Annotated in this window: 55 protein-coding genes and 1 pseudogene (1 of these 56 running past the window's edge); 35 read left to right on the top strand and 21 right to left on the bottom strand. The window is 61.3% G+C overall.

The genetic code is table 11. The features are described 5' to 3' along the window. From AWB79_RS33830 to AWB79_RS33810, 5 genes and pseudogenes are all read left to right on the top strand, one after another. Window positions 1-156 carry the 3' end of a YncE family protein gene (locus tag AWB79_RS33830; RefSeq protein ID WP_061171811.1) on the top strand. 1,035 nt of this gene lie to the left of the window's left edge, so the window shows 156 of its 1,191 coding nt (coding positions 1,036-1,191); the start codon falls outside the window, past its left edge; it ends in the stop codon at window positions 154-156. 39 nt (window positions 157-195) lie between these two features. Continuing rightward, on the top strand, window positions 196-1,188 hold the full coding sequence (locus tag AWB79_RS33825; RefSeq protein WP_061171810.1) for a 2-hydroxyacid dehydrogenase: 993 nt from the start codon (window positions 196-198) through the stop codon (window positions 1,186-1,188). 15 nt (window positions 1,189-1,203) lie between these two features. Beyond that, complete coding sequence (aroE, locus tag AWB79_RS33820; RefSeq protein WP_061171809.1) at window positions 1,204-2,019, top strand: shikimate dehydrogenase; 816 nt, start codon at window positions 1,204-1,206, stop codon at window positions 2,017-2,019. Window positions 2,020-2,114: 95 nt separating this feature from the next. Further along, window positions 2,115-3,524: an MFS transporter gene (locus AWB79_RS33815; RefSeq protein WP_061171808.1), complete on the top strand. Its 1,410-nt coding sequence runs from the start codon at window positions 2,115-2,117 to the stop codon at window positions 3,522-3,524. Window positions 3,525-3,559: 35 nt separating this feature from the next. Beyond that, window positions 3,560-4,238: pseudogene (locus tag AWB79_RS33810) on the top strand (ABC transporter substrate-binding protein); the annotation flags it as partial. On the opposite strand, the gene AWB79_RS33805 reads toward AWB79_RS33810, so the two are convergent. Together AWB79_RS33805 and AWB79_RS38635 are read right to left on the bottom strand one after the other, a co-directional pair. After that, the gene (locus AWB79_RS33805) at window positions 4,225-4,452 is read right to left on the bottom strand and encodes a hypothetical protein (RefSeq protein ID WP_061171807.1); all 228 of its coding nucleotides are present in this window, start codon (window positions 4,450-4,452) and stop codon (window positions 4,225-4,227) included. The pseudogene AWB79_RS33810 and the gene AWB79_RS33805 sit on opposite strands and share 14 nt — an antisense overlap. Window positions 4,453-4,481: 29 nt before the next feature. Beyond that, window positions 4,482-4,694 (bottom strand): DUF1059 domain-containing protein, encoded by a 213-nt coding sequence (locus AWB79_RS38635; protein ID WP_074169469.1) that lies wholly within the window; start codon window positions 4,692-4,694, stop codon window positions 4,482-4,484. A 463-nt stretch (window positions 4,695-5,157) separates the two neighbouring features. Here AWB79_RS38635 and AWB79_RS39865 point away from each other — a divergent pair, with 463 nt between their 5' ends. Next, window positions 5,158-5,931: a hypothetical protein gene (locus AWB79_RS39865; RefSeq protein ID WP_157695907.1), complete on the top strand. Its 774-nt coding sequence runs from the start codon at window positions 5,158-5,160 to the stop codon at window positions 5,929-5,931. A 462-nt stretch (window positions 5,932-6,393) separates the two neighbouring features. Beyond that, a complete protein-coding gene (locus AWB79_RS33795; protein ID WP_061171819.1) occupies window positions 6,394-7,368 on the top strand; it encodes a ferritin-like domain-containing protein in 975 nt (324 codons plus the stop codon). A 688-nt stretch (window positions 7,369-8,056) separates the two neighbouring features. On the opposite strand, the gene AWB79_RS33785 is transcribed toward AWB79_RS33795, so the two are convergent. Further along, the gene (locus tag AWB79_RS33785) at window positions 8,057-8,971 is read right to left on the bottom strand and encodes a LysR family transcriptional regulator (protein WP_061171804.1); all 915 of its coding nucleotides are present in this window, start codon (window positions 8,969-8,971) and stop codon (window positions 8,057-8,059) included. 119 nt (window positions 8,972-9,090) lie between these two features. Here AWB79_RS33785 and AWB79_RS33780 point away from each other — a divergent pair, with 119 nt between their 5' ends. Genes AWB79_RS33780 through AWB79_RS33770 form a run of 3 tightly spaced genes read left to right on the top strand, consistent with a single transcriptional unit; the run spans window position 9,091 to window position 12,041 of the window. Then, complete coding sequence (locus tag AWB79_RS33780) at window positions 9,091-9,834, top strand: SDR family oxidoreductase (protein ID WP_061171803.1); 744 nt, start codon at window positions 9,091-9,093, stop codon at window positions 9,832-9,834. Between the two features lie 4 nt (window positions 9,835-9,838). Beyond that, window positions 9,839-10,651 (top strand): sugar phosphate isomerase/epimerase family protein, encoded by an 813-nt coding sequence (locus AWB79_RS33775; RefSeq protein WP_061171802.1) that lies wholly within the window; start codon window positions 9,839-9,841, stop codon window positions 10,649-10,651. Continuing rightward, on the top strand, window positions 10,608-12,041 hold the full coding sequence (locus AWB79_RS33770; RefSeq protein WP_232471105.1) for an MFS transporter: 1,434 nt from the start codon (window positions 10,608-10,610) through the stop codon (window positions 12,039-12,041). Before AWB79_RS33775 ends, AWB79_RS33770 begins: the two co-directional genes overlap by 44 nt. Before the next feature lie 274 nt (window positions 12,042-12,315). Here AWB79_RS33770 and AWB79_RS33765 read toward each other — a convergent pair whose 3' ends face one another. Continuing rightward, window positions 12,316-12,801 carry an NUDIX hydrolase gene (locus AWB79_RS33765; protein WP_061171800.1) on the bottom strand — a complete coding sequence of 162 codons (486 nt, stop codon included), beginning with the start codon at window positions 12,799-12,801 and terminating at the stop codon, window positions 12,316-12,318. Window positions 12,802-13,031: 230 nt separating this feature from the next. On the opposite strand from AWB79_RS33765, the gene AWB79_RS33760 reads away from it, so the two are divergent. Then, on the top strand, window positions 13,032-13,931 hold the full coding sequence (locus AWB79_RS33760; protein ID WP_061171799.1) for an IclR family transcriptional regulator: 900 nt from the start codon (window positions 13,032-13,034) through the stop codon (window positions 13,929-13,931). On the opposite strand, the gene AWB79_RS33755 is transcribed toward AWB79_RS33760, so the two are convergent. Beyond that, window positions 13,928-15,001 carry a porin gene (locus AWB79_RS33755; protein WP_061171798.1) on the bottom strand — a complete coding sequence of 358 codons (1,074 nt, stop codon included), beginning with the start codon at window positions 14,999-15,001 and terminating at the stop codon, window positions 13,928-13,930. The two genes, AWB79_RS33760 and AWB79_RS33755, sit on opposite strands and share 4 nt — an antisense overlap. A gap of 470 nt (window positions 15,002-15,471) precedes the next feature. On the opposite strand from AWB79_RS33755, the gene AWB79_RS33750 reads away from it, so the two are divergent. From AWB79_RS33750 to AWB79_RS33685, 14 genes are read left to right on the top strand one after another with little or no spacing between them, the layout of a single operon-like run. Beyond that, window positions 15,472-15,789, top strand: a complete 318-nt coding sequence (locus AWB79_RS33750; protein WP_008345991.1) for a non-heme iron oxygenase ferredoxin subunit — start codon at window positions 15,472-15,474, stop codon at window positions 15,787-15,789. Window position 15,790: 1 nt separating this feature from the next. After that, window positions 15,791-16,099, top strand: a complete 309-nt coding sequence (locus AWB79_RS33745; protein WP_061171797.1) for a recombinase-like helix-turn-helix domain-containing protein — start codon at window positions 15,791-15,793, stop codon at window positions 16,097-16,099. Between the two features lie 17 nt (window positions 16,100-16,116). Beyond that, a complete protein-coding gene (locus AWB79_RS33740) occupies window positions 16,117-17,178 on the top strand; it encodes an aromatic ring-hydroxylating dioxygenase subunit alpha (RefSeq protein WP_061171796.1) in 1,062 nt (353 codons plus the stop codon). After that, entirely contained in the window at window positions 17,171-17,935 is a 765-nt protein-coding gene (locus AWB79_RS33735; protein WP_061171795.1) for an SDR family oxidoreductase, read from the top strand. The genes AWB79_RS33740 and AWB79_RS33735 overlap by 8 nt, the downstream gene beginning before the upstream one ends. A 29-nt stretch (window positions 17,936-17,964) precedes the next feature. Further along, entirely contained in the window at window positions 17,965-18,492 is a 528-nt protein-coding gene (locus AWB79_RS33730; protein WP_061171794.1) for a cupin domain-containing protein, read from the top strand. A 7-nt stretch (window positions 18,493-18,499) separates the two neighbouring features. Next, the gene (locus tag AWB79_RS33725; RefSeq protein ID WP_061171793.1) at window positions 18,500-19,357 is read left to right on the top strand and encodes an alpha/beta fold hydrolase; all 858 of its coding nucleotides are present in this window, start codon (window positions 18,500-18,502) and stop codon (window positions 19,355-19,357) included. Next, window positions 19,354-20,214, top strand: a complete 861-nt coding sequence (locus AWB79_RS33720; RefSeq protein WP_061171792.1) for an IclR family transcriptional regulator — start codon at window positions 19,354-19,356, stop codon at window positions 20,212-20,214. Before AWB79_RS33725 ends, AWB79_RS33720 begins: the two co-directional genes overlap by 4 nt. Further along, window positions 20,211-21,026 (top strand): SDR family oxidoreductase, encoded by an 816-nt coding sequence (locus AWB79_RS33715; protein ID WP_061171791.1) that lies wholly within the window; start codon window positions 20,211-20,213, stop codon window positions 21,024-21,026. The genes AWB79_RS33720 and AWB79_RS33715 overlap by 4 nt, the downstream gene beginning before the upstream one ends. Next, a complete protein-coding gene (locus tag AWB79_RS33710; protein WP_061171790.1) occupies window positions 21,019-22,686 on the top strand; it encodes a thiamine pyrophosphate-binding protein in 1,668 nt (555 codons plus the stop codon). Before AWB79_RS33715 ends, AWB79_RS33710 begins: the two co-directional genes overlap by 8 nt. Next, window positions 22,679-23,503, top strand: a complete 825-nt coding sequence (locus AWB79_RS33705) for an aspartate dehydrogenase (protein ID WP_061171789.1) — start codon at window positions 22,679-22,681, stop codon at window positions 23,501-23,503. Before AWB79_RS33710 ends, AWB79_RS33705 begins: the two co-directional genes overlap by 8 nt. 15 nt (window positions 23,504-23,518) lie before the next feature. Further along, entirely contained in the window at window positions 23,519-25,009 is a 1,491-nt protein-coding gene (locus tag AWB79_RS33700) for an aldehyde dehydrogenase (RefSeq protein ID WP_061171788.1), read from the top strand. Between the two features lie 18 nt (window positions 25,010-25,027). Then, a complete protein-coding gene (locus tag AWB79_RS33695) occupies window positions 25,028-25,993 on the top strand; it encodes a VOC family protein (RefSeq protein WP_061171787.1) in 966 nt (321 codons plus the stop codon). Then, window positions 25,986-27,203, top strand: coding sequence for an NAD(P)/FAD-dependent oxidoreductase (locus AWB79_RS33690; protein ID WP_061171786.1), 1,218 nt, complete (start codon window positions 25,986-25,988; stop codon window positions 27,201-27,203). Before AWB79_RS33695 ends, AWB79_RS33690 begins: the two co-directional genes overlap by 8 nt. A gap of 19 nt (window positions 27,204-27,222) precedes the next feature. Next, window positions 27,223-28,650 (top strand): MFS transporter, encoded by a 1,428-nt coding sequence (locus AWB79_RS33685; protein WP_061171785.1) that lies wholly within the window; start codon window positions 27,223-27,225, stop codon window positions 28,648-28,650. Between the two features lie 57 nt (window positions 28,651-28,707). Here AWB79_RS33685 and AWB79_RS39860 read toward each other — a convergent pair whose 3' ends face one another. Continuing rightward, window positions 28,708-28,941 carry a hypothetical protein gene (locus tag AWB79_RS39860; RefSeq protein ID WP_157695906.1) on the bottom strand — a complete coding sequence of 78 codons (234 nt, stop codon included), beginning with the start codon at window positions 28,939-28,941 and terminating at the stop codon, window positions 28,708-28,710. A gap of 45 nt (window positions 28,942-28,986) precedes the next feature. Here AWB79_RS39860 and AWB79_RS33680 point away from each other — a divergent pair, with 45 nt between their 5' ends. Further along, window positions 28,987-29,199, top strand: coding sequence for a hypothetical protein (locus AWB79_RS33680; protein WP_061171784.1), 213 nt, complete (start codon window positions 28,987-28,989; stop codon window positions 29,197-29,199). A gap of 207 nt (window positions 29,200-29,406) precedes the next feature. On the opposite strand, the gene AWB79_RS33675 is transcribed toward AWB79_RS33680, so the two are convergent. Beyond that, on the bottom strand, window positions 29,407-30,705 hold the full coding sequence (locus AWB79_RS33675) for a TAXI family TRAP transporter solute-binding subunit (RefSeq protein ID WP_061171783.1): 1,299 nt from the start codon (window positions 30,703-30,705) through the stop codon (window positions 29,407-29,409). Between the two features lie 537 nt (window positions 30,706-31,242). On the opposite strand from AWB79_RS33675, the gene AWB79_RS39850 reads away from it, so the two are divergent. Next, entirely contained in the window at window positions 31,243-31,395 is a 153-nt protein-coding gene (locus tag AWB79_RS39850) for a hypothetical protein (protein ID WP_157695905.1), read from the top strand. A 13-nt stretch (window positions 31,396-31,408) separates the two neighbouring features. Here AWB79_RS39850 and AWB79_RS33665 read toward each other — a convergent pair whose 3' ends face one another. Genes AWB79_RS33665 through AWB79_RS33650 form a run of 4 tightly spaced genes read right to left on the bottom strand, consistent with a single transcriptional unit; the run spans window position 31,409 to window position 33,983 of the window. Next, on the bottom strand, window positions 31,409-32,068 hold the full coding sequence (locus AWB79_RS33665; protein ID WP_061171781.1) for a 3-oxoacid CoA-transferase subunit B: 660 nt from the start codon (window positions 32,066-32,068) through the stop codon (window positions 31,409-31,411). Continuing rightward, window positions 32,061-32,723, bottom strand: a complete 663-nt coding sequence (locus AWB79_RS33660) for a CoA transferase subunit A (RefSeq protein WP_061171818.1) — start codon at window positions 32,721-32,723, stop codon at window positions 32,061-32,063. Before AWB79_RS33660 ends, AWB79_RS33665 begins: the two co-directional genes overlap by 8 nt. A 36-nt stretch (window positions 32,724-32,759) precedes the next feature. Continuing rightward, window positions 32,760-33,227 carry a fumarylacetoacetate hydrolase family protein gene (locus AWB79_RS41115; RefSeq protein WP_061171780.1) on the bottom strand — a complete coding sequence of 156 codons (468 nt, stop codon included), beginning with the start codon at window positions 33,225-33,227 and terminating at the stop codon, window positions 32,760-32,762. Between the two features lie 48 nt (window positions 33,228-33,275). After that, a complete protein-coding gene (locus tag AWB79_RS33650) occupies window positions 33,276-33,983 on the bottom strand; it encodes an amino acid permease (protein ID WP_061171779.1) in 708 nt (235 codons plus the stop codon). Window positions 33,984-34,412: 429 nt separating this feature from the next. Here AWB79_RS33650 and benC point away from each other — a divergent pair, with 429 nt between their 5' ends. Beyond that, complete coding sequence (gene benC / locus AWB79_RS33640; RefSeq protein ID WP_061171777.1) at window positions 34,413-37,202, top strand: benzoate 1,2-dioxygenase electron transfer component BenC; 2,790 nt, start codon at window positions 34,413-34,415, stop codon at window positions 37,200-37,202. On the opposite strand, the gene AWB79_RS33635 is transcribed toward benC, so the two are convergent. Next, window positions 37,191-38,159 (bottom strand): helix-turn-helix domain-containing protein, encoded by a 969-nt coding sequence (locus AWB79_RS33635; RefSeq protein ID WP_061171817.1) that lies wholly within the window; start codon window positions 38,157-38,159, stop codon window positions 37,191-37,193. The genes benC and AWB79_RS33635 overlap by 12 nt on opposite strands. A gap of 1,232 nt (window positions 38,160-39,391) precedes the next feature. Between AWB79_RS33635 and AWB79_RS33630 the strand changes: the two genes are divergently transcribed. From AWB79_RS33630 to AWB79_RS33610, 5 genes are all read left to right on the top strand, one after another. Continuing rightward, window positions 39,392-39,673, top strand: coding sequence for a hypothetical protein (locus AWB79_RS33630; RefSeq protein WP_061171776.1), 282 nt, complete (start codon window positions 39,392-39,394; stop codon window positions 39,671-39,673). A 57-nt stretch (window positions 39,674-39,730) separates the two neighbouring features. Beyond that, on the top strand, window positions 39,731-40,072 hold the full coding sequence (locus AWB79_RS33625) for a carboxymuconolactone decarboxylase family protein (protein WP_061171775.1): 342 nt from the start codon (window positions 39,731-39,733) through the stop codon (window positions 40,070-40,072). A gap of 72 nt (window positions 40,073-40,144) precedes the next feature. After that, the gene (locus AWB79_RS33620; RefSeq protein WP_061171774.1) at window positions 40,145-40,813 is read left to right on the top strand and encodes a cupin domain-containing protein; all 669 of its coding nucleotides are present in this window, start codon (window positions 40,145-40,147) and stop codon (window positions 40,811-40,813) included. A 1-nt stretch (window position 40,814) separates the two neighbouring features. After that, window positions 40,815-41,942: a flavin monoamine oxidase family protein gene (locus AWB79_RS33615; protein WP_061171773.1), complete on the top strand. Its 1,128-nt coding sequence runs from the start codon at window positions 40,815-40,817 to the stop codon at window positions 41,940-41,942. Window positions 41,943-41,976: 34 nt separating this feature from the next. Continuing rightward, window positions 41,977-43,008, top strand: coding sequence for an alcohol dehydrogenase catalytic domain-containing protein (locus AWB79_RS33610; protein ID WP_061171772.1), 1,032 nt, complete (start codon window positions 41,977-41,979; stop codon window positions 43,006-43,008). A gap of 6 nt (window positions 43,009-43,014) precedes the next feature. Here the strand turns inward: AWB79_RS33610 and AWB79_RS33605 are convergent, their stop codons facing one another. From AWB79_RS33605 to AWB79_RS33575, 7 genes are all read right to left on the bottom strand, one after another. Next, entirely contained in the window at window positions 43,015-44,235 is a 1,221-nt protein-coding gene (locus AWB79_RS33605) for an MFS transporter (protein WP_061171771.1), read from the bottom strand. A 64-nt stretch (window positions 44,236-44,299) separates the two neighbouring features. After that, window positions 44,300-45,211: a LysR family transcriptional regulator gene (locus AWB79_RS33600; RefSeq protein WP_061171770.1), complete on the bottom strand. Its 912-nt coding sequence runs from the start codon at window positions 45,209-45,211 to the stop codon at window positions 44,300-44,302. A gap of 54 nt (window positions 45,212-45,265) precedes the next feature. Beyond that, window positions 45,266-46,537: an MFS transporter gene (locus AWB79_RS33595; protein ID WP_061171816.1), complete on the bottom strand. Its 1,272-nt coding sequence runs from the start codon at window positions 46,535-46,537 to the stop codon at window positions 45,266-45,268. 177 nt (window positions 46,538-46,714) lie between these two features. Continuing rightward, window positions 46,715-48,052 (bottom strand): tetratricopeptide repeat protein, encoded by a 1,338-nt coding sequence (locus AWB79_RS33590; RefSeq protein WP_061171769.1) that lies wholly within the window; start codon window positions 48,050-48,052, stop codon window positions 46,715-46,717. A 164-nt stretch (window positions 48,053-48,216) separates the two neighbouring features. Beyond that, window positions 48,217-49,650, bottom strand: a complete 1,434-nt coding sequence (locus AWB79_RS33585) for an amino acid permease (protein WP_061171768.1) — start codon at window positions 49,648-49,650, stop codon at window positions 48,217-48,219. 414 nt (window positions 49,651-50,064) lie between these two features. Further along, a complete protein-coding gene (locus AWB79_RS33580; RefSeq protein WP_082862549.1) occupies window positions 50,065-51,315 on the bottom strand; it encodes a MalY/PatB family protein in 1,251 nt (416 codons plus the stop codon). Window positions 51,316-51,465: 150 nt separating this feature from the next. Then, complete coding sequence (locus tag AWB79_RS33575) at window positions 51,466-51,990, bottom strand: carboxymuconolactone decarboxylase family protein (protein WP_061171767.1); 525 nt, start codon at window positions 51,988-51,990, stop codon at window positions 51,466-51,468. A 135-nt stretch (window positions 51,991-52,125) separates the two neighbouring features. On the opposite strand from AWB79_RS33575, the gene gcvA reads away from it, so the two are divergent. After that, window positions 52,126-53,043, top strand: a complete 918-nt coding sequence (gene gcvA / locus AWB79_RS33570; protein ID WP_061171766.1) for a transcriptional regulator GcvA — start codon at window positions 52,126-52,128, stop codon at window positions 53,041-53,043. A gap of 34 nt (window positions 53,044-53,077) precedes the next feature. Here gcvA and AWB79_RS33565 read toward each other — a convergent pair whose 3' ends face one another. Both AWB79_RS33565 and AWB79_RS33560 read right to left on the bottom strand, forming a co-directional pair. Next, window positions 53,078-54,391, bottom strand: a complete 1,314-nt coding sequence (locus tag AWB79_RS33565; protein ID WP_061171814.1) for an MFS transporter — start codon at window positions 54,389-54,391, stop codon at window positions 53,078-53,080. Window positions 54,392-54,547: 156 nt separating this feature from the next. Beyond that, window positions 54,548-55,747, bottom strand: coding sequence for a M20 aminoacylase family protein (locus AWB79_RS33560; RefSeq protein WP_061171765.1), 1,200 nt, complete (start codon window positions 55,745-55,747; stop codon window positions 54,548-54,550). A 195-nt stretch (window positions 55,748-55,942) separates the two neighbouring features. Between AWB79_RS33560 and AWB79_RS33555 the strand changes: the two genes are divergently transcribed. Beyond that, window positions 55,943-56,627, top strand: a 685-nt coding sequence (locus AWB79_RS33555; protein WP_061171764.1) for a LysR family transcriptional regulator, incomplete at its 3' end; no start/stop codon positions are given.

The raw sequence follows: 56,627 nt of genomic DNA, 5'->3' as shown, positions 1-56,627 counted from the left end.
ATCGTCTTCACTGCGGACAGCAAGCATCTGATCGTTCAGTTCAACGTCGAGAAACAGCTCGCGCTCTACGCCGTCGATGGCGGCCATCTGCACGACACCGGACAGCGCATCGCGCTGACGGGCGGACCTTCGTCATTGCGCACGACGCCGCGCTGACACACCCGACATCCAGTCAACGAGTAACAGGAGAACATCATGCGTACGTCTGAGACCGCGCGCCGAAACGTTGTCGTCTTCAGAAAGCTGCCGGACGATCTGCTCGAGCGCATCGTGGCGCGGCACGACGTCACCGTCGCCGATCCGCGCCGCGCCGATGAATTGCCGCGCTTTCGCGAAGCGCTCGGCAACGCCGACGGCCTGATCGGATCGAGCTTCAGGCTCGGCGCGGACGAACTCATGCGCGCCCCGCGACTGAAGGTGATTTCGAGCATTTCGGTCGGTGTCGACAACTACGATCTCGCGCGCCTCAAGGAACGCGACATCACGCTCTGCCACACGCCCGGCGTGCTGACCGAGACGACCGCCGACACCGTGTTCGCGCTGATCATGGCAAGCTCGCGCCGCCTCGTCGAGTTGTCGAACCACGTGCGCGAAGGCCGCTGGACGCGCAACATCGGCGAAGACCTGTTCGGCTGGGATGTGCACGGCAAGACGCTCGGCGTGCTCGGCTTCGGGCGCATCGGGCAGGCGGTGGCCCGGCGCGCGGCGCTCGGCTTCGGCATGCCGGTGCTCTTTCACGATCCGTTCGACGTGCCGGTTCCCGCGATGCTCGCCGGGCACGCGCAGCGCGCATTGTTCGGCGACGTGCTCGCGCGCGCGGACATCGTCGCGCTGACGCTGCCGCTCTCGAACGACACGCGCGGCCTGATGGACGCGCAGGCGTTCGCGGCGATGAAGCCCGGCGCGATCTTCGTAAACGGCTCGCGCGGCGCGATCGTGCGCGAGGATGCGCTGCTCGCCGCGCTCGACAGCGGCCACCTGCGCGCTGCCGGACTCGACGTGTTCGCCGTCGAGCCGCTCGCGCAGGATTCGCCGCTACGCACGCATCCAAAAGTGACGCCGCTGCCGCATATCGGCTCGGCGACGCACGAAACGCGGCGTGCGATGGCCGAACTCGCGACCGACAACCTGCTGCGCGTGCTCGATGGCGAAGCGCCCATCGCCGCGTTCGATCTCTCGAAGCACTGACCGACGATCCCGACCATGCCTCATTCGATTCCATCCCTGTGCGGCTCGCTCGCCGGTCAGCCGTTCACCTTCAACGTCAAAGTGCATAACGCGGCCTATCGTGCGCTCGGAGTGGACTACACGTTCGTCTCCTTCGGCGTGGAAGACGCCGCCGGCGCGGTCGGCGCGATGCGCACGCTCGGCATCCGCGGACTGAACGTGACGATGCCGCACAAGCAGGCCGTTATTCCCCATCTCGACGTGCTCGACGAAACCGCCCGCGAGATCGGCGCGGTCAATACCATCGACAACCGCGACGGGCATCTCACCGGCTACAACACGGACTGCGTCGGCGCCGTGCGCGCGCTCGAAGAAGCGACACCGCTCGATGGCCGGCGCATCGCCCTGCTCGGCGCGGGCGGCGCGGCACGCGCGATCGCGTGGGGCGTGCGGCGCGCCGGCGCCCAGGTCACCGTGTTCAACCGGACCGCGGCGCGCGGACAGGCGCTCGCCGACGACTTCGGACTCGCCTTCGGCGGCGCGCTCGGGGACTTCGATCCGCATGCGTTCGACATCGTCGTGAATGCGACCGCCGCCGGATTCCGCGCGCCAGACGTCAATCCGTTGCGCGCCGGGCAGCTCGCGCCGCATCTCGTCGTGATGGATGCAGCCTTCATTCCGGTGCGCACGAAGCTGATCCGCGACGCCGCCGAACTCGGCTGCCGCGTGATCGACGGCACGCGCATGCTGTTGCATCAGTTCTGCGGCCAGGTCGAGCTGTACACGGGCAAGGCAGCGCCGCTCGAGGAGATGAGCGCCGCCCTGCTCGATGAAGTCGCCCGGATGGGCTAGGCCCATTCGCCTATCAGGAAAAACCGGCGGGCTCGCATCTCGCGAAGACGAGGACGTGACCGTCGCCGGAAGTCGTTGGAACGGAGAGAGACATCATGAAACACCAGCCAACCATAGCGACCGCCGACAGCGGACTCGCACGCACCGCTAGCCCCAACGCCGGCACGAGCCGGGACGAGGTCACCACGGGCGACCTGTATCGCGCCGCCTGGGCCGCATCGCTCGGCAGCGCGCTCGAATACTACGATTTCGCGCTCTACAACCTCGCATCGGCGCTGATCTTCGGGCCGCTGTTCTTCCCGTCGAGCGACCCGGCCATCGGTCTGATCGCGAGCTTCGGCGCGTATTTCCTCGGCTTCGCGATCCGGCCGGTCGGCGGCATCGTCTTCGGCACCCTCGGTGACCGTTACGGCCGCAAATTCGTGCTGATGGCGACCATCCTGCTGATGGGCATCGCGAGCACGCTAATCGGCCTCTTGCCGACCTATGCGAGCGCCGGCATCTGGGCGCCGATCCTGCTCGTCGGCTGCCGCCTGCTGCAAGGTCTCGGCGCGGGAGCGGAACAAGCCGGCGCGGCCGTGCTGATGGCCGAATACGCGCCCGCGAAGCGACGCGGCTACTTCGCCGCGCTCCCCTTCATGGGCGTGCTGCTCGGCACGGTGATGGCGGCTGCGATCTACTTCGCGCTGGTGCGCGTCGAGGATGTCTCGCAGAGCTGGCTGTGGCGCGTGCCGTTCCTGCTGAGCGTGTTGATCATCGCGGTGGCGATCTGGATCCGGTTGAAGCTCAAGGAATCTCCGTCGTTCGCGAAGCTCGAAGCGAGACATCAGATCGACGACAGCCCCCTCAAGCATCTCGTCAAACATTCGAAGCCGACGCTGCTCAAGGTCATCGGCATGCGCATGGCGGAGAACGGCGGCTCGTCGATATATCAGTCGCTAGCCATCAGCTACATGGCCACCGCGACGGGTCTCAAGGGACCGATCGGGCCGATTGCGCTTCTGCTCGCGGGCGTGTCGGGCGCGGTGATCATTCCGCTCACCGGGAGGCTCAGCGATCGCTTCGGGCGCGTGCCGGTCTACCGTGCCTTCGCGCTGTATCAACTGCTGCTCGCCTACCCGACGTGGTGGGTGCTGAGCCAGGGCAACGCGACGGCCAGCATCGCGATGCTGTGCGTCGCGCTCGCGGGCGTCTGGGGCATGTTCGCCACGCAGGGGGCGCTGCTGCCCGAGCTCTTCGGCGCGCAGCATCGCTATGCGGGCGTCGCGGTGGGGCGCGAGGTGTCCGCGGTGATCGCGGGCGGGGTCGCGCCGCTGATTGGCGCATCGATCATCGCGTGGGCGACCGCGCACTGGGGCGGCGCCGAGGGCCGCATTCTCGCGTGGATTCCGCTTGCCACCTACGTCGCCCTTCTCAGCGTGATCGGCGTGGTGACGACGTATTACATCCCCGAGACGCGCGGCCGTGATCTCGACGATTTGCGCGATGCCGCCGATGCCTGCTAGTCGGATGAAGCGCCCGGAGATGAGCGCGCATAGCGATGCCCAAATTCGGTGCGTCGCCGACGCGTTCGAATGCGCACCATCCCCCCGTCGAAGGGCGCAGGAGCTACGCGGTCTGGATGCCCTGGGGCCAGGCCAAGACCCAGGGCATCGTCTCGAAGTGGGCGAAGAAATACGGCATCAATGTCGATGTCGTGCAGTTGAACGACTACGTCGAATCCATCAAGCAGTACACGGCGGGCACGTTCGACGGCTGCGCGATGACCAACATGGACGCACTCACCATTCCCGCACCGCGGCGTGGATTCTTCGGCGCTCATCGTGAGCGATTATTCGAACGGCAACGACGGCGTGCTCATGAAGGGCAAGGGCAAGCAGATCGCCGATCTGAAGGGCCAGCAGGTCAATCTCGTGCAGTTCTCCGTGTCGCACTACCTGCTCGCGCGTGCTCTGGATAGCGCGCATATGAGCGAGCGCGACCTCAAGGTCGTGAACACCTCGGATGCCGACATCAGCAAGATTCCCGGCGAGATCATGGACATGATGGTCGTCAACACGAAAGCCTTGCAGGAGAACCCGGCGCTGGGTAAGGCGCTGACAGGCGCATGGTTCGAGATGGTCGCCCTGATGCACGGCAACTCGCCTGATACCACGACGGCGCTGACAACAATGGACAAGGCTTCCGGCACCGATCTCGCGAACTTCAAAGGCCAGTTGTAATCACTCCCTGCCCTCTCGTCGCAGCCTTCAGCTCTTCGATCGCATCGTCGGACAACTTATTCAATGCACTCGCCCTGACGCACTGATGCTCGGACGAGGAGCCCTTGCAGCCCTCGTCCTGATCGCTGAACCCGAGTCGATCGATGATCTCGAATAGTGAGTCCTTGAAAGCGGTTTTGCCGGTTTGATTGCTTTCAATCGATGTCGCCACGTATTGCTTTTTGATCGTTCACGCCATGGTCACGCGCGACGCGGTGACTCGACTGGTGGTGTGCCGTCGTGAAACAGGGACTTCAACTGCGAACGCAATTCTGCCGAGTCCGTATGATTGTGAACCGTGACCGCGTGCTGTACAGCCGCCTCTAGCAACTCGCTTTCGGAGTCCGCGGATAGCGCGACCGAACAGTTCATCTCGCTCGGAAATTCCCGGCAATCGATGTATTTTCGTCCCATGTTGTTCTCCGCATACGAAGATTATGAGGGTCTTGCCTGAACGACTGCGCGCGATGCCGCGCGGACACACCAGCACGCCCTCCTCGTCGCAACATAGTTGACCTTTCAAGTATAGGTCGCCTGGAGTGACTCTGAAGTAACGCGGCGGTATTTGCGGAGCGGTGGCGTTGATGAAAGGAGATGGAAAGTGCCTCAAGACAGGCGACCATTGGCACGCGGAACGACTAAATCGGTCGACTTTGCGTGTTGATTCCATCTGCATGTGAAGAGACCACGCGAGTTTGGTCCAAAGTGAAAAAATCCGTTTCACCGTGAATCCTGTCCGCTTCTGCATTCGTATGCTCGAACGCGCAGGATTTCGAGTCAGCCGAATGTGCGCAGCAGGCGATCGCATTGTTTGTATTCAGAGTTTTGTCTGGCAACGTCAAGCTGGCGTCGTTCATTGACGCGAGGGAATAAACCGATGAATCGAATTTTTAATCGCTCTCTTGTCATCGGCCTTTGCGCCGTTGCGCTTTCGACCGTCGTTTCGCCCCTTTTCTTGAAGCACAGTGAACATCGACGAGCGGACCAGGCATGGTTTTCGCGCGAGCACGATTCGATCACGCGTGGTACGGTTCCCGCGGAGCCGCCGCAAACGCCCTCTGCAAGGCCCGACGACGAAAAACTGGCGCGCCAACAGGCTCTTATCGACGAACTGACAAGAGCAGGAAGGGCAGCAGCGTCCCAACAATCAGAATCCGAGATCGATGTTGATTCCCCTTCGGATACTCGTCGATCGCATATATACAAAGCTAACACCGCTCGGTCAGCGCATTTAGCGCCCCCGATAAAGAAGAAATCGGCGGAGCGCACGCGGAAACAAATTGCAGAGCCATCGACCAGTGGCGAGATGAAGCAATCCGAGCCTCGGGTTGCGCCGGAAACGTCGCCGACTGCACTTCAGTCGCAGAGCGGGCAGACGGACTCATCCGCTAAGCCAACTCCCTTGCGCGAGGAATCCACGACCGACTTGCCGGATCAGACAACTTACCAAACCTCGAACGCAATAGAACCGCCGACAGAAAATGCGCAAGGCACAGGAGGTGCCGAGGCAGAGATCCCAGTTCCGCCATCGCCAAAATCCCGAAAAGATGTGCAAGACGAATTACGCAAGGCCAGGTCGAATGGCTCCCTTCCGCGCTTTGGCAATCCTGACCCCTATGGACCTGGCGGCTCTCCAAGTACCTCGAATTGAGTAGATGGCTCATATAGTCGACTTGGACACGATCGACTGCGTTGTCGAGAAAGCTTCGTTGATCGCCGCGGCGTTTTGTGCATGTGGCAATGCGATAGCGGATCGGCTGTTCCCAAGAAGCCTGAAGTCGACGAAGTATGCAAGGGAAACCTATGGTCGCTTCCAACAATCGTGGCTGTTGGCGAGCCTCGATTGGTTGACTTGAACGCCGCTGAATGCCTCGGTCGAGATTGCGAGCCTCTACTCGGCCGCCGGTAAAGACACACATCGCCTCCTTCGCATATGAAAGAATCTGTTACGTGATGCATCTCTTGGCACACGCTTCATCGTATGCGCGGTTGAGAGTGGCCTGCGCTGCTAACACTGTTCTGCCCGGCAAACCGTCCCGCTCTCCCGGCGCCAAATCCAACCACCCGAAGGTCGACTCGGCGCTGTCCACACAACGACTCTCAGGAGATGGACATGGCTGACACAACTTCAGTGACCGACGTATTCGATCGACGCGCCGAGCGCCGGTCAAAGCGCCGTCAGTTTTTTCGCAGCGCAGGCGGACTGGGTCTAGGTTTGGTGGGTGGCACCATCCTCGGTGCATGTGGTGGCGGGTCGGGAGACAATGCCAATGCGGCAACGGGGCCAACTGATCAAGAAATACTCAACTTCGCCCTTAACCTTGAGTATCTGGAGGCAACGTTCTACGCGTATGCGACAACTGGCGCTGGACTTCCAGCGAATCTGATGACAGGTGTTGGCACACCGGGCAAGGTGATTCCGGGTCAACAGGTGACGTTCTCCGATCCCGTCGTCGCGGCCTACGCACGAGAGATTTCCAAGGACGAACTCGAGCATGTCGCGTTTCTTCGAACTGCACTCGGCGGATCGGCGGTGGCCATGCCCGCGTTGGATGTAGGTGGCACGGATCCGAACGGCGCTTTTTCGCTTGCCGCTCAAGCAGCAGGTTTGGCGCCGGCAGGCACCGCCTTCAACCCCTATCTCAACGACAACAACTTCCTGCTCGGCGCGTTTATCTTCGAGGATGTCGGTGTCACCGCCTATAAAGGGGCGTCGCCTCTCATCACGAACAAGACCTATCTCGAAGCGGCGGCTGGAATACTCGCTGCCGAAGCCTATCACGCAGGGCTCGTCAGAACTGTGCTCTACTCGAAAGGAGTCCAGACACCGAGCCTTGTCACAGCTACGCAGGCCATTTCGGATGCACGAGACTCACTCGACGCGTCGAGCGACGTCGATCAAGGGATTGCAGGCGCGAATAATCAGATCTCCAACATTGTGCCGCTCGATAACAACGGCATTGCGTTCAGCCGAAGTTACGACGACGTACTGAACATCGTTTATCTGAACAGGGGGGCAGTTTCGCAGGGTGGGTTCTTCCCAGCTGGCGTCAACGGTACCCTTCACATGAGTAGCGCATTCGCGTAGCCACGACGTGTGAGGGTCGGGATCGTCACGCGGCCAGGCCGAGGCCGCCGCGTGAAGTACGAGGAGGCGACCGGGGAGCGCGTATGAATCGATCTGTGGGTGCGTTACGTATTCGAGTAAAACTGATCATGGCAGCAACCTTCGTTGCTGTAGGGACGGTGTTGCAATTGCTTGTCGAGATGGACCTTCTGCGCGTTGGATAGTTTCCCGTAGAAGGCTCTGCATAAGTCTTTCACTTGGTGAGGGTCGTTGGCCGTGCAACGAACCTCGCTGACGATGTCCTTCAAACCGCCGGCCGCGAATGTCCAGCACAGGTCGTTGAAGTTATAGATCGCCGTCAGCGCGTTGTTGGCGATAAACGAAGCGCCTCGTATCCACCGGCGCGCTTCCTTCGCTCAGCGCCCGGCTTGGCTCGCCCATTCCTGGGTCCAATGACTCGTGCGGCGCGTGACGTCATATCCGCGCAGTGATCGGGACTGCTGCCTCCGGTTCGTCAACCTGCAGCTATGCAAGTCAGGTACATTCACAGCGAAAGCCCACGTCGAGTGCCTCAGCGCTCACACTTACGACGCTGAGCCGCCGATCGTTGCGCCGCCGTTGCAGCGTCCGCTTCCAAATGCATAGCGGCCATGCACGGCTGATCGGGTCACCGGTCCAACTGCCGTTGCCGACGCTCATTAACACGACGTCATTCAGGGACGAAGGCGTCCGGTATCGCGCGCTGCAGGAAAGTCGCTCGCCTGTAGACGGCCTGCATGAACACGCTCGCATTGCGCGATGGCGGCGCAAAGCGCGAAAAGACGAAGTGCGCCGTCAAGTCGATGGCTTCGCGCAGCGGGCGAATGACCAGCGCGCTGCCCGTCGTAGCAAAGTTATCGACGATCGTCACGCCAAGCCCGCCTTCCACGAGGGCAAGCGCCTGATCCGCACGCATCACGTCGATCGTCGACTTGAGTTCGACGCCCGCCTGTTGACACGCTTGCGCGATCACCGTTCCGAACGGAATGTCACGCTTGAAGAGCACGACGGGTTCGTTCTCGAGATCCGCGAGCGAGACACTAGGCTGTGCTTCCAGCCGATGTCCTTTCGGCATGGCGCAGACCATGTTGCCGTACATGAACGGAACGTTCTCCAAATGCTCATGCAGAACCGGCATGGCAGCGATGGCGACCTCCGCCTCCTTGCTCAGCAGCTCCATTGGCATATCGGCCATCAGCGTGGTCTGCCAACTGACGGTCAGCGCCGGAAGTTTCTTCTTGAGCTCGACGAGTGCCGGCGCGACCACACTCATCGCCAGCGATGCGCTGCACGACACACGCAGAAGACTCGACGGCCCGAGCGCGAGCGCATGCGCGAACTCATCCACGCGCACCGCCGCCTGATAGACCTGCTCCACTTCCCTGAAAAGCGCGTGTGCTTCCGCCGTCGGCACCAGTCGGCCTTTTGACCGCTCGAAAAGGCGCAGGCCGAGTGTCGTCTCGACATGGGAGACCAGCTTGCTCACCGCAGGCTGCGACACGAACAGCAGCTTCGATGCGGCATTGATCGAGCCGGTCAGCATGACCGCGCGAAAAACCTCCATATGGCGAAGCTTGAACCGCATCAGAACCGCCCGGAAGATTAACCAAACGTTATAGGTTATCGGAGTTTCAGCATACGACAAACCGGGCGTTAGTCCCTAGTATCGGTTCAAACGATTCCTACCTTTTGGAGACAAGGAAGATGAACCAGTTGGACCTGCAGAATCGCGTATGCGTCGTCACCGGAGGCTCCGGCGCGATCGGATATGCGATCGCCGAGCGATTCGTCGCTTCAGGCGCAAACGTCGTACTTTGGGATATCGACGGCGCGGCCGCTCATGCGGCAGCCGAAAACGTTCGTGCTGTTTCGTCGACTCAGGTGAACGTGACCGACGCCGCCAGCGTTGCCGCCGCGGCAAAATCTGCCGCCGAACGCTTCGGCTCCATCGACGTCTTGATCAACGCAGCGGGCATCAACGGCCCGATCGCTCCCGTCGAAACCTATGCGATCGACGCATGGCGGCAGGTCATCGACATCAACCTCACGGGCGTGTTCATCTGCTGCCGCGAAGCGCTGCCGTATCTGCGCCGTGCGCGGCACGGGCGCATCGTTAATTTGTCGTCGGTCGGCGGCAAGGAAGGCAATCCCAATCAGGGCGCCTACGGCGCGTCGAAGGCCGGCGTGATTGCCCTGACCAAATCGTTGAGCAAGGAACTCGCGGACACGGAGATTCGCGTCAACTGCGTCACGCCCGCTGCCATCGAATCGGACATGCTCCGCAACATGACGACCGGCGCGCGCAATTTCGTGCTCGCGAAGATTCCGCTGGGACGCGCAGGCCGTCCCGACGAAGTGGCGTCGATGGTCGCCTGGCTTGCGACGGAAGAGTGCTCGTTCACGACGGGCGCCGCGTTCGATCTGACGGGCGGACGTGCCACGTACTGAGTGGATGGGACGTGATGCAATGAAAAGACTTTCCCTGTCTCATCTCACCGTGCTCGATGTCGGGCCGCCGGACCTGATTCCGCTCGCCGCGCAAGCCGGATTTCGAGCCGTCGGCATCCGGTTGTGTTCGCCGATGCCGGGCGGCGTCGCGTATCCGCTGCGTGCGGGATCGCCTGAGTTGCGCGACACCCTGCATCTCATGGAAGCGCACGATGTCGTGGTGTCCGACATCGAAGTGGTTCGCATCGCAGCCGATACACGGATCGACGACTATGCCCCTGCGTTTGAGGCGGGTGCGGAACTCGGTGCGCAGCGTGTATGTATCAATATCGACGATCCGGAGCGCGCGCGCGTCATCGACCGCCTGGGCGCGCTATGCGATCTTGCTGAACCGTTCGGCCTCGCGCTCGACGTTGAGTTCATGATCTGGAGACCGGTCGCCCGACTCGAAGACGCAGTGGATGTCGTTACGGCCATTCGCAAGAAAAACGCTTTCGTGCTGATCGATGCGCTGCATCTAATCCGCTCGGGCGGCACGGTCGACGCGGTCGCAGCGATCGACCCGGCGTTCATCGGCAGCGTCCAGCTTTGCGATGCGCCGATTCAAGCGCCGCCACCGTCGGGGATCATCGACGAGGCACGTAGCAATCGATTGTTGCCGGGCGAAGGTGACTTGCCCTTGATGGAGTTGCTCGCTGCCTTGCCCAAGGACGTACCGTTATCGGCGGAAGTGCCACTCGCCCGCGAAACGGACTCGACGAAACGAGCGGCTCTTGTTCGACAGGCTACTGAGCGGCTGCTTCAAGGCAATGCCTAGCCGCCTAATCGAATCTTCAAACATATATACGGAGACAGACATGACGACAAACACGATACAAGACGGCGCCGCGCCAGCGCACGTGCCCGCTGACAGCAGGCGGCAAGCGAGGAAGGCGGCCATCGCCGGATGGATCGGCAGCGCGCTCGAATACTACGACTTCTTCATTTACGGTACGGTGGCCGCGCTGGTCTTCCCGCGGATCTTTTTCCCGCCTGGCGATATGGCCGCGGCCACCCTCGCATCGATGGCAACGTTCGGTGTCGCGTATGCCGCACGTCCCCTCGGGTCCTTCCTGATGGGGCACTATGGCGACCGCCTCGGTCGAAAAGTCGTGATGGTAGGCACCTTGCTGTTGATGGGCGTTTCGACGTTTCTCGTCGGTTGCCTCCCCAGCTATCAGAGCGCAGGGCTTCTCGCACCCGCGCTGCTCGTTGTGTTGCGCATTCTGCAAGGCATCTCGGCGGCTGGCGAACAGGCCGGCGCGAATTCGATGTCGTTCGAGCATGCACCCGCAAATCGTCGCGGCTATTACACGAGCTGGACGTTGAGCGGCACGCAGGGGGGACAGGTGCTGGCGCCAGCCGTCGTGCTGCCACTCGCCGCCTTCCTGTCCGAAGATCAACTGTTGTCGTGGGGCTGGCGGCTGCCATTCTGGTTGAGCGCGGTTGTCGTCATCGTCGGCTTCATCGTACGTTCGCGACTCGAAGAAACGCCCGCGTTCCAGAGCGAGGCCTCGCATGGTGAAGTTCCGCAGGCACCGCTCAAGACGCTTCTTACGACGTATCGCAAGGAACTCCTGCAAGTATTCTTCGCCGCGCTGATCGCATCCGTCGGCACGACCTTCGCTGTGTTCGCACTGTCGTTCTCGCGCACGATGGAGCACCACATCAGCACGTCCACGATGCTGTGGACAGCCATTATCGGCAATCTGATCGCTGTTTTCACTATCCCGGTCTACGCGACGCTTTCCGACCGGATCGGGCGACGTCCCCTGTTCATCGCGGGCAACGTTTTGTGTGCGATCGGCGCTGCAATCTTTCTGTGGTCGATAACGACCGGAAGCGATGCGTTGGTGCTCGCAACGGGCGTCTTTCTGGGTGGCGTCGTCTACAGCATCACGAATGCGGTCTGGCCTGCAACGTACGCCGAGCGCTTCCCTACGCAGGTTCGACTCTCTGGAATGGCGATCGGAACTCAGTTCGGCTTCGCGATCGCTGGATTCGCGCCGCTGATCGAGACAGCGCTGATCGGCAAGTTCGGCACAGCGCCGTGGGTAATGCCCGCAGTCTTCGCGGCACTTGTGTGTCTGCTGTCTGCGGTGTCGATCTATTCGATGAGAGAAACCTATAACGTCCCGCTTGACCGCCTGGGAAAGCACATGGACTGAAAACCTTATCCTGCACCTTGAGGCCGATGAGACGCGTGGGAGGAAGGAGAAATGGAGCCGCGCGTCCCTTCCTCTTGGTTTCGTGAGAAGCCGAGTCCGAATCTTCCCGCTGTATCACGGCCTCGAATGTCGAGGCCGCTTGATTCTTCGAGGAGTGCGCGGAAATCGAAGTGACGAGAGGTGAGTTGCCGAGCCTCCTACTGTTCAGGGCAGGGACCTGCCGGAAACAACTGCGTGGATGGTCGGCCTCTGTCGCGCAGCGAACCAGCCCCGCCTAACCGCCGTGCTTTCGATCAAGATACGCAACAACCGGCCCCGTCAGTGCGATGCTGTCCAGTGTTTCCGGCGACGCGAGTTGCGCATCGATAATCTCGCGATTATCAAGCTTCAACTCGGGCAGACGATCGATGTGCAGTTCGAAGATGTAGACACGGTCCTGCCGGCCGTCCCACATGCCGCAGATGCTACCCGCAGCGTTCAGCGGGTGCGGCGGCAGTCCAATTTCCTCCTTCATTTCCCGCTGCGCCGCTGCGTCGGGCGTCTCGCCGGGATTGAGACTGCCGCCGGGAAAACTCCATTCGGACCGGTACGATGTCTTTAAGAGCAAGAGACTTTGCCCGACATAGATAGCGACTAGCGCGCCCTCAAGATGAGGCCGTCGGAGGCGCCACCAGGCGCGAGCGAGCGGGAATCCGAGACGAAATGCCAAGCGCCAGACAGCATCGATCACTGGAGTGGGTCGGACGGTGAGGTTCGGCATGAGGGGTGGCCTTGATTTTCGTGGAATTTCCGGGTTAGGGCGTTCTATATCCGGCGGGACTTCAAGCGGCACGGAGAGCGCGAGCCGACAGCCCCGCACCTTCCCATCGCCGACTTCGACTCGCCTCATCTATCACGGCCGGAACGTCCGCCTCATCACTACCGAACGAGCATGAACCCGAGCGTGTCGCGCTATGATTGTCCATTGTCCGATAATAGCGATAGCCAAACATGGCCCGACGAAGCAAACAGGAAGACGCTCCCGCAGAGGATCTCGACCGCGCGGACGAGGCTGCATCGATCGGTGGCGGTCCCACCTATCTGGTGCCGGGGCTCGAGCGCGGTTTGCGCATCCTCGCCGAATTCTCGGCGCGAGAGCCGGTGCTGGGTGCGCCCGAGCTGTCGCGGCGCATCGGCATTCCGCGCACGACCACGTTTCGTCTGCTGCAAACGCTCGAATCGCTCGGCTTTCTGGAGCGCGTGAACGGCGATCGCAATTTCAGGCTGGGCGTCGCCGTGCTGCGGCTCGGCTTCGAGTACGTGAACTCGCTCGAACTGACCGATTTCGGCACGCCGATTCTCGAGCGTTTTCGCGATGCCACCGGTCTTTCCACGCATCTGCTGATTCGCGATCAGCGCGATGTCGTGTTCGTCGCGAAGGCGCAAAGTCATGAGCCGCTGTTCAGCTCGGTGAAGGTGCATGTCGGCACGCGCCTGCCCGCTCACGCGACCGTGCACGGTCATGTGCTGATGGGCGATCTGTCGCTGGCCGCGCTGGAGGCGCTCTATCCCGAGCGGCAACTGGATAAGTACACGGAGCGCACGCCCGCGACCGTCGATGAACTCTTCGAGCGCGTGCAGGAATGTGCCGCGCTCGGCTATGGATTGAGCGAGGCATCGTTCGAGCGCGGCATTTCCGTCGTCACCGCGCCCGTGCGCGATCATGCCGGCGCGATCGTCGCGGCGGTGGCCGCAACCGTGCCGCGCTCGGACATCGGCGCGAACGATGAAAAGGCGCAGCTCGTCGAAACCATCTGCGCCGCCGCGATGGAACTCGCCACCCGCCTCAACTATCGTCCGTCGCCGGACGATCCCACCGCCGAGCTCGCCGCGCGCAGGGCGCTCGCCTAGAACGAGTGGTGAATGCCTGCGAGCACAATGACCTGATTCGCCGTGCTCGACACGCCCGCCGTGAAGAACGCCGCTTTCGCGCCGCCGGTCGCATGTTCGTACAGCGCATTCACATAGAGTTGCGTCGATTTCGACAGCATGTAGATGTCGCCGATCTCGAACTGCGTCCAGCGGCCGCCCGCGAACGTCGTGGTGGCCGCGCCGCCGGCAATCCAGTTCCATGCCACCGGCTTGAAGGTCACACCCGCGTCGTATGACTGGAACGTGTCGGACTGTCCATTGGACTGCAACTTCACGCGCGTGTAGAGCCCGTGCACGACAAACTTGCCGATTTCATACGACGCGCCGGCGCCCATCTCCTCCTGCTTGTCCGCCATGTAGGTCGCGGCCGGCTGACCCTGGAAGGTCGTCAGGCCGGTCGTCGCGATCGCCGGCGTGCGATTGTGCTCGTTCGAATACGTCGCCGCCGCCCGGAACGGGCCGTTCGCATACGTGATGCCGAAGCCGAGATTGCGGCCCGTCGAGAAGTTCGTCGTGTTGCCAAGGCCCATCATCGCGCCGGCGGAGAAGCCGTAGAACGTCGCCGAGCGGAATTTGACCGAGTTGTCGTACGGCACAACGCCCGTGTCCGCGAGCTGGTCGATGTTGCCCGGATGGAACGCGTACCAGCTCGCCGCGAGATACGCGGTGGACAGCGGCCCGAGCATGTCGAAGCTGAACGGAGTCTGATGACCGAGCGTCAGCGTGCCGACGTTTTCCTGATCCAGCCCGAGATACGCCTGCCGGTTCCATAGCGTGCCGGCCTTCGCGAAGTTGCCGGTGTTCGTATAGAAGCCGTTCTCCAGTTGCGCAACAGTCTTCAGCCCGCCGCCCAGATCCTCGACGACGCGAAATCCCCAGCGGTCCGGCTGCATGTTGCCCTGCTCTTCCATCCACTTCGGATGGCCGCCGACATTGTTGATATATGCGATGCCAGCGTCGAGGCTGCCGTATAGCGTGACCGTGCTTTGCGCGGCCGCGCCGCTCGCGACCCCGGCTCCGATAAGTCCCGCTGCGATGATGTGCTTCACCCTTCGTTCTCCTGACCGTGTGGTTTAAGGGCGGGCCGTGCCCGCTTTCCCTCTCCCGCCTGTAGCAGTTATTTCGCTTTATCCCGGTTCCGGAAGGCGGTGATTCGCATCCTCCGGAAGGCGTATCGTCGATCGCTTTGCATGTTCCATATATGGATCAATGTACTACCTATGGAAAGTATAGTGAGATTTTTCAAGCCAAAACAATAAATTTGAGATGGCTGCGGGTAGACCCTGAGCCTCAATGAGCACGTTCGATGCATGGCAAAAAATCCTGCGAATCAATGTCGAACGGACGTTCTTACTGGTGCAGGGACGCATGGGTGAACTTTTAAACGCAGTGGCTTCAGTGTTTTCACCTAGAGATCCACATTTTTATTTTTCCGCGGCTTGGACCACTCCTATAATGCCCATACACGAACTGTTGTTCCTTTAGTGGAACACGGACGAACCAAAGAAAAGGGTGAAAGATGTCTGAACAATGGCGCTGCGCCGGACATGCCGGCGATCTGTCGGAAGACGCACCGATCGAATTCAAGCTCGATGACGGCGCGGAAATCGGTATCTACAAAGTGGGCGACGCACTGTACGCGCTGGAAAACGTCTGCCCGCACGCATACGCGCTGCTGACGCAGGGCTTCGTCGACGGCGACACCGTCGAATGCCCGCTGCATGAAGCGGTGTTTCACATCCCCACGGGCAAATGCCTGAAAGAGCCCGGCGGCCGCGACCTGAAGACGTATTCGGTGCGCCTCGCCGGCGAGGAAATCCAGATCAAGGTGGCGTGACATGGAAAAAGTCGTGAACTTCAACCCACATCTCAAGCCGTGGCTCGCGCCGCAGCCGAATAACGTCGCCGGCAAGGGCGTGATCGAGAAGCCGGGTGAAACCGAAAACTTCATCTGGCAGACGCGCCGTGCCGAGCCGACGCAGTACGAGAACGATTTCGGCGACGCGCTCGAACGCGTTTTCGAAGCGGGCGCGCTGGAGCTGGACCAAGTCGTCGCGGGCCTGAACAAGGAAGGCTTCCGCACGCCGGAAGGCGCGACCTGGACCGCCGATCGCCTCGCCGCCGAACTGCGAACGCTCGCTGAATAAAGAAGGAGCCTTTTCTCATGACGTCCCCTCAGCAAACATCCGTCGCCGCCGATCCCGTTCAGGCTTATCTCGATCGCGGCTTGCGCAACTACTGGTATCCCGTCGCGCCGAGCTGGCAGGTCGCGAATGCGCCCATCGGCCTCACGCGGCTCGGCGATCAGATCGTGCTCTGGCGCGACAACGAAGGCAAAGTGCACGCGCTTGAAGACCGCTGCCCGCATCGCGGCGCGCGTCTGTCGCTCGGCTGGAATCTCGGCGGCAGCGTCGCGTGCTGGTATCACGGCATCGAAGTGGATGGCAGCGGCACCGTGCAGAAAGTGCCCGCCGTGTCGGCGTGTCCGCTCGAAGGCCAGAAGTGCGTGAAGTCGTATCCCGTCGAGGAACACGCGGGCGCGATCTTCCTCTGGTTCGGCGACGACGCCAACAAGGAACCCGCGCCGCTCGTGCTGCCGGAAGAGCTCGTCGGCGACGAATACGCGAGCTTCCTGTGCATGTCGCACTGGAAGTGCAATTACCAGTACGCGATCGACAACGTGATGGACCCGATGCACGGCGCGTATCTGCACGCGACGTCGCACTCGATGGCCGAAGGCGACAAGCAGGCCGACATGCGCGTGCGAAAGACCGAAACCGGCCTGATGTTCGAGAAGGTCAATCAGCGCGATGTGAACTTCGACTGGGTCGAACTCGGCGAGACCGGCTGCCTGTGGATGCGCCTCGCGATTCCATACAAGAAGAAGTTCGGCCCGGGCGGCAACTTCGGGATCGTCGGCTTCGCCACGCCGGTCGACGACGACAACTGTCAGGTCTATTTCTGGCGCACGCGCAAGGTGTCCGGATGGCAGCGCGATGCGTGGCGCTTCCTGTATCGCAATCGCCTCGAAGGGCTGCACTGGGCCGTGCTGGAGCAAGACCGCTACGTGCTCGAAAGCCTTGCGCCGAACGCGCGCAATCATGAATTTCTCTATCAGCACGATGTCGGCATGACGCGCGTGCGCCGCATGCTGAAGCAGCGCGCGCAGCAGCATCTCGCCGCGCTCGACACCTTGCCGAAGGGCACGGAGCGCGCTCATGCGTGATGCGCTCAATGCGGCGTCCCATGCGCTCGACGGCCGCCGCGTGCTCGTGACGGGCGGCGCTCGCGGACTCGGCGCGGCATTCGTCAAGGCGCTCGTCGAGCACGGCGCGCGGGTCGCGTTCGGCGATGTGCTTCGCGAAGAAGGCGAAGCGCTCGCGCATGAACTGCGCGATGCGCACTTCTTCCCGCTCGATCTGAACGATCCGTGCAGCATCTCCGAATTCGTCGCGCAGAGCGCTCAGGCGCTGGGTGGTCTCGACGGCCTCGTCAACAACGCGGCGATCACCAACTCGGGCGGCAAGTTCGCCGGCGAACTCACGCCGCAAACGTGGGACGCCGTGATGAACGTCAACGTGCGCGGCACGTGGCTGACGAGCGTCGCGTGCCTGCCGCACCTGAAGGCATCGGGGCGTGGCTCGATCGTGAACATCGCGTCGGACACGGCCTTGTGGGGCGCCCCCAGGCTGCTCGCCTATGTCGCGAGCAAGGGCGCCGTGATCGCGATGACGCGTTCGCTCGCCCGCGAGTTCGGCGCGGACAACGTGACCGTCAACGCGATCGCGCCCGGCCTCACCGAAGTGGAAGCGACCGCCTATGTCCCCGCCGAGCGACACCAGTTTTACCTCGACGGCCGCGCACTGACGCGCGCGCAAGTGCCCGACGACGTGAACGGCCCCGTGCTGTTCCTGCTCTCGGATGCGGCGCGCTTCGTGACGGGCCAGTTGCTGCCGGTGAACGGCGGCTTCGTGATGAATTGATTCGCTCTATCTAGAACCTGGAGAAAACAATGGCCGATGCAGACATCGAACGCAAATCGTGGGACCAGCCCGCCGACGCGAGCTTCGAGCAATGGATGGACACGCGCGTCGCGCGCCTCGACACGCGCCGCTACGACTGGGACGCGCTCAAATTCCAGGCCGACTACGACCCGAAGTATCGCCGCGCGCAAATGCGCTATGTCGGCACCGGCGGCACCGGCGTCGCGAAGGACATGAACACGATCCCCGCGGGCGGCTTCACCTTTTCGACGATGGTCATTCCCGCCGGCAACATCGGGCCGAGCCATATCCATATCGATGTCGAAGAGATTTTCTTCGTGCTGCGCGGAAAGATGAAAGTCGTCTGCGAGAAGGATGGTCAGACGTGGGAAGCCGTGCTCGGCGAACGCGATCTCATTTCCGTGCCGCCGGGCGTGTATCGGACGGAAATCAATATCGGCGAGGAAGACGCGCTCATGTGCGTGATGCTCGGCGCTTCGAAGCCCATCACGCCGACGTATCCGCCGGATTCGCCTTTGGCCAAGCTCAAGCGCTGAGGCTGCGATGAACATCGAGACGCTCGCTCGCTTTCCAGATATGAAAATCGATACCGCGCACGGCATCACGGGTTATCGCGAGGCTGGTGTGTCGCAGCGCACCCTGCCCGTGGTGTTGCTGCACGGAATCGGCTCGGGTGCGGCGTCGTGGGTTCGTCAGCTCGAAGCGCTCGACGCGAAGCGTCGCGTGCTCGCGTGGGATGCGCCGGGATACGGCGCTTCCACGCGCGTTTCGAGCGGGTCGCCGGATGCGTCCGATTATGCACGGGCGTTGAGCGCATGGCTCGATGTGGTCGATGTCGATCGATGCGTGCTCGTCGGTCATTCGCTCGGCGCGATCATCGGGGGTTCGTTCGCGGCAAACGCGCCGGAACGCGTGGCGGGGTTGCTGCTGATCTCGCCCGCCGCCGGATATGGCGCTGCATCGAAGGAACTGCGCGAATCGAAACGCGACGCGCGTCTGAAGATGCTCGACGAACTCGGCCCGCAAGGACTCGCCAGCGAGCGCAGCGCCAACATGGTCTCGCAATACGCCGACGAAGCCGCGCGCGAATGGGTGCGCTGGAACATGGCCCGCATCGTGCCCGAAGGCTACGCGCAAGCGACGCACTTGCTCGCGAACGCGGATCTCGAGGCGGACCTCGCGCGCTTTCACGGACGCATCGCGGTCGCGGTGGGCGCGGACGACGCGATTACGCCGCCCGCCGCATGCGAGCGCATCGCGCAGGCCGCGCACGTCAGCCTGCAAGTGATGCCGCGCGCCGGACACGCGGGTTATGTCGAATCGCCCGCCGCGTACACGGCGCTGATTGACTCGTTTTGCCAGGGCATCGACTGCCATATGAAAGACGGAGTTCCGCAATGACATCCCTCGTCACAGAAGAAACCGACAAGGGCGAACCGACTTATATCGTGCCGGGACTCGAACGCGGTCTGAAGATCCTCACCGAGTTCTCGCCGCGCGAGCCCGTGCTCGGCGCGCCCGAATTGTCGCGGCGCCTCGGCATTCCGCGCACCACGGTTTTCCGCCTGTTGCAGACGCTCGAATCGCTCGGCTTTCTGGAGCGCGCGGACAAGGACCGCAACTATCGCCTCGGCGTGGCCGTGCTGCGCCTCGGTTTCGAATATCTGAGCTCGCTCGAACTGACCGATCTCGGCTTGCCGATCATCGAGGCATTGCGCGATGCAACCGGCCTGACGAGCCACATTCTCATCCGCGATGGCCGCGATGTCGTGTTCGTCGCGAAGGCGCAGAGTCACGCGCCGATCTTCAGTTCGGTGAAGGTGAATGTCGGCACGCGCCTGCCCGCGCATGCGACGACGCACGGTCACGTGCTGATGGGCGATCTGTCGCTCGACGAACTTCGCGCGCTTTATCCGGAAGCGCATCTGGAGCGCTTCACGAACTCGACGCCTGAAACGGTCGAAGCACTCTACGAGCGCGTGAAGGAAGACGCCGAACGCGGCTTCGCTACGAGTCAATCGTCGTTCGAGCGCGGCATTTCGGTCGTGACCGCGCCGGTTCGCAACGACACGGGGCGCATCGTCGCCGTCATCACGACGACGATCCCGCGTCCCGAGATCGATGCCGCGTTGCTGGGCAGCGGCCTCATCGACAAGGTCCGCGAAGCCGCCGACGCGCTCTCGATGCGTCTCAACTATCGTCCGGCCGCGCGCCCTGGCGCGTCGAGCCGTTACATGAAGTCTCTGGGGTTGCAATGATTCAAATCGATCTCACCGGACAGGTTGCCGTCATCACCGGCGGCTCGTCGGGCATCGGCCTCGCCGCCGCGCGTTTGTTTCTGCGCGCGGGCGCATCGGTCGCCATGTGCGGACGCGATGGCGAACGCCTCGAAGACGCGCAAACCGCGCTCGCACAGGAATTCCCACAGGCGCAACTGCTCGCCGCGCGCTGCGACGTGCTCGACGCGGAGCAGGTCGGCGCATTCGCCGCGCGCGTGATGGAGCGCTTCGGCCGCGTCGACATGCTGGTGAACAACGCCGGTCAAGGCCGCGTGTCCACGTTCGCCGATACGACCGACGACGCCTGGCGCGACGAGCTGGATCTGAAGTACTTCAGCATCATCCGCCCGACGCGCGCGTTCCTGCCGATGCTCAAGGACGCCGCATCGCCCGCCATCGTCTGCGTGAACTCGCTGCTCGCGCTCCAGCCCGAGCCGCACATGGTCGCGACGTCGTCGGCGCGAGCCGGCGTGCTGAGTCTCGTGAAATCGCTCGCGACCGAACTCGCGCCGCAACGCATCCGCGTGAATTCGATTCTGATCGGCATCGTGGAATCCGGGCAGTGGAAGCGTCGCTATCAAAACTATCTGAACGAAAACGCCGATCACCCCGAGCGCCTGAGCTGGCAGCAATGGACCGCCGAGCTCGCGCGCAAGAAAAACATTCCGCTCGGACGCTTCGGTCTGCCCGAAGAAGCGGCCCAGGCGCTCTTTTATCTCGCAACAACGCTGTCGTCGTACACGACCGGCAGTCATATCGATGTTTCCGGAGGCTTTGCTCGTCATGTCTGAAATATCCACGGTCGGCGAACTGATCGCCGCTTTTCTCGAACAATGCGGCGTGCGCACGGCGTTCGGCGTCATCTCGATTCACAACATGCCGATCCTCGATGCGATCGGCCGTCGCGGCAACATCCGTTATGTCGGCGCGCGCGGCGAAGCGGGCGCGCTGAACATGGCCGACGGTCTCGCACGCGTATCCGGCGAACTCGGCGTCGCGTTCACATCGACGGGCACCGCCGCCGGCAACGCCGCGGGCGCGATGGTCGAAGCGCTGACCGCCGGCACGGCGTTGCTGCACGTCACGGGGCAGATCGAAACGGAATATCTCGATCAGGACCTCGCGTATATCCACGAAGCGCCCGATCAGTTGTCGATGCTGCAATCGATCTCGAAGGCGGCGTTTCGCGTGAGAACCGTCGAAACCGCCTTGCCGACAATCCGCGAAGCCGTGCGCGTCGCGATGAGCGCGCCCGCGGGTCCGGTGAGCGTCGAGATTCCCATCGACATTCAGGCCGCGGAAATCGAATGGCCCGCCGACCTGGCCGCACCGCATGTCGGCGCGCTCACGCACGACAGCTTGCGCGTAAAGCAGCTCGCCGATGCGCTGACCCAGGCAAAACGCCCTCTGCTGTGGCTCGGCGGCGGCACGCGTCATGCGAAGCGCGCCGTCGAGCGCCTCGTGAAGCTGGGCTTCGGCGTCGTGACGAGCGTGCAGGGTCGCGGCGTGCTGCCCGAAGATCATCCGGCGACGCTCGGCGCATTCAACGTGCATCCGTCCGTCGAGGTCTTCTACAAGACGTGCGATGCGCTCGTGGTCGTCGGCTCGCGCCTGCGCGGCAACGAAACGCTGAAGTACAAGCTCGCGCTGCCGCAGCCGTTCTATCGCGTCGATGCCGATGCGCTCGCCGACAACCGCGGCTATCGCAACGATCTCTTCGTGCACGGCGATGCGGCGCGCGTACTCGATGAACTCGCGACGCTGCTCGAAGGACGCATTCGCGTCGATGCGGGCTTCGCCGCCGATCTCGCCGCCGCGCGCGAAACGGCGGTCGCGGAAGTATCGAAGGGACTCGGGCCGTACAAGCGCCTCGTCGATTCGCTGCAGCGCGCGGTAGGCCGCGACTACAACTGGGTGCGCGACGTCACGATCTCGAACAGCACGTGGGGCAATCGCCTGCTGAAGATCTTCAATCCGCGCGCGGGCGTGCATGCGCTCGGCGGCGGCATCGGCCAGGGCATGCAGATGGCGATCGGCGCGGCGCTCTCGGGCGCGGCGAAGAAGACTGTCGCACTCGTGGGCGACGGCGGTCTGATGGTCAATGTCGGCGAACTCGCGACCGCCGTGCAGGAAAAGGCCAACGTGATGATCGTGCTGATGAACGATCAATGCTACGGCGTGATCCGCAACATTCAGGACGCGAACTACGGCGGCCGCCGCATGTTCGTCGATCTGCATCAGCCGGATTTCGCGCAGTTCTGCGCGAGTCTCGGTCTTGCGCATCGCCGCATCACGTCGCTCGATCAGGCCGACGACATCGTGCGCGAAGGACTTGCCATCGACGGTCCGGTGCTCGTCGAAGTCGACATGCTGTCGGTCGGCTCGTTCGCCACCGCGTTCGCAGGCCCGCCCGTGAAGAAGGAAGAGCCGAAGGAGCCGGAATATGCGTGATCCCCGTCATGCGAATCACGCGATCGACATCGCGATGATCGGCTTCGGCGCGATCGGGCGCGCGGTCTTCAGCGCGCTCGACCACGATCCGCACGTGCGCATCTCGCATGTGATCGTGCCGGAACATGATCGCGATCACGTGCGCTCGGTGCTAGGCGACAACGTCGATGTCGTGTCGCACGTCGGTGCGCTCGCCAGTCACCCGGAGTTCGCGCTCGAATGCGCGGGCCACGCGGCGCTCGTCGACCACGTCGTGCCGCTGCTCAAGTCGGGCACGGATTGCGCGGTGGCGTCGATCGGCGCGCTGTCGGAAGCCGGGCTGCTCGACGCGCTTTCGAATGCCGCCGATGAAGGCGCGGCCACGATCACGCTGCTCTCAGGCGCGATCGGCGGCGTCGATGCGCTCGCCGCCGCGAAGGAAGGCGGCCTCGACGAGGTGCAGTACACCGGCCGCAAGCCCCCGCTCGGCTGGCTCGGCACGCCCGCGGAAGGCGTCTGCGATCTGAACTCGCTGACCGAAGAAAAGGTCATCTTCGAAGGCACGGCGCGCGATGCCGCGCGGCTCTATCCGAAGAACGCGAACGTCGCGGCGACCATCGCGCTGGCGGGCCTCGGTCTCGACGGCACGCGCGTGCGCCTGATCGCCGATCCGGCCGTCGAGCGCAACGTGCATCGCATCGTCGCGCGCGGCGCGTTCGGCGAGATGTCGCTCGAAATGTGCGGCAAGCCGTTGCCGTCGAATCCCAAGACATCCGCGCTCACCGCGTTCAGCGCGATCCGCGCGCTGAAGAATCGCGCCGCGCGCTGCGTCATCTAAGGAGTTTTTGCAACGATGAATCATCCCGACACTTCGCTCGTGACGTCCGGCGATATCTATCTCGGCGGCGAATGGCGCAAAGGGCGCGGCAATCCGTATACGAGCCTCTATCCCGCCGATCAAAGCGTCAACGCGGAAATCAGCACGGCGAACGCCGACGATGCGCGCGAAGCCGTCGAGATCGCGGATCGCGCTTTCAGAAAGGCCGACTGGGCCGGCCTGAAACCGCATCAGCGCGCGGCAATCCTCCATCGCATTGCCAATCTGATTGAAGCGCGCCACGAAGCGCTCGCGCACTTGCAGCGACGCGACAACGGCAAGCCGATCAGCGAAACGCGCGCACTCGTGGCGAGCGCGGCCAATACGTTCCGCTATTTCGCATCGTGCCTCGAAACGCTCGAAGAAGCACTCACACCCTCGCGCGGCGACTATCTGACGATGAGCGTGCACGAGCCGCTCGGCGTCGTCGCGGCCATCACGCCGTGGAACTCGCCGATCGCCTCCGATGCGCAAAAGCTCGCGCCCGCGCTCGCGGCCGGCAACGCTGTGGTGTTGAAGCCCGCTGAAGTGACGCCGCTCGCATCGCTCGCGCTGGCGCGCATCTGCGAGGAAGCGGGCGTGCCGAAAGGCGTCGTGAGCGTGCTGCCGGGCAAAGGCTCCGTGATCGGCGATGCGCTCGTGCGTCATCCGCTCGTGAAGAAGGTCGCATTCACGGGGGGCACGGAAGTGGGCCGCGGCATCGCGCGTCTCGCAGCGGAAAAGCTGATGCCGGTCTCGCTCGAACTCGGCGGCAAGTCGCCGACCATCGTGTATGCCGATGCCGATCTCGATCATGCGGTGAACGGCGTGCTGTACGGCATCTTCAGTTCGTCGGGGGAATCGTGCATCGCGGGATCGCGTCTCTTCGTCGAGCGCAAGGTGTATGGCGAGTTCATGGCGCGCCTCGTCGATGGCGCGCGCAAGTTGCGTGTCGGCGATCCCACGCGCGATAACACCCAGATGGGTCCGCTCATCACGGGACATCATCGCGAAAGCATCGAGCGCTATGTCGCGCTCGGTCTCGAAGAAGGCGGCACGCTGTTGTGCGGCGGCGAACGTCCCACCGGCGATGGCCGCGAAAAGGGCTTCTTCTATCTGCCGACGATCATCGAAGGCCTCACGAACGACGCACGCATGTGCCAGGAAGAAATCTTCGGCCCGGTGCTCGCCGCCCTTCCCTTCGACGATGAAGCCGCACTGATGCAACAGGCGAACGACAGCGTGTTCGGCCTCGCGGCGGGCATCTGGACGCGCGACTACAAGCGCGCATGGAACGTCGCGCGCGCGCTGAATACGGGCACGGTCTGGATCAACACCTACAAGCAATTTTCGATTTCGACGCCTTTCGGCGGCTGGAAGGACAGCGGCATGGGACGCGAGAAAGGCCGTCTCGGTCTGCGCGAATACATGCAGCAGAAGAGCCTGTACTGGGGCTTGAACGATGCCCCGCTGCCGTGGGCGAACTGAGCTAAAGACGAGGCAGTGATGACGATTCTCGGTATTGAACGAATCACCTATGGCGTGACGGACCTCGACACCTGCCGGCGATTTTTCGCCGACTGGGGTCTGAAGGAAGTCGCGCACGACGAGACGCGCGCGCGTTTCGAAACACTCAACGGCTGCGAAGTGCTGCTCGCGCTCGCGAGCGATCCGGCGCTGCCGCCCGCCTTCGAAGGCGGTCCGACGTTGCGCGAAGTGACATGGGCTGTCGCGACACGCGCCGAACTCGATGAGTTGCGCGGACGCTTCGCGGGCCAGCCCGGCCATTACGAAACCGATGAAGCAGTCGGTTGCATCGATCCGAACGGCATGGCGATTCGTGTCGAAGTGACGAAGAAGCGCGACATCGACGTGAAGGGATCGCCTTCGAACGTGTGGGGGCAAACCTTGCGCGTCGATACGCCGAGCCCGGTCTATGAACGCGCGGAGCCGGTGGAGGTGGGCCATGTCGTGTTCTTCACGAACTGCGTCGCGGAGCAGGAGAAGTTCTATCACGAGCTGCTCGGCTTCGAGACCTCGGACCGCTATCCGGGACGCGGCGCGTTCATGCGCTGCGCGCCGCACGGCGGGCATCACGATCTGTTTCTCCTGCAACTGCCCGATGGCAAGCGCGGTTTGAATCACGTCGCGTTCACCGTGCGCGATATCCACGAAGTGTTCGGCGGCGGTCTGCACATCAGCCGATGCGGCTGGACCACGCAACTCGGACCGGGACGCCATCCCGTTTCGTCGGCGTACTTCTGGTACTTCAGGAATCCGGCGGGCGGCCTTATCGAGTATTACGCCGATGAAGACGTGCTCACGCCCGAGTGGCAGCCGCGCGAATTCGAACCGGGTCCGACCGTGTTCGCCGAATGGGCCGTCGATGGCGGTCTCGATGGCAACACGCGCCGCCAGAAAGACGCGAAAGCGCCGGAAGGCAAGTTCATGACGGAGCGGAAAAATGGCTGATGTTCAAACAGTCGTGGTGATCGGCGGCGGACAGGCTGCCGGATGGATCGTCAAGACCTTGCGCAAGGAAGGCTTCGACGGGCGGCTCGTGATGATCGCCGATGAGATCCATCTCCCTTATGAGCGCCCGCCTCTGTCGAAGGCCGTGCTCGCGGGCGAAGCGGATATCGATACCGTGCGTCTCGTCGATCACGATGCGTTCGCCGAACTGAATGTCGAAGCGTGGCAGCCGGAATGCGCGGCATCGATCGATCGCGAAGCGCGGATCGTGCGTACCGTGAGCGGCCGCGAAGTGCAGTATGACCGGCTCGTCATCGCGACGGGCGGTGCCGCGCGGCGTCTGCCGGACGCGATGGTGAAGACCTCGCATCTCGCTTACCTGCGCACGCTCGACGATGCGGTTCACATCGGCAAGCGCCTTCGTGAAAGCCATAGCAGGCGGCTGCTCGTGATCGGTGGCGGATGGATCGGCCTCGAAGTCGCGGCGACCGCGAAGAAGCTCGGCGTCGACGTAACGGTGATCGAAGGCGCGTCGCGTCTGTGCGGTCGTTCGGTGCCCGAGAGCGTGTCCGGCTTTCTGCTGAAGCTTCACCGCGATAACGGTGTCGATGTGCGTCTCGAAGCATCGCTTGTTTCGCTCGAAGATTTCGGCAACGGCGTGCGGGCGCAACTCGCGGACGGCACGACGCTCGACGCGGACTTCGCGGTCGCGGGCATCGGTCTCACGCCGCATACGGCGATCGCGGAACGCGCGGGCATCGAAGTGAACGACGGCATCGTCGTCGATGAATTCGGCGCGACCGGCGATGAGCGCGTGTTCGCCTGCGGCGATGTCGCCAATCATCCGAATGCGTGGCTGAAGCGGCGAGTGCGTCTCGAATCGTGGGCGAACGCGCAGAACCAGGCGATCGCCACCGCGCGCGCGGTCCTCGGCGTGCGCGCGCCCTATGCGGAGATTCCGTGGTTCTGGTCCGATCAGTACGACGTGAACCTTCAGATTCTCGGCGACATTCCGCCGGGCGCGACGCCGGTGGTGCGCGGCGATCTGGAGGCGCGTCGCGCGTCGCTGTTCTTCTTCGATGGCGCTGCGTTGCGCGGTGTCATCGCGATCAACGCAACGCGTGATCTGAAAGTCGCGAAGAAATGGATGAGCCAGGGGCGCGCGGTCGACATCGCAGCGCTTGCCGATACGGCGAAAGCACTCGCATAACATACAGACGGGAGCAGGCATGAGGAGCATGGGCAATACGATAGCCGGACACGGCGGCACCGCTACACCAGTCGCCGACGCGGCCACCGCCGCTCACGCGGTCACGAAGGGATCGATCATCGCGCGCATCGAGCGGCTGCCCGCCAACGCGATGCAGGTGCGTGCCCGTATCCTGATCGGCGCGGCGACCTTCTTCGATGGCTTCGATGTCATCGTCATCGCGGCGACGCTGCCGCTGCTCATCCAGAAGTGGGGGCTGACGCCCGGTCAGGTCGGCTTTCTGATCGCGTCGGGCTCCATCGGGCAGTTGATCGGCGCGTTCCTGTTCCCGTCGCTCGCGGAACGCTTCGGGCGCGTGCGCTCGATCGCGTGGAGCTCGGGCATCATCGGGTTGACGAGCATCGCGTGCGGCTTCGCGCCATCGTTCGCGGTGTTCGTCGCGTTGCGGATCGTGCAGGGGCTCGGGCTCGGCGGCGAGTTGCCCGTTGCGGCGACCTACATCAACGAGATCACGCGTGCGCATGGACGCGGCCGCTTCGTGCTGCTCTACGAGATCGTGTTTCCCATCGGCCTGCTCGCATCGAATGCGCTCGGCGCGTGGATCGTGCCGCGCTTCGGCTGGGAAGCGATGTACTTCATCGGCGGCATTCCGCTGGTGCTGTTCTTTCTGCTGCGCACGCTGGTGCCGGAGTCGCCGCGCTGGCTCGGCGAACGCGGCCGCATGAACGAAGCAGGCAATGCCCTCGCCGCGTTCGAAGCGACCGTGAAGCAACCGTTGCCGCCGCTCGGCAATCTCGCCGAGTTCGAAGAGATGGCGAGCCGTCATCCGAAACGCCGTCGTCTCGATCTGATCGGACCGGCTTATATCAAGCGCACGGTCGCGGTCGCACTTCTGTGGATGACGTGCGGCGTGCTTCAGTACGGCCTCTCGACGTGGCTCCCGACGATCTACCAGACCGTCTATCACGCGCCCTTGCAGCTCGCGCTGAATCTCGCGGTCGCGGCATCCGTGCTCGGCGTGCTCGGCTCGCTTACGTGTGCGTTGATCGTCGACAAGATCGGGCGCAAGCCGGTCATCAACTGGTCGTTCGTGCTGTGCGCGGTGTCGCTCGTGTGTGCCGGCGTGTTCGTCACGCAGTCGGTGTATGTGGTTGCGGCATTCTGCGCGCTCGCGCTCGGCTTCATGGCGTGCGGGTTCATCACCGCGTATGTCTATACGCCCGAGTTGTATCCGACGAGCATCCGCGCGTTCGGATGCGGCCTCGGCGGCGCATGGCTCAAGATCGCGGCGATCTTCGCGCCGGCGCTCGTAGGCAAGACGTTGATGGGCGGGAACATGAACATCGCGTTCTATGCGCTCGCTGTGGTGCCCGTCGTAGCGGCCGTCGCGGTGCACTTCATGGGCATCGAGACGAAAGGCAAGGTGCTGGAGCAGCTCGAAGCCTGACGTGGATTTCATCTCAGCCCCGGCGCATCGCGCCGAGCAGGCCGGGAAATGCTTCCGTCACTGGCTGCGGCACAGCGCGGCATCACTCGCCGCGCTGTGCATGTTCCGCGCGAACAGCAGCGGTGCCTGGTTGTTCGCGGGCATCCAACACACAGGCTGTCGAGATGGGGGCGGACGCGTGCCGAACATGCGCGCAGGCCCGGGAATCAAGGGTCCGGCGTATTCATGCATGCGCTTCCGGATATTGGCATGGCCCTTGCAAAAATCGAAGCGAGCATGTGCCGTGCTCATTCAGATCTCAAGACCTCTTCGCACTTGTGTAGCAGGAGAAACATCATGAAACGCATCCTGGTCATCGCTGACATCCCGCACGATCCGTTCGCGCAAAGCGACGAAGCCACGCTCACGCCCGCGCAAATGCGGCGTATCGTCGGCGGCCGCAGTGTCGCCGTTACCGTCGATGGGGGGCCCGGTAAGGGAACCGTCGACGATTTCGACATCAACAACGCAATCTGGGAAGGACGAATAAAAGGTCCGATGATCATCTGACCTGATTCTGCGTTCTGATCGCCGATGTCCCTTCGCCCGTACGGGAAGGGACATCGATATTCACGATGCCACGCTCGATCGGCCGGAAAGCGACTCCGCATCTACGTATCGATATCCCGGAACGACGTGTCGGGCCGTCCGCTTGAAGACGCTTCTCGGCAGCGTCGTATCGTGGCGTCAAAAGATCGCGCGTGCGCGGACTCGCGGCTACCCCTTCGCTCTCTGCGCAACATGCGCTATCCGGTCCCGGACGACGCCAATCGCCTGCTTGAGGGCGTACACGTCCTGAAAATAGCGATACGGAATTCGTATCCGGCTCGCGTTCGCGTCGATGTTTTCGATCTCATCGCTCCATTTCGCAATTTGAGAGCGGGTCGGCTCGCTGCTGTTCCACACTTCATCTTCCAGTGCCTTGATCTCGCGATACCAGACCACGAGCCGCTTTCTCATCCGCGCTTCGAGCAGGCGCGGCAATGCCTGAACCAAACCGATCAGGAGCGCCGCGAACGGCACGAGGATCAAGAGCCGTCGTTCGATCAGACTCGCGAGCCAGAACGGCAGGTTGCGGTACAGGAACGGCTGGCCGGATTTGAAATAGCGAACGCTTTCGTCGGAGATCGGGAATTCGTCCGTGTGCGTGTTCGGAAACGTGCCGAGCTGCGTGAAGTAATCTTCGCGGCCGTGGACGATGCGCGCCGCGTCGAGCAGCAGATAGATGAGCTCCGGATGCATCGTGTCTTTCGATACGAGCAGCGCCGTCGCCGCGAGCAGCGTGACGTCGGTGCGCGGCAGATCTTCAGCGACACTCGTCGATGCGCGCGGTAGAACGATTTTCGAAAGCGACGGGATTTTCTGAACCAGTGCATCGGCCTGCGAGAAACTCATCAACTTCAGACTGCTGGTCAGCAGTGTTTTCTGCATGTCGGCATCGGGCCTGCCGATGAAGAAGGCCGCGTCGATCTGCCCGCTTTCGAGCCCCTGATAAGCCGCGGGCGCATTCATTTGCAGCAGCGTGGAATTCTGGCTCGTGATGCCGCTATAGCCGAGCAATGATTGCGCGACGTTGAGCAGGCCACTGCCGGGCACGCCCATTGAAATCTTCTTGCCGCGCAGTTGCGAGAGGCGGTCGACCGTCGTGTCGCCGCGATAGAACACCCAGATCGGTTCATATGACACGGCCGCTATCGTCTGCAGGTTGTCGGTCTCTTTCGGGCTCGTGGTGCCCGACTGGATGAAGCCGACGTCATAGGCGCTGTTCGGGTCCCTTAGCCGCTCGTAATTTTCCACCGAGCCGGAAGAACCGCGGATATCGAGTTTGATGCCCGCGCGCTTCAGGATGGGCTCATAGCGATCCGCAAAGCCGCGATAAATGCCGTTGTCCGCACCGCTGGTCATGACGATGGTGCGCTGGAACGCGGGTTCGACCACGATCGTCATCACCCAGCCGGACGCGGCTAACAGAGCGATCAAGCCGATGATCAGCAGGCGCCGCCTCGCCCGGGTCATGGGTGCTTTCTGGCTGCGTTGCAGCGCTGGATTGTGTCTGGGCATCGTTACCCGGCCCTCCAGGCTTCGCCGCGGTAAGGACCGCGGCGCACCATGATCAGGTATGGGAAAAGCACCTACGTTACCAACGAAAGGCACGCGATGTATCGCCTGCCGACGCCTGCCTCATTCGATCTTACACGCCGCATGAAACTGCCCGCTCCAGAACCACAGGTCTCGGCTGATAAAAAGCACCCTCGCTTTCGCCCTGCTTCGGCAAGGGGAGCCAGCGACATGTGTAGTCTCTCGAGCAGCCCTCGAAACCTGTTTTTGGCTCGAGCCGAATGCGGACGATGTCCGGACGTCGGCCGCATTCACGCCATCGTCGTGCGAAAGCTCCTCGCGCATCCTTTAAAGCACTTTGAGGTTATCGGCGCATGACTTGGCTACGAGCGGATCTTCGCTCGCTTCGGGCGCGCTGAGCTCGACGCCCTTCGTTGGGCCGTCTTCCCGGAAATCGCCGAGACGCATTCCCAACCCGAGCACTTCGCGGCGGTTGTGTTCGCTGCACTGCGTGGTCTTTCCGTGATGCGGATCTTCGGTGTCGATGAACAGGCAACCTCGTTGCAACTCGACGTTGTTACACAGATGATCGTTGACGCAGGAAAAGCCGGCGCGGTGCGATCCGATTTGCGCGAGACGCTTGCGTAAGGTCGCGAGTCGTCTATTTCGAGTCGAAGCGCATCGTGGAAACTTCATCCGGGACGATCAGACGTGCTTCTGTCGCGCGCTGGACGGTTTCGACCTCAACGCCCGGCGCGAGCTCCTGCAACACCAGTCCTTGCTCCGAGGGCCTGATCACCGCCAGTTCGGTCACGATCAAGTCCACTCTCCTTTGGGAAGTCAGCGGCAACGTACTGTTCTCGACGATCTTCGGCTTGCCCTTCGCCGTATGTGTCATGGCCACGATGACGCGTCGAGCGCCCGTGACCAGATCCATCGCGCCTCCCATTCCCGGAACCATGTGTCCGGGCACCATCCAGTTTGCAAGCCGCCCTTGTTGATCGACCTGAAGGCCGCCGAGCACGGTCACGTCGAGATGGCCACCGCGGATCAGGCCAAAAGACATCGCACTATCGAACGTCGCCGCGCCTGGGAGCGCACTGATGGGACTCCCGCCGGCTTCAGTCAGGTCTTCCGCTTCGAGGCCTTCCTCGGGAATGGCGTGCATACCGATGATGCCGTTCTCCGACTGAAAAAAGATATCGGCGTCCTTGGGCACCATGGCAGCGACCAGCGTCGGCAGACCGATACCCAGATTCACGAGGTAGCCCGGGCGCAGCTCCTGTGCAACGCGCATCGCGATCAGCTTCTTGTCATCCATTGAGTCTCTCCCTGCCAATCAGCCGATCCACGATCACGGCGGGCGTCATCACATCGTCAGGTGCGATGACGCCCGTCGGCACGATCTCCTTCGACTCGGCGATGACGACATCGGCGGCCATCGCCATGAGCGGATTGAAGTTGCGGGCCGTCATCGCGTAAGTCAGATTACCGATGTGATCGGCGCGCCATGCATTGACGAGCGCGAAGTCGGCTCGCAGTGGCCGCTCCACGAGGAATAGCCGCCCGTCGATTTCGAGCGTCTGCTTTCCGTCCTGCACGACCGTACCCACGCCGGTGGGCGTCAGCACCCCTCCAAGACCGTGTCCGCCGGCGCGAATTCTTTCCGCGAGCGTTCCCTGAGGAACGGGCTCGACATCGATCTCATGTGCAAGCATCTGTTGCTGCGTCTCGGGGTTGGTGCCGATATGACTGGTGATGAGACGCTTCACGAGTCGCGCCGAAATCAGCCGGCCAATACCGATGCCCGGTCGTGCCGTGTCATTGGCGATGACGGTCAACCCGCGGCGTTCCTGCCGTACCAGTTCGTCGATCAGGCGTCGCGGCGTACCGACGCCCATGAAGCCGCCAATCATCAGCGCCGCTCCCTCCGGAATGGAGGCTACGGCATCGCTCACATTACAGGTCTTGCCCATCGAGCCTCCTTCCATTTCATCACTGTGGCGTCGGCATCAGGCCGCGCGAGAGCCGCGAGCTGGCAGGACCGTGCCCCGGCACTCCCCGAATCCAACGCGGCGTTGTCCCGCGCGCTGGCAATATCCTCGCAGGATAATGCTGTCGCCGTCATTTAAAAAGCCGCGCTCTTCGCCGTTGGAAAGCGTGATGGGCTGTTTGCCGTTCGATGTCAGCTCCATCAACGATGCCGCTTGCTCCGGCTTCGGTCCCGAAAGCGTTCCCGTGCCCAGCAAATCGCCAGGATTGAGATTACAACCGTCCTTCACACGAAATGCCAGACCGCACGCCGCCGGGCTGTTCGGTTCACGATTGAAGATGAAATTGATGTCGCCCTGACGATACAGCACCACGTCCTTCGAGCGATGTTTGGCGACGAGCGCGAAGCCGAGTTTCTCCATCATCGGCTCGAGCACGTTCGAAACGGGCGAGGCGAATTCGACGAACTCGAAGCCCACCAGGCCCATTGGATTATCAAAAAGCGCAGTCACGGTGATTTCCTCTAGAGATTGAATTCAGGACGCGTCGACAGGCACTTGCAGCGTCTTCGGCGCAACGATGCGATACGACACGTAGACGATGGCAATCCAGATCGGGATCGCGATGGCAGACACGCGAATGTCCGGCGTCAGCAGCATGACGACCACAACCACGGCCATCGCCAGCAGACACAGGTAGTTCGTGAACGGCGCGAGGGGGGCGGGAAACCGCGCGGCGATGCCCTTCTCCTTGCTGCTCATGCGAAAGCCCATGTGCGCCACGATGACGACGACCCAGGTGATGACGAGCGCCGCGACGATCAAAGACATCAGCAATTCGATCACGCCTGCAGGCGCCACGTAGTTCAGCACGATGCAGAACGCAGTCACAATGCCGGGATAGACGATGGCGCGCACCGGCACGCCGCGCTTGTTGACCTGCATGAGAGACTTCGGCGCGTTGCCTTCGAGAGCCATGCCATACAGCAGGCGGCTGCTGCTGTAGACCATGTTGTTATAGACGGACAGCGTGGCCGTCAGAATCACGAAGTTCAGGATGTGCGCGGCGAAGTGCGCTCCGATTCCCGAGAAGACCAGCACGAACGGGCTGCTGCTGTAGGCACCGCCGCCGGCCTTGAGTTGTGCGACGAGCGCGTTCCAGGGCGTGAGCGACAGCAGGACCACCATCGCTTTCGGAATCACCTTGCGCGGCTCGTCGGTTTCCGCTGCGGCGAAACCCAGCATCTCCACGCCACCGAACGCGAAATCTCCACGCCACCGAACGCGAACATGACGAACGCGAAAGACATGCCCAGCCCCGAAATGCCGTTCGGCAGGAAGCCGCCGTGCGACCACAAGTTGCTGATGGATGGATTCGGATCCACTCTCCCACGTCAGGGTACCAGCGCGAAGCTTGCAAGCTTGCTGTCGACGCTGAGATTGAACATTGCGAAATCCCAAACTTGGTACATGAAGTCTCAACGAGACGTCGGTGCACGTTTTGTCCGGTCTAACGACGTCTCTGTCCATTGAGAGGAATGCGGCTGAGGCTCTAAATTGGCGTCACTGAACCCGCCGGGCGCTTGCGAGAAACAAGGTTACCTCGCGCGCCAACCCGACCGACGATACCGCCATCCGAGCGGTTGTTCGGGCGCCTCTAGAGGAGACACCGTCATGGCCCATCAGATAACCCTTCGTTTTGAGGACGGAGTGACCCGCTTCATCGAGTGCGAGGAGAGCGAGCGAATCACCGATGCCGCCATTCGCGCCAAGCTCAATATTCCACTCGATTGCCGTGACGGTGTGTGTGGCACCTGCAAGGCGGTCTGCGAGTCCGGCGAGTATGCTCTGGGCGACTGCGTAGAAGATGCGCTTAGCCCCGAGGAGGCGAGCGCCCGCAAGGTTCTTACCTGCCAGATGAGCCCACGTTCCGACTGTGTGATTCAGATCGCCACGAACTCCGATGTCTCGGGTACCGGACCTTCCTCCCACAGCGGACGAATCGTCGCCTGCCAACGAGCGTCAGATACCACGATCGCTTTCTCTGTCGAGCTCGAGAACCGCGCAGATCTCAGCTTCCTTCCTGGGCAGTATGTCAACATCCGGGTCCCGGGCACCGATCAGACACGCTCCTACTCGTTCAGCTCGGGGCCGTCCGAGCCGCGCCTGTCCTTCCTCGTGCGCAACGTACCCCGAGGGGTGATGTCGAGATGGCTCTGCGACACCGCCAAAGCGGGAGACCCAATCGAGTTTCGCGGCCCGCTGGGAGGCTTCTACCTGCGCGCGATCGAGCGGCCAGTGCTGTTTCTGGCGGGCGGCACGGGCCTCGCGCCATTTCTCTCGATGCTGGACAAGATCGTCGCAGACGGCGGAAGTCCGTACCCGATCCACATGATTCTGGGTGTCAACACCGACGAGGATCTGGTTGGCATCGACCGCCTCGAATCTTATGCACGGCGTCTGCCCAACTTCACCTATGCCTGCACCGTCGCAAGCCCCGACAGTTCCCATCCCAACAAGGGTTATGTCACCCACCACATCAGCGCGTCGCAGCTCAACGATGGGGATGCTGATGTCTACCTCTGCGGCCCGCCGCCGATGGTGGATGCGGTCCGCAATTTTCTTTCGTCCGAAGGGCTGACGCCGCGCAACTTCTATTACGAGAAGTTCGCCGGCACCGGTCTGGTGGTTCAGACCGGCGAGGAGCGCATCGCTCCCGTTGATGTCGATCAAGCCTTCGACCTGCGCATGGCGCTCGAACTGGGGGCGGCGCAGCTGACCATGGGCCGGCTGTCGAGCGAGCAACTGATGACCTTCCGCCAGCTCGCCGAGGCGACGGCGCCGTTCGTGTCCGGACAGCGCTTTACCGACGTTGCGCGCTACATCGAGGCAAACCATGCCTTTCACCTGTTCACGATCGAAGCTTCCGGGAACGCGCAACTGATCGCGCTCTACCGGCAACTGGCCGTGCAGGACTACATCGTTCGCGCGCTGACCGACCAGATCGAGATCGTCGGCGATATCGTCCAGCAACATCGGGACATTGTCGCCGCCTTCGAACTGGGCGACCTGAACGCGGCGCGAGACGTGATCGCGCTGCATGCGCTCCATTCCAAGGCCACGATGAGCCGGGCTCTGGAACGTATGACGCCGGGCAAAACGGCGCCCATGCTCGCAGCGCCCCCTCCTCCCCCGGCGGCTGTTCCGCAAAGCGCGCCGCAGATCTGCCCGTTCACGGCGAAAACCCTTCCGCCCTATTCGCACGAACTGGACTGGCCCGAGGGGCTGGAGCCGTTCAAGGTGGTCGATGACGGCTCGCAAGGCGACCCTTACGAGCACTACCGCTGGATGCGGGAGCACGCGCCGGTGCTGCGTTGCCAGTCGGCGACTTCGGACGTGTGGTTCCTCTCGCGCTATGACGACGTCTACCAGGCGATCCGCAACCCGAAGCTGTTTTCCTCCGAGGTCGTCAGCCCGCCGCCGCTGACCTTCCTGACGCTGTTCGATGCGCCCGATCATTCGCGGTTGCGCAAGGTCGTCCAGCCGTCCTTCCTGCCGCTGGCGCTCGATCCCTTCATCGAGCAGATCGGGCAGAGGGCGGAGGACCTGCTCGACGCGATGATCGCCAACGGCGGCGGTGATATCGTCAACGATTTCGCCATCCCGCTCAGCATCTCGACCATCTCCACGATGATCGACGTGCCGAACGAGGATGAGGAGAAGATGAAGTTCTGGTCGGACGAGACCTTCAGCTACTTCGGCCGCCTCGCCCGCAACGCGCCGGGGACCGGCACCGACGAACAAAGCGCGCAGGCTTTCTTCGCATACCTGAAGGACGCGATGGAGCGGCTCGCTCGCACCGACAGCCAGTCGATCGGCGGGCATATCGCGCGCATGTGGAAAGACGGGTTGCTTTCGGAAAAGGAGGCGAAGGAGTTGTGCGCCTTCGTCTTCATCGCCGGGCACGATACGACGACCATCCTTGTCGCCAACGCTTTTCGCATGTTTGCCGAACAGCCGGATCTGCTTGGGCGGATCCGCGAAAACCCCGCCGACGCCGACCGTTTCGTCGAGGAAGTGGCGCGCTACCGCGGGACCGTCCAGCGCGTGAGCCGCATCACCACCGAGGCGACCACGGTCGCGGGCATCGATCTGCCCAAGGGCGCGGTGGTGCGATTGCTGCTGTCGGCTGCGAACCGCGACAGCCGCAAGTTTGCCGCGGGCGAGACCTTCGACATCGACCGCGATTCCAGCGGCCATCTGGGTTTCGGCAACGGCATGCACAAATGCCTCGGCGCGCCGCTCGCCAAGCTGGAGACGCTCATCGCCACGAAGGCTCTGGCCCGCAAGATTGGCGATATCGCACTCGATCAGGCAAAGCCGATCCAGTATGTCCGGGGCAACAACCTGACCAACTCCGGCCCGGAACACCTGTTCGTGAAGTTCCGTGGGTTATCGGCCTGACCCGGACGACGGGGGTGAAGCGGGGTCGGCCCGCTCTCCCTTTTCAGACGGCAAGGAGCGATCGTGGGCCGCAGCGCGGTATTCGGTTGGCGGAAGCCCCGTCTGCTTGCGGAAGAAGCGACCGAAATAGGCCTCGTCCTGAAAGCCCAGTTCACTGGCGATCTGTTTGACGCTGAGCGTCGAATAGCCGAGCAGCCGCTTGGCCTCATGGATCGAGCGTGCATCGATTGCCTCGATGGCCGAGACCCCGAAGGCGGCGCGGCAGATACGCGAGAGCTGGCCGGTGCTCACGCCCATTTCGTCGGCATAGCTGGCGACCGGCCGCCGCTCGCGGCAATGGCGGTCGAGTAAGGCGCGGAACCGCTCGATCCGCACGGCCATGGTCCGCTGCTCGGAACTGGCTGAAAGCCGGGTGCTCTCGCTGAGGCGCCCGATCTTGACGAACAGGGCAATCGTCAGTGCGGCCCCCGCGGTGAACTGCCAGCGCTCGTGGCTCTCCGCCTCGCGCCCGATCGACTCAAAAAGGGTGTCAAGGGGTGTGCCGCGCTCAACGTCGGGATCGATCGACAGCACCGTCGGCGTGCGGATGAATTCCAGCAGCTCGGGCGCGGCCGCCATTGCCAGCGATTCCAACGCGGACTGCGCGGCGGTGATGACGTGACCGTCGATGTCGCTGCGGAAGTGAAAGCCGTGGACCGAGCGCGCCGGCACGACGATCAGGCATGGCGCTTCGACTTTCCAGGTCTTGCCGTCGATGAAAGTCTCGCCGCCCCCGGCGGTGACGTAGAGCACCTGGATCAGCGCGTCATGGACGTGCGGCTTGATGTCGAAGTCGAAGCGGCCGGCACGCAGGGGAATGCGTTCGTAATGGACCATGTCGAGCCAGGATTGGTCAGCTTCGGCGCCATATAGCGCGAAATGCAGAACGGTCCGGCGGCGCTGCAGGTCATTGGTCATGATGCACGTTATGTCCTGCTCTATGTGATCTCTGTGCATTGTTCCACAGGCGCTTGGGGCGTTCAATGACGGTACGGATTTCAGGAAGCAAATTCACAGGAAAACTTAAGGAAGTACAACGACTTGAGACAGGAACTTGAAATCGCGCTGCGGCGTCTACCCCCTACTCGCTGAATCTGGCCGGAAAGGTCTGCGTGGTCACGGGTGCAGGAAGTGGCATTGGTGCCGGCATCGCCCGCGCGTTCGCCAATGTCGGGGGACATTTGGCGCTCGTGGATCGGAAACTGTCCGCGGCCGATATACGACCGACTCGTCGTTGGCCAGTCTCTTCGTTCTGCCGGCGGCTGATCGATGGCGAAGTTTGCTCATGAGGTGTGCGGCGCTGACGATTAGTTGCCCACATCGGCAGATAGACGTGCACCTCGCGTGGCTGATCGCGCCGACGTCTCATGATTCGGCGCACAGCGTGAAAAAGCAATTCGCTGCCGCGACAACCCAAGCGGAGCCCAGGCCACGCCGTCATCCCGCGTGTTCATCGAACAGGAGTCACCTACGTTGACCGGTTGGTGAAAACGACCCTGAGCCGACGCTCGCTCCGCGGCGAGACCAATGTCTCTTCCTCGAAGCTGAACGGCCGCTAGAACGGTCAGGCCCGATGGCGGCGAACTGCAGGTTCCGTTCAGCAACCGGGAGTGTATGAATTGAACATTCAAGCGGTGAGTTGGGCATCAGCGACGTCACAATGAACCGTTGTCGCGTATGACGCGACAACGACACGCCAGAGTCGACCTAATCGCGCCGCTCACGAGGGCAAAACCAGCAGCGCTCCTTTGTCGAAGCCGATCTTTTCCGAACATAACCCGTTCTGCGCACTCGTGACGATCCCGATCAGCGAGATGCCGACACCCTTCAGCCCCGTCCGCTACCGCCATCCAGCGCGGCGTCAGCGGAAGCGCTGCGACCCAGGCCGAGCCGCACAAAGCGATTGCATCTGCCATGCGCAGGTCACTGCGCCTGGTGTTCAACAACGGACCCCAGTTGCGGTAAAGATTTTCTTTAGGTCACGGACACTAAATCTGCATTGTCGGCCTTTCCCGCTGCGTGAAGAATAGGTACACGAAAGGCGCACCGTGTGCACATGACGGAGCCGCCGATATGTCTTCCGCAGTGAAACTCGAGCTCGCACGAGGATCCGCTGCTCCCCGCCGGCCGTTCAATATGGAGATTGCCCCGTGGTCTACCTGGAAATTACTTTGAAAGTTCCGAACACCAAGCGCGCTGACGCGGCTCGCGTCTACCAAGAGTACAAAGCCCCATTCCTGAACACGATCGTTGGCGCAAAATCGAAAGAGCTGCTCGTCCGTGAAGAAGACGTACAGGTCTTGCATGGCTTCGATACACAGGAAAACGCGCTGGCCTATCTGAGCAGCGACATGTTCACTAGCGACGTCGTTGTCGAACTGAAGCCTCTTCTCGATGCAGAGCCTGACGTACGGGTCTATCAGGCTGCATGAGCGTAGACGCACACACGTGCGCAACTGCACATCAATTTCCTGGAGAGGATCGAAATCATGATGCAAGACTGGAATTCTTATCGCGCTGCACTGCTGGAAAATGTCGGAAAGTTCGGCGAGCAGAACCCCGAAGTCATGCGGGGTCTCAATGCCGTAGACGGCGCGGCGGGAAAAAAGGGAAAGCTGGACCCCAAGATTCACGAGCTGATTGCTCTGGCCGTGGCCGTAACGACGCGTTGTGACGGGTGCATTTCGGTGCATACGAAAAAGGCCGTCGAACATGGCGCATCGCTCGATGAGATCACCGAAGCGCTCGGTGTCGCCATCGCGCTGAATGCTGGTGCCGCGCTCGTGTATTCGTCTCGAGTCGTCGAGGCTCACTCGCAACTGTCAAAGTAGTGCCGTTGCCGCTATCTCGCGTGCCGAGTCGCGCGCCGATAGCGGCCCCTCGCATCAAGATTCTTCACGCAAATGTTAGTCAACGCCGATTTCACGCGACCCGTCATCGTTGAACCCGACGACTACCGGTGGACTGCTTCGCCCCAGGCTGGCGTCGAACGCATGATGCTGGATCGCCTCGGCGCTGAGAAGGCGCGCGCAACGAGCATCGTGCGCTACGCATCGGCGTCGCACTTTCCGCTCCATGCTCACCCTGGCGGCGAAGAAATTTTGGTGCTCTCGGGCGTCTTTTCCGACTCGGACGGCGACTATCCGGCCGGCTGGTATCTTCGCAACCCGCCAGGCTCATCGCACCGGCCTTTCACCTCTCCCGGCGCCATCATCTTCGTCAAGCTATGGCAGATGGCGCAATCGGAAACGCAATCCGTACGGATCGACACCCGCTCGGAAACCGCGTGGCGCCGCAGTGAAGATGGAGACGTCTGCCCGCTCTTCAGCGGCGAATCGGAAGAAGTAAGCATGCTGCGTCTAGCACCAAACGCACGCCTGTTCAACGGCCCCGTGAATTCAGCCGAGGTGTTGGTGATAAGCGGCTCGACCAGCCTCGACGGCCACCAGTATCGGCGCGGGGCATGGATGCGCTTTCCTGTGGGCGCTGCGCCGAACCTCGCTGCCGGCCCGCTCGGTGCGTGCGTCTATGTGAAGACGGGGCATCTCATCAACGTCGGACTGAAGGAATAGGATGCAGAACGCGCGAATCGGTATTCTCGGCGGTGGATTGAGTGGCTTATACGCGGCCTATTTGCTGCGCCAGCGCGGAATCGAAGACGTCATTCTCTTTGAGGCACGCGAGACGCTGGGTGGCCGCATTCTTTCCGCGTCGGCATCGCCTTCATCCGCAAACGAAGGCTTCGGCAACGGCATCGACCTCGGTCCGACCTGGTTCTGGCCCGGCATCCAGCCTCAACTGGACGCAGTCGTGCGTGAACTTGGCCTGAACTCCTTTGCTCAGCACGAGGAAGGAGACATGTTGGTGGAGCGCGCTCATAACCAGCCGCCCATGCGAACGCGTGGATTCTTCAATAGTCCCGCGTCGATGCGTCTTGCCGGCGGCATGGCCTCGCTGACCGACGCGCTTTTCGCGCGGCTCGACCCGAGCGCCGTCATTAGAGGCGAAGCGGTCCGCGAGTTGCGGCAGGTGGGCGCTCACGTCGATATTCATAGCGTGAGTGTCTCTGGCCATGCGAGAACGACGCGCGTGAGCCATGTGTTTCTCGCCCTGCCTCCACGACTGACCGAAGCGACCATTCGGTTCGAACCCGCATTGCCCGCCGCGGTGGCTCAGTCGTGGCGCAGTACTGCGACATGGATGGCGCCTCACGCGAAATATGTCGCTGTCTATCCGTCACCATTCTGGCGCACACAAGGTCTGTCCGGCGAAGCGCGAAGCATGTGCGGTCCGCTCGGTGAGATCCACGATGCATCATCCGATGATGGAACCGCTGCACTCTTCGGTTTCTTCGGCGTGCCTGCCAGCGTCAGACGAACCGTCAAGGACGACGCGCTGCGCGCTGCTTGTCGCGCGCAACTCGTGCGTCTCTTCGGCCCCGAGGCTGCGGTACCCCAGGCGGAGTTCATCAAGGACTGGGCACGCGACCCCTACACCGCTACGGCCGATGACATGGCCGATTCTGCGGAGCATCTCGCCGGTGCAGCGGCTCAGGGTCCACTCGGCGTGTGGCGCGGCCAGCTCACCGGCGTAGCGAGCGAATGGTCAGCGCATTTCCCGGGCTATGTTGCCGGGGCGATCGAGGCCGCTCAGCAAGCGGTGCAGCGCTTCACAACTCAGCACATGCCAACGACAAACTGAAGTCATTGTGTCGACAAGATCACGGAGGTCAACCATGAGAAGTCATTTTCGCGCTGCCCAGATTTCAAGCCCTGGCGTCTTGAAACTCGTGGAACGGCCAGTGCCGGTTCCGGGCCTTGGCGAGGTGTTGATTCAAGTCGAGGCGTGCGGGATATGCGGTGCAGACGCGCGTGACATCGAGAAGGCGACAGTCGATGCAACGAGTCCTCGCATACCGGGACACGAGGTCGTCGGCCGCATCGTCGCACTCGGGGCGAATACACCTTCCATGTGGAAGACAGGTCAGCGCGTCGGCGTCGGCCGCCTCGGAGGTCACTGCAACGAGTGCACGCAGTGTCGACGAGGGAATTTTCAGCTTTGTCAGAATCAACCGGTTGTGGGCGCGACCTGCGACGGCGGTTACGCGGAAATGATGCTCGCGCGCAGCACCGGCCTGGTCTCGATCCCCGAGGAACTCAGTTCGGAAGAGGCCGCGCCCCTGCTGTGTGCGGGAATCGCGACATTCAATGCGCTTCGCAAATGCGGAGCCGAAGCGGGAGATACGGTCGCGGTTCTCGGCATTGGAGGCCTCGGTCACATGGCCATTCAATACGCCAGAAGAATGGGCTTCAGAGTGGTTGCGATTGGCCGTGGCGCGGATATCGCCCAAAACGCGAAGGCCCTCGGCGCGCATGCTTATATCGACAGCAACGCCGAAGATGCGGCCGGACGCCTGAAAAACATGGGCGATGCTCGTGCAATCGTCACGACGATCAGTCAAGCCGACGCGATCGCGGCGCTGCTGGCTGGCCTAGCACCTCAAGGGCGTCTGGTTCTGCTGGGCGCCGGACCCGAGTCCGTCCCCGTGCCAACGGGCTACTTCGTCGGCGGCGAACGCAGCGTGCTTGGGTCGATGACCGGTTCGCCTTTCGACACCGAGCGTGCTTTGAACTTCAGCGTCCTCGCCGACGTTCGCCCGATGATCGAGGTCATGCCGCTGGAGCAGGCAGCAAGCGCGTATCAGCGCATGCGCTCGGGCGACGTCAAATTTCGCATGGTCCTGACGATGCAGCGCTCGGACATCTGACGCCCGCTACTGCGGCAAGCTTTGAGGTTGAAACTTAGTGGCGGCAAGCAGCACACAGACCGCCAGCGCCATCGGCACAAACGTCAGGCGCAGCACCGAATCCCACCCGTATGCCGTCAAAAGGCTGCCCGACAAGAAGGAGCCGAACGCCATCGTGCCGAACACGAGGAAGTCGTTGAACGACTGAACCTTGGCCTTCTCTTCGGGGCGATGGCATTCGAGAACAAGCGCGGAAGCACCAATGAAGCCGAAATTCCAGCCGACGCCGAGAAGAATGAGCGTCAGCCAGAAGTGAGGTATGTCGATTCCGTGCAAGCCCACTCCGGCGGACACGGCGATCAGCGCGAGCCCGGCCATGACAACGTTACGTGCGCCATATCGAGCGATGAGCCGGCCGGTAAAGAAGCCTGGCGCGTACATCGCGATGACATGCCATTGAATGCCAAGGTTCGATGAACTCTGCGGCAATCCGCATAGTTGCATGGCAAGCGGCGCTGCCGTCATGAGAAAGTTCATGAGCAGGTAGGACACGACCGCGCAAAGGACCGCAACCAGAAACGAACGTTGACGCGCGATATCCTTTAGCGGCCGTCCCTTAGCGACGTCAACCGCCGATGGCATCGGAATGTGGACGCCCATCAGCACCACGCCAGCGATTGCGGCAACCACGGCCTGCGCAAGAAACGTAGCAACAAACGTATGAGGCGGCCACACGTTCATAGTGAACGTCACCAGTTGTGGTCCGATCACGCCGGCAAAAACTCCGCCTGCCATGACGAAGGATAGCGCGCGCGCTTTCTTCTCGGCCGGAACACAATCTGCCGCGGCGAAACGGAAAGAAAGCACGACAGCCGCATAGGCGCCGCCGAAGAACATCGCTGCGCAAAAGAGCCAAAATGAGCTAATCGCGATAGCAACTGCAGCTATCAATCCGACCAGCACGCCACACACGGTTCCAAGCAGGAACGCCGTTCGCCGCCCATGTCTCTGCGCAATCGCCCCCGCCGGCAGCGACAACGCCGCCATTCCGACCACGAATATGGTGATGGGAAGCGTTGCGAGTTCACGGTTCGGCGCGAGCATATTGCCGATAATCGCACCGGTTGCGTAGACGACCGTCGAATTCGCGCCTGCCAGCGCCTGTGCAATGGTCAACCGGGTTACGTTGCCACGTGCGCTAGCCGTGTTCGACGCGGCGATACCCGAATCCGGGCGCGCGGTATTCATGTCTGTCACTTCGTCCCTGTTCTTCTGATAGTTGAGAGATAAAGCCGTTCGCTCCAGAGCAGCTTTAAATCGCGACCTTACGGCCAGTGGGCACACCGAGCTCATGTGCCAGTTTCAGGAAGCCAGCGATATAGGCGATGTCCTCTTCACCCTTTCGAACGCCAACGTGAATGCACTTTCGGATGCCTTCCGGGCCAAGCCTGACGGTCTGAACAGGCAGCCCCTCGCCCTCCTCGACGACGAGCCAATCAGGGAGAACCGCGACACCTCTGCCCGCCGCCACAAGCTGGAGCATCAGTTCCGTCTGCTCCGCGGTCCGATGATATTTCGGCTTGCAGTGCGCGGGCACGAGAAAGCGAGTGAAGATGTCCAGCCGTTCCTTGCTGACAGGGACGGTGATGAGTTCCTCGCTCATCAGGTCCTGCGGCATCGCAAATTCGCGACTGGCGATCGGGTGTGAGGCGTGCACGACCAGCACAAGCTCGTAGTCGATGACCGGAGCGAACGTGATGTCCGGAACGTCAATCGGATCAGGCGTGATGAGCAGGTCTATCTCGAATGCAAGGAGTGCTGCAACGCCGTCGAACCGGAATGCCGTACGCACATCGAAGTCCACATCGGGCCATGCGGCGAGGTAGTGAGGCGTCAAGCGCGTGAGCCACTTCTGGCAAGGATGGCATTCCATGCCGATACGAAGCCCCCCGCGACGACCTTCCGCGAAATTGGTGAGCGTTCGCTCCGCATGCTCCATCTGAGGGATCACGCGCTCCGCAAGGCTGAGCAGATACTCTCCGGCATGTGTGAATCGCAAACTACGCCCGTTCTTCGTCCAGAGCTTTACGCCGTGGCGTTCCTCGAACTTTCGAACCATGTGCGACAGCGCCGACTGCGTCACGTTCAATCGCTCGGCCGCTGCGGTCACACTGCCGAGCCGGTCGACTTCCATCACGATCGAAAGATACTGGAGGTCTAGCATCTCTGTTCTCCCTCGGCCCTCAGGGCCGGTCATTGCTGTTGTAGCGTGCCTGCGTCAGTTCTTCGCGTCCGCGCGCGCCGAGCGGACGATCCCTCGGCGCGTCAATGCAAAAGAGAGTAGCCCAAGAACCGGTCCAGGTACGAGGAGCCACGAGGCGTCGAGACCAATGCGCTCGAACAGGGCGGTCGTTGCCGCAATCGAAACCACGGTGACGGCGAAGCCAATCGAATTCTGGATAGCAAGCGCGCTGCCTACCAGCGCCGGAGGACATGCTTTGGCCGCGAGTGCCGAGAACTGCGGCGAGTCCGCGACCACCGACGCACCCCAGACAGCAAGAAGAGTCGCCAGCGCTTCCGGAGAAAGATAACGCCAACCGAACGCGAAGATAAGGCAGCAGAGACCGGATATGGCGAGTGCGCCCGCAGCAACTTTCGCGCTACCCAGGCTCCGCGAGAGAATACCGCCGATGAGCGATCCAATCGCCCCCACTCCGATCACCGCAAACGACATGGCTGGAACGCCCAGACCGGGAAAACGTGCCGTGAGTGAAGAGTGCGAGATAAGAAGCGGGACCATGGTCCAGAAAGTATAGAGCTCCCACATGTGACCAAAATACCCCAAAGTCGCAGCCCGGAATTCCCGAAGTCGAAAGGCGCCGAGAACCGTGGGCTGCGGCGCTGTCTTCGAGTCGCTCTTATTGGTTGACCGGGCGCGCACTGACCCATGTGGGCCGTCTCCTAGCGCGCCGATCACGACCGCGCCGGCGACCGCCAGGACCGAGGATGCAGAAATGATGAGCTGCCAGGGAAACGCCGCTCCCATCACGCGCATCGCATGGGGTAAGGCCGTACCCAGAACAAGCATTGCAACGAGTTGAGCTAGTGCTTGTCCCGTACGATCGGGAGCCCAGCCGACAATCAGCTTCATTCCCATCGGATAGATACCTGCGAGGCAAATCCCTACTCCGAATCGAAACGCTGCTCCACTTGCAAGGCCAGTCGAAAGCCAGGCAAAACCAAGATTGAAAACGGCGCCGGCGAGCGCGCTGCAGACAAAAATCCTGCTGGCATTGAAACGGTCGGCCGCACCGCTCAATGAGATGACGAGCGTGCCAACAATGAATCCAAGCTGGACTGCATTCGTCAGCCAGCCGATATCGGCAGCACTCGCATCCCAGATTCGCATCAGGTCCGCAGCGGTACTGTTCGCGCTGAACCACAGCGCAGTGCCGAAGAGCTGTGCGATCGAGATCGCCGCCACGGGTCCGATGCCATCGACAAGCAGCCGCCGGAATCCCGTCGTCTTGATTGTTACACTTGAGGTCATGTCGTTTTTACGAGCGCGGATACTGTGACGTGCCGCCAAATGCGTCGAATGAGATGAAGGTTGTCTTGCATCGAGCCGTGCGCGCCAGACGACGCAGCCGAGTGATTGCATCGGGTTCGCTCACGCAATCAGTCTGCAAGATTGCGCGAGCATCCAGGCGGCCGTCAGAAGAGGTCGTCACCGTGATGCAATGTCAGCCGAGGAAAGCTCGTTGAGCCAACGCGAGTCACGAGGTGAAGGACGACGATGCAAGCGCTTGTTAAGCAGTTCGTGAGCCTTCTTCGACTCGCCACTGCGCATCAGCGCAACGAGAAGCGTGTCCTCGACGATCTCGCGCTGCGCACCGCTTCCGCCGATCCGTACGACATCGTGTGCTACCGGTTCGAGAATGTTCGCTGCGAGGCTGTATTGCTCTTCTGCAAACGCGAGCGCGGCCCGACAGATTTCCGGCACGACCGGCCCTGCAGGCAACTTGCCTTCCTGAATGAGCTGGTTCAGTGAGTCGACTCGCTTCTCCACGGCGTTGCTATTCGAAGTCGCCGCAGCAACGAGCGCCATGTGAAAATCAGCGAACGGGAAACCCGCATCCTTGAAGTACCCGGACGCATAACGCGCCGCATCGTCCCACAAGCCTGCAGGGACCGCGTGACCATATGCCTGCATGCGCCACAAGAACGATGATGTGTCACTCACAATGTTGACGGGCGTACCAAGTGACGACGACGGAGCGACGTGTTCGTTATAGATGCCGAGCGCGCGTTCAGTATCGCCGCGCTCTAAGGCGATCAGCGCCCCATGCCATGCGATGTGGCCATGCAGCACGCCACTCTTTGGATATTCAGGCAGCCATCCGGAGATGACCGTCTGGGCCTCTTCGTTCGCTCCGGACTCGTGCAGGACGTGCGCGACCGCATGCACTGCATTCACGTTGTGTCTGCGCAACTCAAGCGAGCGCTCGGTGAGCGCACGTCCGAGCTTCACATCGCCGTTCTCGCCGTGTGCCCATCCACGGTAAGTGAGGAACCACCAATCGTCCGCACCGAAGTGGTGAGCATGGCGCTCGCACAGGTCGACGCGAGCCTGATCGTGATTGGCCATTCCTGAGAATGCCAACAGTCCGAAGGCACCGAGCGGCATCGAAAGGATGACGATGTCGCGCGGCCACTTGTCGGTATGAGCGAGCGCGCTCGCGAGCGCCTTCTGACCCTGACCATGGATCGCGTATGAGAGCGTCTCGACGTGACTGCGCTCACGCTCGGTCCCGTTTGCGGCGACCAACTCCGCAGCCTTCGCAATTTTGGCGCGCGCTTCGGTGAGCTGAGCGCTGACGGCATGCAGCCTCGCTCGGGCTGCGTGAGCGAGAGCGAAGTTCGGGTCGGCTGCAATCGCTTCATCCAGCGCTTCGCCGGCGCCGGGCCACAGTGACAGAAGAAGGTCGACGCCCGCACGATAGCGCTCGGCGGCGAGGTCGGAATCTGTCGAAAGTGGCAGGTCGTAACGGTCGGAACGGGTCATGGCGCTGAAAACTCCAAAAATTCCTGAGCGACCAATACCGGCAGCGTTGGAGCTGAAGTACTGAAAGCCCAGTCAAAGGAACAATAATTAAACCAATTTGCTGCGTGACAGTCTCTCGACGCAAACCGCCCTTCCATCCAAAGAGACGCTTGAGTCTTGCCGCTTCAAACCAACTGGTCCTCAGCTTCGTCAAGCTCGGCGCTGTCACTCGTCTGAGACACACCCTTGCGGACGTAGAACCGGTACGCGACATAGACCACGGCCACCCAGACGGCGGAAACAACCAGCGACATGCGCATGTCGGGCAAGATAGCGATGCCGACGAGGACTGCTCCGACGAAGAGCAGCGCAATGTAATTGCTGTAAGGGTAGAACGGCATCTTGTACGACAGTTGGTTCACTTCTCCATTGCGAATCTTCAGCTTCCTGAAACGCAGATGACTGATCACAATCGAGCCCCATGCGCAAACGAGAGCGAACACTGTCACTGAAGAGAAGAGCTCGAACGCCTGCTCGGGCATGAAGTAGTTCAGCAGCACGCCGGCAAACATCGTCCCGAAGACCATCAAAATTGCCCGATGCGGCACCTTGCGGGAGTTCGTCACACCGAGGAACGCGGGTGCGTTCTTCTGGAGCGAGAGGTTGTAGAACGTGCGGCTGTTGGTGAACACGCTTGCGTTGACTGCGGACAACACGGCCATGATCACCACGAGATTCATGATGCTCGCCGCTGCCGGGATGCCGATTTTCGTGAACACCTGGACGAACGGGCTGCCCTTGGTCGTCAACGAGGTCCACGGGAACACCATCAGAAGGACCGCCATTGCGCCGACGTAGAAAATGAGCAGCCGCCAGAACGTCGCGTTGATAGCCTTGGGCATGACCGTCTTGACGTCCCTGGTCTCTCCCGCTGCCAGCCCGAGATTCTCCACGCCACCGAACGAGAAAGCGACCATGACGATTGCCAGGAACGTCCCTCCTGCTCCCTTCGCAAAAAAGCCACCGTGGTCTACGAGGTTGTGGTAACCGATCGGAACGCCGTTGTTACCGATGCCGAACACGATCATCCCTGCGCCGAACGCGATCATCGCGACGATGGCAACGACCTTCACGAGGGCAAACCAGAACTCAGCCTCACCGTATATCTTGACGCCGATGACGTTGACGCAAAACATCAGCGATACGGCGGCGCCGGCCGTGACCCAGATCGGTATGTGTGGAAACCAGAAATGAACGTAGTTACCCAAGGCGTTCAGGTCCGCCGCGCTTGTTGCAAGCAGAAATATGAATGCGTTCCAGCCATTGAGGAAACCCACAAAACGGTGAATATACCGATTCGAATACGAAATGTATGAACCCGATACCGGCTCCTCGACTGCCATTTCTCCAAGCGCGCGCATGATGAAATAGATAGCAATCGATGCCAGCAAGAAAACGAGAAGAATCGCAGGACCGGCTGTACGGATTGCCCACGAAGACCCGTAAAAAAGACCCGTCCCGATGGCGCCTCCAATAGCAATCATCTGGATGTGCCGATTCTTGAGGTCTCTCTTCAGGTCCTCCTGCTCATAAGTTTGCGTCTGAATGTCACTGCTCATGTCGCCTCCAATGAAGGGTTTGTTTCTTTGTTCTTCTTAGATTAAAAAATTGATAAGTCCTGTTGCGCGCAAACAACGATGCGCAGCGCGATGTCGCATCGCTCTTGAGACCGTTCTGCCCCTCCTGTGTGCAAATGTCTTTAGCGCCTTGACGTTTCCGCTTAGCGCGGAAAAAGGAGCGTGTTCTCTCAGGCCTTCGCTGCGCTTAAAAAATGGCAACAGCGTCCCTCGACACGGCGGCATATCCGTCGCGTTTGCGTAGGTTTACGATTTACGGCCTGCCTTCCAGATGCTTCAGTGAAAGGTCGCAGCCGTGCGCTGAGAAGACGGCGAGTATTCGATGCCCGCACCTCGACGCGTGGTTCATCACTCACCGAGAAGCAAACCGTCGCGCAGCAGCGGCGCGACTACCGCTTAAAGTTCGGCAAGGGCGTTCGTCAGACGGCGAATCGCTTCATCAATCGTGGCACGCGGACAACCGAGATTGGCACGCATGTATCCGTGACCTTCCAGCCCGAATTTCTGTCCCTTGTCCAGCCATAAGCGGGCTTTGGTCAGCATGAAACTGTTGAGTGCATCGGGATCCATACCAAGCCCACGGCAGTCCATCCAGGACAGGTAAAGAGAATCAGCCGGAAGGACTTCAATCTTTGAGGTCAGGCTGTGGACTGCATTGCGGAAGTGCGCATGATTCTCGCGAAGATAAGGCAGAAGTTCTTCTAGCCATGGCTCGCCGTGCGCATACGCTGCCTCCGCCGCTACCATCCCAAGCGTGTTCACAGACTGGTACATGTTCCTGTCGAACTGCCGGCGTAATTCATCTCGCAAGCGACGATTCGGAACGAACAAGTTTGCGCTCTGCAAGCCAGGCAAGTTGAAGGTCTTGCTCGGCGCGGTACACGTGATGCTGCTCTCAGCGAATTTGTTGCTCAGCGAAGCAAACGGCACGTGCTTCTTGAATGGGTTGATGATGAGGTCCTGGTGAATCTCGTCCGAAATGACCAACACGCCATGTCGCAAGCAGATCTCACCCATCGCCTGCAATTCGGCCTCGGTCCACACGTTACCTGTCGGGTTATGCGGATTGCTCAGAATGAAGAGCTTGGTATTCGGCTTGATGGCCGCCTCGAACGTCTTCTCATTGAATCGATAGGACATCCCCACACGCTCCAGCGGAGCCAGCGCCAGTTGCCGTCCATTCAGAAGCACGTCGTCATGGAAGTGCGCGTAAACGGGAGGTTGAATCAGGACTGAGTCGCCTGGGGCCGAGAAAGCCTGGATGGCGTTCTTGAGCGCGGTAATGATCCCGCTCGACTGAAGAACCCATTCCGCAGGCACCTCCCAGTCAAATCGCTTTGCTTGCCAGCCGGTCACCGCCGCGACGTAGCTATCCGTGGCTCCCCGCGAATATCCGAAAACGCCGAACTCCACTGCTTCATGAAGCGCGTCAACTACGGGTTGGGGTGTGCGGAAGTCCATATCCGCAACCCACATTGGCAGCGGGTCCGCAGCGATTTCCTCCGCGCTCAGCAAGCGTTCTCCGAACGCCCATTTCAGCGAGTTCGATTGCTTCCTGTCGATAGCATCATCGAATATCGACTTGGTCTTTCCAGCGGAGGCGCCGCTGCCCGTCATTTCACAGTGAACTTTCACGATAGCTTCCATTTGCAATAGAACGACACGCGAACGGCGTGACCTCGAATTGCAGCTAGAGTAGCAGCGCGAAATCCAGAACAACAATGGTATGTTCTCACGGGGCAATGAGCGTAGCTCATGGATGGCAAAGCCTTGTTCCACAAGGGTTTCCCCCAAAAATCAGACGGACAACGCGACCAGGAAGCGCGAGACCATGTTGTATGCGGCGACGGTTGCGACGGCTTCGACTGTTTGCGATTCGCCGAAGAACCCCTTCAGGGCGTCGAGCACTTCAGATTCGACCTTGACCGTGCGAGTCGATTGGTCGGCTAGCCGCAGCAAAGCACGCTCCGCTTCGCTGAACACTGCGACGTCTACTTCCGGTGCCTTGATAGCATCGGCCTTCGATTGCGTGCCGCCCGCGTCCAGATACGCCGGATAGTGCACGTTCCATTCGAATTCGGCGTCGTTGAGCACCGCGACGCGAAGCATGATGAGTTCGCGATACTTGAGCTTGAGACTGAATTCTGTGCGAATTCTCCGCAGCAACTCATTCCACCCAGTTGCGAGGGGGAAGCTCTTAAGTAAAACGCGGTCGATGCCGATAAGTTCGCCGTTCGGTCTTCGCCCCTTCATTGCAGCGAGGAGTTCTTCAGGCGCCGCATCACCGTCTTTCCACGGGGTGACCCGCACATTGTTGCTCATCGGTTTCTCCCGAAAGGAGTGGATTTCGAACCACGGAACTCGCTCGATTCAGCGAGTGTCTTCGCCCTCATTCTTCAGTTCGCAACGGCGTCGCACAACTGCTATATTCTTTTGAAGTGGCAAAGAAAATCTTTCATGAAAGCACCTGTTTTTCTGAACGCGTTGCGTGCCTTCGAGGCAAGCGCGCGACATCAGAGCTTCTCCTCTGCTGCGTCCGAGCTGAACGTTACGCCCGCGGCGGTCGGACAACTCGTTCGCTCGCTGGAAGAGTGGCTAGGCGCACCGTTGTTCCATCGAGGAACAAGTGGTCGTTCCCGATTGATTCCCACCGAAAGCGCAGAACGCGCCCTTCCAGATATCCGAGCCGGTTTTGATCGCCTGTCCACTGGGCTGAGCCGCTTGCGAGAGGGGACACGAGGCGGAGTTCTCACGGTTGCGGTGAGCCCTTCCTTCGCCGCCAAGTGGCTGCTTCCTCGAATCGACCGCTTTCACGAGATTTGTCCTGAAACGGACGTACGTCTGGACACCAATCTGAAGCTCGTCGACTTCGCCGCGCAGGGCATCGACATCGGCGTGCGATACGGCCGTGGCGCGTGGCCCGGTCTTGTCGCCGAAAAGCTGATGGAAGAGGAAATCTTTCCCGTCTGCTCGCCGGCCTGGCTAAAGAAAAATGGAAAGATTGAGCGGCCAGATGACTTGGCCGGCAAGCCGCTCATTCATGATCTGTCTGTCGATGCTCACATTGGATTCACGTCGTGGGCCGACTGGCTCGAGCGAGCGGGAGCGAAGAAAGTCGATCCAGCGCGTGGGATGCAGATCAACAATTCAGCCGCCGTATTGCAGGCCGCCATAGACGGTCATGGCGTTGCTTTGGCTCGAAGCGTCATGGCCAAGGACGACGTCGCGGCGCGACGCTTGATAAAACTTTTTCCGAAGATGACGCACGCCGCCGAGCTCGCCTACTTCATCGTTTATCGGAGTGAATCCGCCTCCTTACCCAAGCTCGTTGCTTTTCGCGAGTGGCTCGTTCGTGAAGCTACACCAACCTCTTGACCAAGCTGGTGTAGCAGAGAACTCAGCGAATTTCCTAAAGCCGTTGTGTCGCAAGTATTGCCGCCAGCAGGCCGCCCGTTAATATGACGCCAATAATAACGTATAGCGCCGTGCTGAAATTTCCTGTGATGCTGATTGAAAATCCAATCAGGACTGGCGACAGCGCTCCAAACCCCACGGCAATACCATTCAGTGTCCCGGCTGCGGAAGAAATTGCCCGCTTGGGTACCAAAGCCTGCAATAAGGTAAAGATGGCGGGGATTTGCATCGATGAAGCGCCTATACCGAAAGCGATGGTAATGGCGGCGACGTAATTATTCTCGATAACGACGCCGGAATATACCCCCACGGCACACAGCAGGGCCGACACGACGATGATGGGCGCATTTCTTCCCGTGCGATCGATCAATATGCCGGAAATAATTTTAAAGAAGAGTCCAACGATGAACGGCAACGACGACATCCACCCCATTGTCTCCCAGGAGAATCCGCGCTCATGATTCAAATATGTGGGCAACCAGCTCAGCAAACCCCAGGACAAGATCGAGTTCGTCGCAAGGATCAACATCAGCAGCCAGAAGCGGTAGTTCAGCACATACGACCCCGCTAACTCACGCAGCGATTCTTTCCCTGTGCGGTGTCCATTCCTATCAATTGACTGGCAAGCCAGCTCAGCTTCAATATGCTCGAGTTCTCGTTGGTTGACCCGCTTATGTCTGCGCGGCGTGTCCGCAGTAAAAAACAAAAGCAGCGCTAGAGGTATGAGGCTCAGCGCGAAAGACCAATGAAACGTTGCTCGCCACGAGTACGTCATAACCAGGTACGTAAAAATAGGCATGGCAACGGCCGGTGCCAGCGATTGCCCGATAATCCACGCAGTGTTAGCCCTGCCGCGCTCCTTGGACGGAAACCAGTTCTTGACGAACGTATTTTGCATCGGGTAGTAGAGACCCTCCCCAATTCCAAGCATAATGCGCGTTGCAATCAGGATGGCAAAGGTGCCTGCAATCCCTCCAATGACGAGTGCAGCGCAGATGATCAAATACGCTGATATCATGGCCTTGCGAGGCCCGAGGTATGCGCCGAGCGGACTTAAGATGACATTTGCAGTCCCATAAGCGATCAAAAACGAGCTCATCAACAGTCCAATTTTGACCGGCTGCCCCGCAATCCCCATATCGGCGAGAAACTGCGCGTTCGCTGCGATAACCGCGACATTGACACGGTCTAAATATGCAACGGAAATCCCAATGAAAAGAATGAACAGAAGCAAAACGCGTTGTCTTGACGGCTTTGCCTGATCCAGAGCGAGTTCTTCTGCTCTGGAAATTTGAAGATTTTTACTCATCGTTGTCTCCATTCCCGGCGATACGTGTCGATCGCCTAGGCGGCTTGATGCGTTAGATTACGAAGCAAATAACGTGCGGAAAGTCCAAGGCTGAAAAGTTTCCTCCAGACGAACGGCGGCCGGTTTTACAGTCGTCCGATGAGCGAGGGACGCGCATTAGCGCTGCGCCCGAGATTCGAACCACCGGCGCGCCAGGCGATCCCAAAATCGCGCGCCCAAGTCCAGGTTGTGGTCGTTGAAGTCATAGCCGGGGTTGTGTAGGCCCACTCCAGGTTGGTTGTCGGTGCCATTGCCAATCCAACCGTAGGCGCCAGGGACGTCTTCCAACATGAAACCAAAATCTTCCGCCGTCATCGCGGGCAGAACGTCGGTATGAGCATTGTCGTCGCCGACCATTTCGCGCATGACGTCCCCCATGAACATCGCTTCGTTCCTGTGATTCGTCGTGCTGGGGTATCCGCCCGACCTCATGACGACTTCGGCAGTGGCGAAGTGTGCTTCAGCAACATGGCTTGAAATGCGATGCAGGCCGTCGATCAGGAACTGCTGCGATTCCTGGGTCAGCGTGCGGCACGTCCCAAGAATGCGTGCCTCGTCTGGCACGATGTTGGGCGACGTGCCGGAGTCGATTCTGCCCACGGTCAGTACGGCGGAATCCAGGGGATCAGTGCCGCGCGACACGAGGGTCTGCAATTGCGCAACGATGAAGCAAGCCACGGGAATCGGGTCGATCGTCGTGTGTGGTAGCGCTGCGTGCCCGCCCTTGCCTCGCACGATGATCTCGAACATTCTTGCGGCGGCCATGATCGGGCCGACACGCACGCCCATTTTTCCCTGCGCAAGTGCCGGCCAGTTGTGCAGAGCGAAGACCGCCTGACACGGAAACTTATCGAATAGTCCGTCGTCCATCATGGCGCGTGCGCCAGCCCCTCCTTCTTCGGCGGGCTGGAAAATCAAATGTACGGTCCCATCGAAGTCGCGGTTGCCTGCCAGTAACTCGGCCGCCCCGAGCAACATGGTGGTATGCCCGTCATGTCCGCATGCATGCATGCGACCATCATGTTTGCTCGCATGCCCGAAGCGATTGCGCTCCTGCATTGGCAACGCATCCATATCGGCGCGAATGCCCACGGCGGGACCTGGATCAGCACCGCTGCGTCCCCTACCGTGGATGCTGGCCACCATACCCGTCATGCCCAAGCCACCAACGACTGGAATATTCAGTGCCGCGAGGAAGTCGACGATCTTTTCCGCCGTCCGATTCTCCTCATACCTGAGTTCCGGGTGCATGTGCAGATCGCGACGAAACGCAACCAGTCGATTGAGGTTCAGAGTGGGTTCTTTGTCGAGAAACATGTTGGATATCCGCGAGAGGACTCAGGACCACGGGTAGCTCAAGGCCATCCGTCAACCTAGACAGCGCGGAGAAGCCGAGTGACGTAAATCCGCCCCGCGTCCTTCGCCTATCTCGATCCATACGGATTGTAGGAACTGTCCGCCATACCGTAAAATAGCGTTTCGATATCGAATCGATGCCGGAAAGGTATAGCCATGGATTTGCGTCAACTGCGCTACTTTTGTGCTGTGGCCAAGCATGGAAGCATCAGCGTCGCGGCTCAGGCGGTGCACATTGCCCAGCCCGCCCTGACGCGCCAGATCCAGGCGCTCGAAGATGACATGGGCACGCGCCTATTCGAGCGAACGACTCGCGGCGTGAAATTGACCGACGCCGGTGGCCAGTTTCTGGTAGACGCAAGTAAATTGCTCGACGATGCCGCTGCGGCCAAAGACCGAGCGCAACGTGCTGGCCGCGGAGAGTCTGGAAATCTATCCATCGCGCTGCCAGTCATGCAGAACCTCGCCCCGACCATTGCGGAAGTTTTGAAGAAATATCGGCGGGAGGTTCCAGGCGTGGGGATCACGCTGCACCATCTGCTTTCCGAGGCTCAGCTCGATCAGATCGCGGATGGCCGCTTGGACGCCGGTTTCCTGTTGTTCCGGCCGCTCGACGATCCATCGTTCAACGGAATCCCCGTCTTTTCCGAGCGAATGCTATTGGCATATCCAGCGGAATGGACTTGGCCCAAGGGTCGTGAACCCAAAGTCCTCAGAGATCTCCAGGATCTCGATTTCGTCTGGTTGCCGCGCTCGGCCGCACCTGAGATTGACCCGCCAAAACGGACACCTATCCTTTGGAAAAAGGGGGTGCCAAAATGGGCAAGCATCGAGCACCGTA

Source organism: Caballeronia hypogeia (genome assembly GCF_001544875.2).
Taxonomy (GTDB): Bacteria; Pseudomonadota; Gammaproteobacteria; order Burkholderiales; family Burkholderiaceae; genus Caballeronia; species Caballeronia hypogeia.
Note: the sequence above shows the minus strand (reverse complement) of the source record. Positions and strands in the feature narration are given on the sequence as shown.

Bases quoted from the DNA above. Each gene is read 5' to 3' on its own strand.
- AWB79_RS33730 (WP_061171794.1), top strand. From the start codon at position 17,965: ATGGCCGATGCAGACATCGAACGCAAATCGTGGGACCAGCCCGCCGAC.
- AWB79_RS33560 (WP_061171765.1), bottom strand. From the start codon at position 55,747: ATGTTTCTCGACAAAGAACCCACTCTGAACCTCAATCGACTGGTTGCG.
- AWB79_RS33740 (WP_061171796.1), top strand. From the start codon at position 16,117: ATGACGTCCCCTCAGCAAACATCCGTCGCCGCCGATCCCGTTCAGGCT.
- gcvA (WP_061171766.1), top strand. From the start codon at position 52,126: ATGAAAGCACCTGTTTTTCTGAACGCGTTGCGTGCCTTCGAGGCAAGC.
- AWB79_RS33650 (WP_061171779.1), bottom strand. From the start codon at position 33,983: ATGCTGGGTTTCGCCGCAGCGGAAACCGACGAGCCGCGCAAGGTGATT.
- AWB79_RS33680 (WP_061171784.1), top strand. From the start codon at position 28,987: ATGAAACGCATCCTGGTCATCGCTGACATCCCGCACGATCCGTTCGCG.
- AWB79_RS33595 (WP_061171816.1), bottom strand. From the start codon at position 46,537: ATGACCTCAAGTGTAACAATCAAGACGACGGGATTCCGGCGGCTGCTT.
- AWB79_RS33675 (WP_061171783.1), bottom strand. From the start codon at position 30,705: ATGACCCGGGCGAGGCGGCGCCTGCTGATCATCGGCTTGATCGCTCTG.
- AWB79_RS33585 (WP_061171768.1), bottom strand. From the start codon at position 49,650: ATGAGCAGTGACATTCAGACGCAAACTTATGAGCAGGAGGACCTGAAG.
- AWB79_RS39860 (WP_157695906.1), bottom strand. From the start codon at position 28,941: ATGAGCACGGCACATGCTCGCTTCGATTTTTGCAAGGGCCATGCCAAT.
- AWB79_RS33760 (WP_061171799.1), top strand. From the start codon at position 13,032: ATGGCCCGACGAAGCAAACAGGAAGACGCTCCCGCAGAGGATCTCGAC.
- AWB79_RS33785 (WP_061171804.1), bottom strand. From the start codon at position 8,971: ATGCGGTTCAAGCTTCGCCATATGGAGGTTTTTCGCGCGGTCATGCTG.
- AWB79_RS41115 (WP_061171780.1), bottom strand. From the start codon at position 33,227: ATGGGCCTGGTGGGCTTCGAGTTCGTCGAATTCGCCTCGCCCGTTTCG.
- AWB79_RS33625 (WP_061171775.1), top strand. From the start codon at position 39,731: ATGATGCAAGACTGGAATTCTTATCGCGCTGCACTGCTGGAAAATGTC.
- AWB79_RS33660 (WP_061171818.1), bottom strand. From the start codon at position 32,723: ATGGGCAAGACCTGTAATGTGAGCGATGCCGTAGCCTCCATTCCGGAG.
- AWB79_RS33690 (WP_061171786.1), top strand. From the start codon at position 25,986: ATGGCTGATGTTCAAACAGTCGTGGTGATCGGCGGCGGACAGGCTGCC.
- AWB79_RS33620 (WP_061171774.1), top strand. From the start codon at position 40,145: ATGTTAGTCAACGCCGATTTCACGCGACCCGTCATCGTTGAACCCGAC.
- AWB79_RS33775 (WP_061171802.1), top strand. From the start codon at position 9,839: ATGGGACGTGATGCAATGAAAAGACTTTCCCTGTCTCATCTCACCGTG.
- AWB79_RS33580 (WP_082862549.1), bottom strand. From the start codon at position 51,315: ATGGAAGCTATCGTGAAAGTTCACTGTGAAATGACGGGCAGCGGCGCC.
- AWB79_RS33610 (WP_061171772.1), top strand. From the start codon at position 41,977: ATGAGAAGTCATTTTCGCGCTGCCCAGATTTCAAGCCCTGGCGTCTTG.
- AWB79_RS33725 (WP_061171793.1), top strand. From the start codon at position 18,500: ATGAACATCGAGACGCTCGCTCGCTTTCCAGATATGAAAATCGATACC.
- AWB79_RS33695 (WP_061171787.1), top strand. From the start codon at position 25,028: ATGACGATTCTCGGTATTGAACGAATCACCTATGGCGTGACGGACCTC.
- AWB79_RS33715 (WP_061171791.1), top strand. From the start codon at position 20,211: ATGATTCAAATCGATCTCACCGGACAGGTTGCCGTCATCACCGGCGGC.
- AWB79_RS33565 (WP_061171814.1), bottom strand. From the start codon at position 54,391: ATGAGTAAAAATCTTCAAATTTCCAGAGCAGAAGAACTCGCTCTGGAT.
- AWB79_RS33825 (WP_061171810.1), top strand. From the start codon at position 196: ATGCGTACGTCTGAGACCGCGCGCCGAAACGTTGTCGTCTTCAGAAAG.
- AWB79_RS33635 (WP_061171817.1), bottom strand. From the start codon at position 38,159: ATGACCAATGACCTGCAGCGCCGCCGGACCGTTCTGCATTTCGCGCTA.
- AWB79_RS39865 (WP_157695907.1), top strand. From the start codon at position 5,158: ATGAATCGAATTTTTAATCGCTCTCTTGTCATCGGCCTTTGCGCCGTT.
- AWB79_RS33735 (WP_061171795.1), top strand. From the start codon at position 17,171: ATGCGTGATGCGCTCAATGCGGCGTCCCATGCGCTCGACGGCCGCCGC.
- AWB79_RS33705 (WP_061171789.1), top strand. From the start codon at position 22,679: ATGCGTGATCCCCGTCATGCGAATCACGCGATCGACATCGCGATGATC.
- benC (WP_061171777.1), top strand. From the start codon at position 34,413: ATGGCCCATCAGATAACCCTTCGTTTTGAGGACGGAGTGACCCGCTTC.
- AWB79_RS33765 (WP_061171800.1), bottom strand. From the start codon at position 12,801: ATGCCGAACCTCACCGTCCGACCCACTCCAGTGATCGATGCTGTCTGG.
- AWB79_RS38635 (WP_074169469.1), bottom strand. From the start codon at position 4,694: ATGGGACGAAAATACATCGATTGCCGGGAATTTCCGAGCGAGATGAAC.
- AWB79_RS33700 (WP_061171788.1), top strand. From the start codon at position 23,519: ATGAATCATCCCGACACTTCGCTCGTGACGTCCGGCGATATCTATCTC.
- AWB79_RS33605 (WP_061171771.1), bottom strand. From the start codon at position 44,235: ATGAATACCGCGCGCCCGGATTCGGGTATCGCCGCGTCGAACACGGCT.
- AWB79_RS33750 (WP_008345991.1), top strand. From the start codon at position 15,472: ATGTCTGAACAATGGCGCTGCGCCGGACATGCCGGCGATCTGTCGGAA.
- AWB79_RS33795 (WP_061171819.1), top strand. From the start codon at position 6,394: ATGGCTGACACAACTTCAGTGACCGACGTATTCGATCGACGCGCCGAG.
- AWB79_RS33600 (WP_061171770.1), bottom strand. From the start codon at position 45,211: ATGCTAGACCTCCAGTATCTTTCGATCGTGATGGAAGTCGACCGGCTC.
- AWB79_RS33815 (WP_061171808.1), top strand. From the start codon at position 2,115: ATGAAACACCAGCCAACCATAGCGACCGCCGACAGCGGACTCGCACGC.
- AWB79_RS33575 (WP_061171767.1), bottom strand. From the start codon at position 51,990: ATGAGCAACAATGTGCGGGTCACCCCGTGGAAAGACGGTGATGCGGCG.
- AWB79_RS33615 (WP_061171773.1), top strand. From the start codon at position 40,815: ATGCAGAACGCGCGAATCGGTATTCTCGGCGGTGGATTGAGTGGCTTA.
- AWB79_RS33590 (WP_061171769.1), bottom strand. From the start codon at position 48,052: ATGACCCGTTCCGACCGTTACGACCTGCCACTTTCGACAGATTCCGAC.
- AWB79_RS33745 (WP_061171797.1), top strand. From the start codon at position 15,791: ATGGAAAAAGTCGTGAACTTCAACCCACATCTCAAGCCGTGGCTCGCG.
- AWB79_RS33780 (WP_061171803.1), top strand. From the start codon at position 9,091: ATGAACCAGTTGGACCTGCAGAATCGCGTATGCGTCGTCACCGGAGGC.
- AWB79_RS33685 (WP_061171785.1), top strand. From the start codon at position 27,223: ATGAGGAGCATGGGCAATACGATAGCCGGACACGGCGGCACCGCTACA.
- AWB79_RS33665 (WP_061171781.1), bottom strand. From the start codon at position 32,068: ATGGATGACAAGAAGCTGATCGCGATGCGCGTTGCACAGGAGCTGCGC.
- AWB79_RS33710 (WP_061171790.1), top strand. From the start codon at position 21,019: ATGTCTGAAATATCCACGGTCGGCGAACTGATCGCCGCTTTTCTCGAA.
- AWB79_RS33720 (WP_061171792.1), top strand. From the start codon at position 19,354: ATGACATCCCTCGTCACAGAAGAAACCGACAAGGGCGAACCGACTTAT.
- aroE (WP_061171809.1), top strand. From the start codon at position 1,204: ATGCCTCATTCGATTCCATCCCTGTGCGGCTCGCTCGCCGGTCAGCCG.